The organism is Pelodictyon luteolum (assembly GCF_001622165.1).
In the GTDB taxonomy this organism is placed as follows: Bacteria; Bacteroidota; Chlorobiia; order Chlorobiales; family Chlorobiaceae; genus Chlorobium; species Chlorobium luteolum_B.
In genome coordinates this window covers 1-52,867 of sequence record NZ_LVWG01000013.1, presented here as the reverse complement: position 1 = coordinate 52,867, position 52,867 = coordinate 1, and the positions used below count along the sequence as shown (strand labels likewise).

The following is a 52,867-nucleotide window of genomic DNA, read 5'->3' as shown; positions in this document are numbered from 1 at the left end:
TATCCGCCAGGACACAAAAGGCGAAAGCAGCGGCTCGTCCTGCTTTCGGGGACTTCGCCGCATCACGTTCTTTTCGGGCTTCTCAAAAGCCAGCGCGAGGGCAAGGGTGACGGCCGTAACCATGTTCACCCAGAGTATCTGCACCGCCGTTATCGGCAGCGTGTAGCCGAGCAGGACAGCGAACAGGATGCTCAAAGCCTCCCCCCCGTTGGTCGGCAGCACGAACAGAATGGACTTGATCAGGTTGTCGTAGACGGTTCGGCCCTCTTCCACCGCATTGGCTATGGTGGCGAAATTATCGTCCGTCAGCACCATTTCGGCAGCCTCTTTCGACACCTCCGTTCCCTTTCCGCCCATCGCGATGCCGACGTCAGCACGCTTGAGGGCCGGCGCATCGTTGACCCCGTCGCCTGTCATGGCAACCACGTTGCCACCCGCCTGCAGCGCCGTCACGAGGCGGAGTTTATGCAGAGGGCTGCTGCGTGCGAACACATCGATCTCCGCCGCCTTGCCGATCAGCTCCCGGTCATCCATGGATTCGATTTCACTTCCCCGAAGGACCTTGAGCCCGTCCCCTATGCCGGTTATTCTGCCGATTGCCCTGGCCGTATCGGCATGGTCGCCGGTAATCATCTTGACCCGTATGCCGGCATCCCGGCAGCGGGAAACCGCCTGCGCCGCCTCCTCTCGGGGTGGATCGATCATGCCGACAATCCCTACGAGACCGAACCCGTCCTCCACATCCCCGAACCCGAGCGCGCTTTGCCGGGTCGTCACCGGCTTGCATGCAATCGCCAGCAGCCGCTCCCCGCGGGAAGCCATATCCTCAGCCTTTTTCTGCCAGAACTCAGGCCTCAAGGAACCCTCACCCTCATCCCTCCATACCGACCCGCAACGCTCTAAAACCACTTCAGGAGCCCCTTTCAGGTACACGTAGGCCCTGCCGTCATGATTGTGGTGCAAGGTCGCCATGAACCGGTGCTCCGATTCGAACGGGATGAGATCGATGCGCGGCCACTCCTCCCTCTCGGCATCGACCGAATACCCCGCCTTCATGCCAAAAGAGACCAGCGCCCCCTCGGTCGGATCCCCGGAAAGAACCCACCGGCCATCCTCCTGCTCAAGGACGGCATCGTTGCAGAGCAGCGAAACATGAGCAAGCATCCTGAGGTCGGGGTGAAGGGCAAGATCAACCTCCCGCCCATCAAGCACAAAGGCCCCGTGCGGGTCGTATCCAGCTCCTGTCACCTGGAACCCTTTATCACCGAGCGCGATGGAACGCACGGTCATTTCGTTGCAGGTAAGGGTTCCGGTCTTGTCGGTGCAGATGACCGACACGGAGCCGAGGGTTTCGACCGCAGGCAGCCTCCGGATGATGGTGCGCCGTCGGGCCATGGACTGCACGCCGATGGCAAGCGTGATCGTCATGATTGCCGGCAGGCCCTCGGGAATGGCCGCAACGGCAAGCCCGACGGCGGCATTGAACATTTCCTCCGGCCGGTACCCCCTTACCCATACACCAAAAACGAACATGAAGATCGAAACGGCAACAATGGAGATGGTAAGGGTCCGGCCAAACGCCTCAACCCGCCTGAGCAAGGGTGTCTGGAGGGTTTCGACGGTCGCCAGCATCGAACTGATCCGGCCGATTTCCGTTCCGTCTCCCGTAGAAGTGACCACCCCTTCCGCCTTGCCGTAGGTCACCAGTGTTCCCGAAAAAGCCATGGAAAAGCGATCGCCGAGTGCTGTTCCGGAACGCACCGCATCCGTGTTTTTTTCAACCGGAAGCGACTCCCCCGTCAGAATCGACTCATCCACCCTCAGTTCCTTTACCTTCAGGAGGCGCATATCAGCCGGCACCTTGTCGCCCGACTGCAGCAGCACGATGTCTCCCTTTACCAGATCCTCGGCACTTACTTGATGCGTCCTGCCGTTCCGGCGTACCAACGCCTGCAGGGAAAGCATTTCCTTGAGGGCATCCATGGCTTTCTCGGCTTTACCCTCCTGGACAAAGCCGAATATCGCATTCAGCACGACCACGCCGAAAATCACCATGGCATCAACCAGATGGTTCAAGGCCACCGTCAGGATTCCGGCCGCCAGCAGCACATAGATCAGGAGATTGTTGAACTGCTGGAGAAACCTGATGAACCAGCTTACTTTCTCTTGAGGTGTCAGCCGGTTCGGACCGTCCTCCCCAAGTCTTTTCAGGGCTTCCTCCCGGGTGAGGCCTCCTTCGGAGGAATCAAGTGCCTCAAGCACCTCACCGATCCCTGCCGAATGCCATTCAAGCTGCATGAAGCGCTCCTTTTATTGTTACACAATTGGAGTGGCGCTGCTACGGGGGGGGGTATCGCTGTCATCAACAACAAACGCTTCCTGAAAATTCATCCCCCCTTCCGATCTCTCTTGCGGGAAGAAAATCCTTGCCGCATTGACTCTTTGACTGCTACATTGACTTCAATACAGAACCCATCAGTTCAAGGAGCAACGCATGCAATTCGAATACCAGAACCCCACACGCATCATCTTCGGAACAGGAACCCTTTCACGGCTCGGTGAAGTGGCCCGCCAATACGGCACCAAGGCGCTCCTCGTCACCGGCGGCGGAAGCGCCCGGCGGAACGGATCACTCAAAAGGGCGATTGCAAGCCTCAATGCCGCAGGCCTCAGCGTCGTTGAATGCGAGGGAGTGGAACCGAACCCGCGGATAACGAGCGTCCGGCGCGGCGCCGCCTCAGCCCGTAACGAAGGCTGCGAGCTCGTCATCGCCCTTGGCGGCGGCAGCGTCATGGATGCGGCCAAAGTCATGGCTGCGGCAGTCCATTATGAAGGCGATCCATGGAACATGATGGCACACGGCCAGACGGACCGGAGGCTTCCCGAACGGGCACTCCCCGTCATTACCGTACCGACGCTTGCGGCAACCGGTTCGGAAATGAATGCGGGCGCCGTCATTTCCGACGAACAAAGCACCCTGAAAGCCGTCGTATCGGCAACATGCCTCTATCCGAAAGTCGCAGTGGTCGATCCCGAGCTGAGCATCGGCGTCCCCCGTGCAGAGACCGCCTACGGCATCGCAGACCTCATCACCCATGTCACTGAATCATACTTCAACGGCATCGACGGCACGCCGGTCCAGGACCGCTTTGCCGAAGGGGTCATCCTGACTGCCCTGGAGTGGGGACCGAAGGCCGTCATCAACGGCACGGACATCATGGCCCGCGAGCTTGTTCAGTGGGCCTCGCTCGTCGCCCTCAACGGATGGGTGCAGGCCGGCACCCAGTCCCCGTTCCCCGTGCACATGATCGAGCACTCCATCTCGGCCCACCACGATGTGGCACACGGCGCCGGCCTCTCGGCCATCAACGCCTCCTGGATGCGGTTTGCCGCAATGCGGCGTCCGGAGCGGTTTGCCCTGTTCGCGAACCGCATCTTCGGCGTCCGCCAGAACGGGCCGGCTGACATTGATGCCGCCATGGAAGGAATCGATCGCCTCGAAGCGTTCCTCAAAAACATCGGCTGCCCGACCAGCCTCGGCGAACTGGGCATCGGCGAAGAACTCCTGGAGCGCTATGCAAAAGACACGCTTCTGGTCGTTCATGACCTTGAAGGACGACTTCCGGGCCGCCCGGCAATGAGTGAAGCCGACATCATCGCAGTTCTCAGAAACTCTCTTTGAAGCCGGGCCGGCACTGCAACTGCATGCCCTCTATCGGAACAGGGGGTTTTAAAACACGGCGGGAAATCGTACATTCAGCAGTACATTTTTCCACCAAGGACCCCTGTTCCCCGCTCCCGTAACGGGAACTATGCCTGCAGCACAACCCTTCACACCAGGTGCGCTCCAGATAGAGGAGCTCCCCGCACCTGCCCCCCGACCCTATGCGAAAGTCCATAAAGAAAGAGTGGTTCTCCACCCCCAAGAGCGACTTGCTGGCAGGCCTCGTCGTCGCCCTTGCGCTCATACCCGAAGCCATCGCGTTCTCGATCATAGCGGGAGTTGACCCGAAAGTCGGCCTCTATGCATCATTCAGCATCGCCGTCATCATCTCTTTCACAGGCGGGCGGCCCGGCATGATTTCAGCGGCCACCGGTGCCATGGCTCTGCTCATGGTGACGCTCGTCAAAGACTACGGTCTCCAGTACCTTCTTGCCGCAACCCTTCTCACCGGGGTCCTCCAGATCATTGCCGGCTATCTCAAGCTCGGCAACCTCATGCGCTTCATCTCCCGGGCGGTTATCACCGGATTCGTCAACGCCCTTGCAATCCTCATCTTCATGGCCCAGCTTCCCGAGCTCACCGATGCTCCCGCTGCCGTCTATCTCTTGACTGCGGCGGGACTGGCCATCATCTACCTTTTTCCGCTCATTCCAGTCGCAGGAAAGCACATTCCCTCTCCGCTCGTTGCCATCCTCTCCCTGACGGCACTCTCAATGGCACTCGGGCTTGACATCCACAGGGTCGGCGACATGGGAACACTACCCGACACACTGCCGATTTTCCTCCTGCCGGAGGTGCCCCTGAACCTTGAAACACTCCGCATCATCCTGCCCTACTCCATCGGCCTCGCCATTGTAGGGCTTCTGGAAACCATGCTGACATCCACCATTGTCGACGACCTCACCGACACCGCAAGCGACCGCAACCGCGAATGCCGCGGACAGGGCATCGCAAACATCGGCGCAGGCCTCGTCGGCGGCATGGCAGGCTGCGCCATGATCGGCCAGTCGGTCATCAATGTGAAGTCGGGAGGGCGCGGCCGGCTCTCAACACTCTCTGCCGGCGTGTTCCTGCTCGTCTTCATCGTCTTCCTCGGAGACTGGCTGAAACAGATTCCCATGGCAGCCCTGGTAGCCGTCATGATCATGGTCTCCATCGGCACCTTCTCCTGGGACTCGCTCCGCAAACTGAAAAGCTATCCGCTTTCCACCAACATCGTGATGCTCTCCACCGTCGTCGTGGTCGTCGCAACCCACAACCTCGCCATCGGCGTCCTCGTCGGCGTGCTGCTGGCCACCCTCTTCTTCGCCAACAAGGTTGGCCACTTCATGGTAGTCAAGTGCGACGAAACGCCTGAAACCGAACGTACCTATAAGGTCATCGGGCAGGTCTTCTTTGCCTCGACGGAGAAGTTCACGGCATCGTTCAACTTCCGGGAGGCAATCGAGCGTGTCACCATCGACCTCTCCGAAGCCCACTTCTGGGATGTCAGCGCCGTCACTGCGCTTGACAAGGTGGTCATGAAGTTCAGGCGTGAAGGCACCGAAGTGAAACTCGTCGGCATGGACGAAGCCAGCGCCACCATCGTGGACCGTTTCGGACTGCACGACAAGCAGGCAGAGATCGAAAAGATCCTGGCCGGTCATTAACGAAAGAGAGGAGAACACCCATGACAAACATACTGGCCTGTATCGACGGATCTCTTGCGGCAACTGCCGTCTGTGACGCTGCAGCATGGGCAAGCCGCCGGCTGCAGGCTCCGCTCGAGCTGCTCCATGTGCTTGAAAAGCCCGATAAGCCGGCCGGAGGGGACCTCTCGGGCTCGATCGGCTTCGGCACCAGGGAACAGCTGCTGCTTGAACTCGTAGCCCTTGAGGAGAAGAAAAGCCGGCTGCTGCAGCAGCAGGGAAAAGCCATGCTCCAGGCCGCTCGAGAGCGGGTGGAAGCCTCCGGAGCAGGCCCTGTCGCATCGCGCCAGCTGCATGGCCCGCTCGTCGACATCCTCGAGGACCTGGCAGCTGAAACACGCCTCTGTGTCATGGGCCGGGAGGGGGAATCAAACCCGAGGGCACACCGGGCAATCGGCAGCAACATCGAAAACGTCATCCGCACCATCTCCCGCCCCATCCTTGTCGTACTGCCCGGATTCCAAAAACCCCGTTCGTTCATGATCTCCTTTGACGGCAGCCCGACGGCATGGAAAGCAATCGACATGGTCGCCGGCAGTCCTCTCCTCGAGGCCATCCCCTGCCATGTGGTCATGGCGGGCAAAGCTGCCGACACCCGGCAGAACGAGCTGACTGAAGCCTGCCGGATACTGGGGGAAAAGGGGTTCAGGGTGACGGACGCATCACTCGACGGCAACGCGCACGACGCACTTCTCGGATACCGCCGGGAGCACGACATCGACCTCATGGTCATGGGTGCATACGGACACTCCCGCATCCGGCAGTTCCTCATCGGCAGCACCACGACGAAAATGCTCGCCTCAAGCGAGGTGCCGCTGCTTATCCTGCGCTAAGGGGCGGATAAGAACACGGCCTTCGGCAGCTGAGACCGGGAGCGCAGATACCCTCCTCTGATACGCCCGCCTCAATCGGATTGAAATGCAGGCTACAATGGCTTCGCCCCGTTGCCTGACTTGACGGGGCTGCAGGAGTACGTCTCATATCCACCCTCCGTCCCGGCCAGTCTCACGTCCAGTACGCTGAGGCCTTTTTTCCAAGGCTGATACGTCTCTAAACACCTGTCTGGTTTTTTCGGGGATGATATATTCGGCCCCCCCATTTTCAACCAGATCTTGAAGCGTCGGCTTGAAAACACTTGGTCTCCCTGCTGAATCGCAAGGGCTATGGGAAACTCTGCAGCTGGTAATGGCTCTTTACCAGAATGCATCCGATTCCGGGGTTTTCCTCAAAATCGCCTGCACCCGAAACGCCAGCCTTCATTCAATATCCTTTTCAATCAACTCCGAATCGGCGTTCTTTCCGCATCAGATCATACCCACTCAAAGAGTGTTACCGTCATGAATGGCGAAAAGAAGAACGCGCAGATCCGCTGAAAAAAGACTATACAAAAAAACCGGCTTGCGAGATATTTTCTCCTAGGATTGAGGGTATGACTTATAATATCTATATTAAAACCAATCGAAAGAGATTTATCCTCACAAACATGGCCACATATGCTCATCAGCGTCTCCCTTGAAAACTGGATGTCTTTCCGCGATCCCACCAGGTTCTCGATGGTTGCCAGTCGCGAACGCCAACACGGGGAAAGAGTCGCCAAAATCAGCAAATTCAACACCCGAATACTCCCTATCGCAGCGATATACGGAGGGAATGCATCGGGCAAAACCAACTTCTTCAAAGCACTGAACTTTGCCAAACTGCTCGTAGTCAAAGGGACACAGCCCGACAGCCCTCTTCCAGTGGAAACATTTCGTCTGGATAGTGCAAGCGACAACAAACCAACACGGTTCAGCTTCGAGATCCTCATCAACGAAACACTCTACGAATTTGCCTTTGCCGTGACCACCGGGGCAATTGTTGAAGAGCAACTGACCGTTATTACCAGCTCAAGCGAAAAAGAGCTGTACCGGCGTCACAACAACACCATTAAGTTCGAACCATCCCTTCAGAAAGACTCTTTTCTGCAGTTCGCTTTTCAGGGTACCCGTGACAACCAGCTGTTTTTGACAAACGCCATCTCGCAGAAAGTAGAAACTTTCCGACCAGTCTATGACTGGTTCAAAGATACTCTGGACCTCATTGCCCCTGATTCACGCTTTGAGCCATTTGAACAATTTCTTGATGACCGACACCCACTCTATCCGGCAATGAACGCCATGCTCCGGGAGCTCGATACCGGCATCGACCATCTTGGAAGCGAGGAAATGCCTATTGATCATACCCCTCTCTCCGAACCAATGAAAAGACTTCTGCAAGAAGAAGTCAAGGAAGGCACCAGTGTCAGATTGATGTCCGGCAGGAACGATCGTTTTGTATTTACCCGGAGGAATAACAAACTGACAGCAAGGAAACTGGTCTCCTACCACACGAAATCGGACGGAACTGACGCCAAATTCGAGATGCATCAGGAGTCGGACGGCTCACAAAGGGTTATTGACCTACTCCCCGCATTCCTGGAGCTCGCCGATTCTCGCCGCAGTAAAGTCTTTATTATCGATGAAGTGGACCGTAGCCTCCATACCCTCCTCACACGGAAGCTGCTTGAAGCCTATCTTGCCGGCTGTTCCTCCGAAAGCCGCTCACAACTGTTGTTTACCACTCACGATGTACTGCTTATGGATCAGCTGTTGCTGCGGCGTGATGAAATGTGGATTGCCGAACGCAAGTCATCGGGATCGTCCAGACTGACATCTTTCAGCGAATACAAAGATGTGCGGAATGACAAAGACATCCGAAAAAGCTACCTGCAAGGCCGTCTTGGAGGCATCCCCCGTATTCTCTCCGGCAATACCTTTGCCAATCTGAACACGAAAGGACAGGAGGCCGGGTAATGGCACGAAAACGCCGGACAATATCCCGTCCCATGGGAGAGAGGCCCTACAAAAAGCTCTTTCTTCTTGCGACTGAGGGAGGAAAGACCGAACCGGCGTATTTCAGCCTCTTCAATGACGATTCAATGACAGATGCGTCGGTACTCCATGTACGATGCCTGAACGGCAAGCATAAGAGCTCACCACCTCACGTCCTGAAAAGGATGACGGCATTTCTCCGTGATGAAAAGATCAGGCCCTCCGACGAGGCCTGGGTGATCATTGACAAAGACCAATGGACAGATCAGCAGATCGACCAATTGCACCAATGGACACAAGGAAACAGGCAGAACTTTCTTGCACTCAGTAACCCGAAATTCGAATACTGGCTGCTCCTGCATTATGAAGATGGTCAAGCACTCCGCTCATCCAGAGAGTGCACCGAGCGCCTGAAAGGATGGATCCCCGGCTATGACAAAGGGCTTAGAGGCGCAAAAATCAACCCGGAGCAAATCGATGCGGCAATTCGACGGGCAAAAACGCGGGACAATCCGCCATGCAAAGACTGGCCGAAAACATTCGGCCAAACGACCGTTTACCGTCTTGTGGAGAACATTCGAAACTCTCAGCCCTGAGACTCCAGGATCTTTCCCCACCCCTTATGACCCCGTCACTCGATATATAACGGCTCCGAGACGCTGTAGCCTTTGGCGCGAAGGGTTTTGACGGGAAGCCGTGATCCGCTTTCCGATGCTTTCTGACGCAGACGGTGGATGAGCACGTCGAGCGCCTGGCTGCCGGAACCGGCCGGATCATAGCCGAGGGTTTCGATGAGGCTTTGGCGGGAAATATTGGTTCCGGATGCGGAGGCAAGGATCTCAAGAAAGTCGACCTCCCTCGAAGACAGCTTGATCTTTGCGCCTGCAGGAGTAATAAGCACTGAATCAATGCGAAGAAGCCTCCATCCGGCAGCGCGGGGCGTCTGCGGCTGGCGCGGGGATCCGGAGCCGCCGTCCCCCTCATGCAGGCCGACCCGGCCAAGATTGCTTTCGATCGTTGCGACAAGCTCCTCTGTATCGACCGGCTTGAGCAGGTAGGTATCGGCCCCGGCACGGTAAGCCGCAATGCGGCTTTCGAGAGCTCCACGGGCGGTCAGGACGACAATGCGCATGTCGGTATTGTTCCTGATGTACTCGGCAAGCACCACACCGTTCTGGTCGGGCAGGCCGAGGTCAAGGATGACGAGCTCACAGGGATTCTCGGCAACCTTCTGGTAGAACTCCAGGGCACTTCTGGCCCCGACCACTTCATAGCCGCAGAGCGAGAGTGTCTCCATGAGGCTTTCACGGAAATCGAGGTCATCTTCAACGACGATGATCCTGTGGGGGGAACATGCCTTTCGGCCAACCGCCTGTTCTTCTACTGGTGCTGAAACTATAGTCATGGGTTCGCCTGTTTGTCTTCGTCCGGGGACTCGATGACGGATGGAGTGACGGAAGGAATGACGGATGGAATGACGGATGGAGTGACGGATGGAGTGACGGATGGAATGACGGATGGAGTGACGGATGGAGTGACGGATGGAATGACGGATGGAGTGACGGATGGAATGACGGGAAGCGTGATTGTCACGACAATCCCTGAAGCCTGTTTGCTCAGCGCAATATGACCCTCGTGCTGTGTAACGATGTTCTTCACGAGCCAGAGCCCGAGGCCCGCCCCTGCGGTATTGCTGGAGTTCCCTCCCCGATGATATTTCTCGAAGAACAGGTCCATGTCCACGTCTTCAAGGGGTTCGCGCAGCTCGTTGCCGACATCAATCATGATATGACCCGGCCCGGCCTTCCGGCAGGTGATGCTGATTGGCGACTCATCGGGTGAATACTTCCGGGCATTGTCAAGCAGGTTGAAAATGGCAAATTTGACCCCGGACTCCTCCCCGTATACCCGCACATCCTCCAGGCAGTTCTCAAACAAGACGCTTCTTTCTTTCCATATCCCGGAAAACGCTTCGACCTGGGATTTGATGATGCCGGCAAGCGGGAGTTCGTGCCTGCCCGTCACCGATTTATGACGGTCGGCCATCCGGCTTTCCTGGATGGAGACCTCAAGCACCTCGACCAGGCGGGCAATGCTCCGGTCAATCTTTGCAAACTCCTGGCGGTTCTGGAAATTCCCCATCTTATTCTTCATCTTGACGAGGTCGAGATTGGTCCTCATGATGGCCAGGGGCTTCCGGTATTCATGGGAGATCATGCTCAGGAACCGGTGCAGCCGCTCCACCTCTTTCTGGAGCTGGATATTGCGGTCGGCAATCGACTGCTCAAGGCGGCTGATGTTCTGCTGCTGCATTTTCTCGAGCGTGACATCGACCATCATGACCAGCATGACCGCCATGCCCTCGAACTCGATGAATTCCGTGGAGTAGAGCACATCGACCAGGTCACCGTTCTTTTCGTGCAGAAGGACCTGGCGGTTGCATATCCGTTCGCGCTTCAGGGAGGCCATCTCAATGGCCTGATAGTCCTCACTGCAGGCATGGATGCCGATATCGGGTCCTGTGCGGCCGAGTACCTCAACAAGAGTGTAGCCGAGCAGGTTGAGCCAGGCATCATTGACATCAATGATCTTGCCCGTATCGATCTCCTTGATGCTGATGGCTATCGGAGCATTGTCGAAAATGCCCCTGAATTTCCGTTCATTTTCCCGCAGCTCGTCATCGAGCCGTTTGCGGTCGGTGATGTCCATGATGGTGCCGACATACCGGTCTAAAGCGCCCTGGGCATCAAGCTGTGGTTTGCCCCTGCAGGCCAGCCAGTGGATGGTACCGTCCTCAGGGTGGCATACCCGGAACTCGATATCGATCTCGATTTCACGGTTGGCCGCCTGCATGACGATACCGAACGTCTGCTCCCTGTCCTCCGGCAGGACATTGCTTTCGCAGAGCTTGTGATTGTTGGGTTTGCTGCCGGACTCAAGGCCGTAGAGCTGCCAGATCCGGTCAGACCAGAACACCTGATCATGCTTCAGATCCCACTCCCATACGCCCGCTTTCGTGGCCTCAAGGGCAAAAGCCATGCGGGCCTTGTTTTTGAGCAGCTGCTCCTCAAGCGATTTCTGTTCGGTGACGTCGATGACCGTCCCGAGGTATTTGACGATGGCTCCGGAGGCATCCCTGCGGGGCTGCCCCCTCGAAAGCAGCCAGAGCATCGAGCCGTCCGCCCTCGGAACCCGGTATTCGAAGGAAATCTCCCTCCCTTCAGCCGAAGCGGACTGCACCGAGAGGCAGGCTGCATCCCTGTCCTCGGGATGGAGCGTTTCCGCCCATACGGCAAAAGACGGCTCACGGGAGTGCGGCTCAAGTCCGTAAAGGGCCCATACCTCATCCGACCAGGTATTGCGTCCAGTAAGGAGATCCCACTCCCAGATTCCGGCCTTCGCCGCAGCCAGAGCCTGTTCGAGCCTGCTCCGGTTTTCGATCAGTTCAATCTCGGCAATCTTGCGTTCGGTGATGTCGGTAATGAGGCCGATGTACTTCACCGCCTTTCCGGAAGCATCACGTTTCGGCGATCCCTGGGACTGGAGCCAGTGCAGGGAACCATCACCCGGATACGTCACCCGGAACTCCACCGAGGCCTCCCTGCCGCCCGTCACCGCATCCCTGATCATATGGCTGACATACGGGCGGTCCGCCTCATGCACCGTCGACATACAAAGCTGATGGGTCAATGCCTCGGAGCCGGGAGAAAGGCCGTACAGCCGCCATACCTCTTCAGACCACAGCAGTTCATCGGTTTCGACATTCCACTCCCAGATGCCCGAACATGCAGCTCCGAGCGCAAAAGAGAAACGCTCCTTGTTGTCCAGCAGCTCTTCTTCCAGTTTTTTCTGTGCGGTGATGTCAATCGAGATACCGATATAACCCTCAATCGCTCCCCGGCTGTCGTGATAGGGTCTGCCGCGGCTCATGACCCAGCGCGTACGACCCTCGTCCAGAAGAAGGCGATACTCGATATGCATGTCGACGCCAGAGGAGCTGCAGGCTGCAAAGGCCTGCATGGTCCCAGCGCGGTTCGTCGGGTCGAGCCGCTCCTCCCATATCGCCAGTGAAGGCGGTTCGCCCGTGTTCTGCATTTCAAAAAGACGCCACAGCCCCTCCGACCATTGAATTGCTCCGGTCTTCAGGTTCCACTGCCAGGAGCCGGCATCGGCGGCATTCAGGGCTGCGGAGATGTTCGGGTGGGAATGGTCGGGCGCTCTGCTCCCGTCACCATCGCCGGGAAAGGTGAGGACCAGTGCCCGAACGACACCGTCCGGAGATGGCAGGGGGCGGACATTGCCAGAAGGCAGTCCCGTCTCCAGCACGTTCCGGGAGAGCAGCAACAGCTCTTCAGCATTGGTGGAGGCGAGGGGGGAGGAAGAGAGGATCTCAAAAATGCTCCGTCCGGCAAAGAGATGGCCTGAAAGGCCGAGCCATCTCTGAAAGAGGGCATTGGAATGAAGAATGCGGCCGTCAGGGTCTATGACGGCAGCTTCGTACGGAACGAGCTCGAGGATCGTCTCGATTGCAGGTGCATCGGGGATGGACGTATTCTTCGTCATGTATTGCTCTCGGTCCGTTCCAAAAGGAAAATAACTTCAATAAATGAAAGTTTTTAAAGATCACAAAGCACTACCCTGCCGCAGGCCCCCCCGAACGCGGTTCAGAGGCACCTCACATGTACTTTATGCCGATGAGTGCCGCCGCAGCGAACTGGTTGATGAGGAAGAGGATGTTGTTGACCAGCTGGAAACGCAGAAAAGCGTTATGCTCGTTCACCTCACTCTTTCCAATCGCGTTGCCGAACCCGTCATCGGCAGCACCCTGCATGAATGATGCGCCGGTGCTCGGATCGCGGTATATCGGAATCTGTACGGCAATATTGATCCCGAGTGAGACCATGATCATCACCATCAAGACAGAAAAGCCCCACTGCCATGCAAGAAAGGCAAACCCGGCAAAGGTCAAATCAATGATGAGGAATGCCACCAGAAACGTGTAGCGTGAGCCGATGAGCACGGTCAGGGATTTCATGCCGCTCTCGGCATCACCCTTCTGTGACTTGAAATCGTTCATGATGATGAGCGACATGGCCATAAAGAAATTCAGGACCCCAAGCCAGACGATTTCGGGGCGGATGTCGCTGAAGAGCACGTTGGCCGAAAGATAGGTGATGAAGCCGTAGGACATGCCGACAGCCGGAGCGGAAAGGAAAATGTTCTTTTTCAGCTTGAAGGGCGGCGCTGAATAGACAAATCCGAGAAAAAGCCCCGTCAGCATGCAGACTGCAAACACAACCCCCCGCTGTCCCCCGAGGTGGAGTGAAATGCCGGTGCAGATCAAAAGGGCCAGAAGGAGCACGATTCCCCAGTTCCAGGCAGCCTCACGTTCGGAAATCCTTCCGGATGGGATAGGCCTCGTCGGCTCGTTCATGCGGTCGAGCTCGAGATCGAAATAGTCGTTGACCGACTGGCTGAACCCGGTTCCGAGCGGACCGTAAATGATGAAAAGGAGCAAAAGGAGCAGATAGTCGTAAGAGGTCGGCTGCATGGCTCCGGTTCCGATGACCCCGCAGGCCAGACAGGGAAAAACGCTGATCCAGGTTACCGGATCGAGGAGTTCGATATGGGTCTTGATTTTATCCATCAGACCTGAAGTCTGCTGCCGAAAGGGGGCTGTTGCATGCATGAGGAGAGTGCTAAGGGGTTGTCTTCCTGATGGACTGAAATAAGCCCGGAAGTGGTTCAGAGATAGATGGATGGCTTGAGGCTGCGTGTGAAGCGGTTCATCTGCAGGTTCGCAAGCCAGACCCAGTTCAGCCGCTTTCCCTTCATCCGCCGCGCAATGGCCCGACCTTTATAGACCTCCTTCTGCACCTTGACGAAGTGATCGAGGAACTGCCGGGAACCGAGCCCCTTCGGCTCGAACATATAGTGATAGGTATCGTATTTATCCCAGTCCATATGGCGGAGACGGGGTTTCATTTCCTCGAAGTACGGGGTACCGGGAAACGGGGTGACGAGAGAGAATACCGGGAAATCGATCCAGTTCTCCATGATGAAGTCATAGGTCAACTGAAAGCTCTCAGCACTGTCGTTATCGAACCCGAACATGAAATATCCCTGAATGGCAATCCCCCGGGCGTGAAGGTTGTCGACAACCGCGGAGTAGTCCTCCAGCCGGTTCGAACCTTTATGCACGCTTTTCAGGGTTTCGGGATTGAGCGATTCGAACCCGATGCTCATGAGATCGCAGCCGGACCATGCCGCAAGCTCTGCAATCTCGGGATCGTGGAGGAAATTCATGGAGATGTTGGCATTCCAGCGGATGGCGAGCCGCCCCATGTGGCTGAGAAGCTCCTTGAAATAGACAGGGCGGAAACTGATGTTGTCGTCCATGAAGGAGAAGTGGAGCGATCCCCTCCCCAGGCGGTCCTGGTGATAGCGAATTTCGTCGAGAACCAGTTCGATATCACGGTACCGGTAGTTCTTCCCGTATATGGTCGGCGTCGTGCAGAAATTGCACCCCACAGGGCAGCCTTTTGTCGCCAGCACAGGAATCCTGTTACTGTATCTGCGGCTGTTCCTGCTTTGGAGCACATAGGTAAAATCAGGCCGTGCCATCGCATTCATCGGCCTGAGGGCATCAGCCCGGTAGACAGGCTGCATCCGCCCCGCAAGGATGTCCCGGGAGAGCTCCGGCCATACGGACTCAATCTCCCCGTATACGACCGAGGTGGCATGCCGGCATGCCTCATCAAGAGACATGGTGGGATGCACGCCGCCGAGGAGCACCGCCCGCCCCTGCGCTTTGGCTTTATCAGCAATGGCATAAGCCCTTGTGGCATTCAGGGTCCGGGAGGTGAGGGCAACGACATCATATCGGGAAAAGTCTTCCGGGATGGTGTCGCCGAGCCGCTCATCGATGAAGTCAACATCAAAAACCTCGCCGGCAAGGGTCGCAACCATGACGAGGTTCAGTGGCATGCTGACTCTTCGGGAGTCGACCATCATGCAGGTATTGCTGCGGGGCTGGATGAGAAGCCATTTCTTGCGTCCGCTCCTTGAAGGATGCTCCGGACCGACGCCTTCAGACGCCGGCCTGGAAGCAGCAGTGAATGGAGAGGTCATACGTCAGAAAAGGAACCGTGATGATTCGAACGACATTCGGGAAGAGAGAACGGCAATCATGCTGTTCACGAATCAAAGCGGCTGGAGACCTCCTTGGTGGGGCTGGCATATCCGGAAACACGGGGTGAACTGCCGCGAAGGCTTCCCATGCCGGACGAGCCGCCGTAGAGCTGGGGGTAGGCATTGGCACCGAGGCGCTTGGTGCACTTGCCGACATTCTCGAGATAGTCGCCCACTACCCACCAGTGCCCGTCGATGAACACCTCAAGTAACCTGCCGTAGGCCTCGGCACCCTTGACGAACGCACCGTTAAAATCTTTCATAACTGATTATTTCTTATTGACCAATAATGACAACAGACGCAAGAAATGTAATAAAAACGCCGATGAGTTCCTAAATCCGGTCCGACTCGCCCGTACTGAACCCGCAGCGGGAGTTCGGAGTCTCGGGTTTCGACTGCTGCATCTGGCCGTCCCCATCCTCGACCGATACCCGGATCCGACGCTTCAGCGCTGGAGGCTGCTCATGCATCTCACAGCGGCTGCAATGAAAACGATGTAAAACAGCTTCAACTGCAGCAGTAAAGCGCGCTGCAACAAGAAAAGAGAAGTACCCGCGACCGGTCATGCTCAGTGGGGGAAAAATTCAACGAACCTTTCAAATATTACAAAATAAACTTATAATTCCGATAAGAATTAAAAGATTCAGGCTTTTCCATCAAACCCTAAAACCACAACCACCATGGCAAACGAAACGAACGTGGACGTCACGAAGACGGTCAATGATCTGATGGGCGCAGTCGGAAAGATCGGCCAGATGCAGGTTGACATCGTCACCCAGATTCTGAACTCAGCCGCTTCAGCAGTTGAGCCGCTCGGGAAAACTGCCAGCGAACTGGTCGGCAATCTGACCAGCACCCTCACCTCCACCCTGCAGAACGTTACCTCGTCAATCAACCCCCAGAAGTAACGCAGACGCTCTTTTCCTGGACGCTTCACGACCCGGTCACGTGAAGCGTCCTGATTTATAACCCAAACGCACAAGCCATGCCAGAATCCGCCAGCTCAGCCTCAAAACCTGCACAGCAGGGCGTTCAGGGCCTGGCAATGCTTGCACCGTTCGTCGGCACTCCACTCTGCCTGCACGCTCTTGGAGGCGCGTTCTTTATGGGCGCCGGCATTGCAGCCACCCTCGTACCGATTGCTCCCGCGGCAGTCCCCATCCTTGGAGCGCTTGCATCAAAAAGCGACCTCGGCGCCATCACCGAAAAACTCTTCGGGCGGGGCAGCACTCCGAAAAACCAGCCATCTGTCGTTGCCGGCCCGGTCACCATCAACGATGGGATAAGCCAAGCAGCAGCCGAAGGCACCGTCTAACCAGAAAATAAGTTCACCCCTTATGATCAGGTGATTATGGCTTCATGCCGTCCAGTCGGCATGGAAAAACTACATCCATAAAATCGAGCAGTGCTCTGCGGAGAATAACTTCAGCGAACATCTCCGCCAGAAACTCGATCTTGATATGACGCTCGAGGAATTCGGCGAAATGGTGTTCATTGAAGGCTTCACCGCCGGCGAACAATACGGGCGCAAGCTGCAGGTACCCAAAGGGCACCACAAAATCAGAATGAATTAACAACAGCAAAACACAGGAGACAACCCCTTGAACCAGAACCCGATAGCTGCCGCCGCAACAGCAGCAGGAGCCGCCGGCGGAGCAGCGCTGCTGGCCCCTGTAGCAGCACCGGCACTGCATGGCATTGCAGGCATTGCCGTCATTGGACTCGGCCTTTTCGCCGCCGGAACAGCCGTCGTCAAAACGGCCGGCTTCATCAACGAAAAAGCCACAGGACTGTTCGGCCACAGCGCCGAAGGAAAGCCCGGTCGCTCAACCGGGGAGGGGTCCCGGAAACGGTAACCGATGTACGCTTCACTGCCCTCAAGCTGGCACAGGAGCGAAGAATGCGCTCCCCGGTACCACACCCTCACCCTCCCCCTATCCCGCCATACCTGGATTCCGTTTGCGGACATACCCCCGTCTTTCGATCTCACGACACTCTACAGGGAACTGCACCGGCTGCATCCTGAAGGGTTCGTCATCCGGGGCTGTCCGCCGGAAGTCAGCGCACTGTTCCATTCTTTCGGCGACGATACCCTGCGCACGGGAATGGATGCGGTGCTGGATCTCACCTCAGACAGGCACTTTGAAGGCAAAAAAGTCCGGGCTGCGCTGAAGCGTGGATGGCGACACGGCCTTGTTGAGGAAATCCCCTGCGCCGCCCTTGCTTCAGACTGTCTTCAGGTACTCCAAAGAGAATCACCCCATGCAGGAAAACCCATGCTCCGCCATCTGTTCCGGAGCAACCCGCTGGAAACGTCACGCTGTTTCGTCTTCCGGTCTTTTACCGGTGCCCGGCTCGCCTGCCTGACCCTCTCCAGACAGGGAAGGAACGCCTTCCATACCGAACTCATGCTTCGGAGCGCCAAAGCACCGGGAGATGTCATGGAATGCCTTATTGCCGGAACAGCAGAACAGCTAAGGGCTGAAGGCGCTGAACGACTGAGCCTCGGGGAGGTTCCCTTCATGCTGCGCGAACCGGACCATCAGCCGCTCATACTCCTTGAACGGATCCTGTTCGCCGCAGCACCGCTCTGCAGGCACGCCTATGACTACATGGGCCTCTATGCCTTCAAAAACAAGTTTCGTCCCCTGTGGCGCACCATGCGGCTGTGTGGAGGCCCCGGCGTGGAACTCAAGCCGCCCCTGCTCTTCGAGCTTGCCTATAGCGCAGGATTTGTAGAACTGCTTGCCCAGAGTACCCTGCAGCATCTCGACCTGCTCGCTGATGATGATGAACCGGCAACCGGAAGGGAACCTGCATGAGTGAAGGAACGCATGCGGGGCTCAGCATACGCCAATGGACAGTGAAGCAGGCCCTCGCCTGCCGGTACCGGGGGCGCTCATAAGATAGAGCACCCGAAGCCATACGATAGCGGCTCTCGTGAATCCTGATTCATTCGTCGCCCGTTCGAATCAAAACCCATAAAGCAGCGATGTCCAACCGCTCAAAGCGTGCGCACTGAAGGATGTGCAACAGAATTTGCGTATACTTTCAATACCCGATTCGGACACAACCTGCAACTTTTTCTCTTGAAGGAACATGAGCGATTTCGAATGGAAGGCCGGATGGATGCGCCAGCATCCGCTGAAAAGCATTGGAGTCATCCTCTTTCTCATCGGGCGATACCTGTTTGCCGCCATCTTTGTCTACGGGTTCTGGCACAAGCTGGTGAAAGGGTGGCTATGGAGCGACCTGATGGAAGGATTCTTCACCCTGCGGCTCAGTGAACTCGAGCCGGGCTCGCTGCAGGCGCTCTATCTTGAGCATTTCGCAATTCCTCTTTCGATGCCGATCGCCTGGATCGTCACCGTCGGGGAACTCATCATCGCGGCGGGACTCATTCTCGGTCTCGCGGTAAGGGCCAATGCGGCATTCGCGCTCTTTCTCTTCCTGAACTTCACGGCCGGCGCCTATTTCAACTGGTCGATGCCGCCCCTCATGCTCTACGCCATACTCATGATGCTGCTTCCCTCAGGACACTGGCTCGGGCTTGATCGGAACCTGCACAGAAAACATCCGGACTCAATCTGGTTCAAATAACGGACATGCAGCACTCCGCTCCAACGATCCACCGCATCGGTATCCTGGCCATCGGGACCCTACTGGCCTCTCTTTTGGCCCTTGGCGGAACCAGACCGGCAACGGGCGAAACGCACGCCCTTGAAGCCATCAACCAGGGCGACCGGGCATTCTGGAAGATGCAGTATGAGAGCGCCGATTCGCTCTACGGCATTGCGCTTAAGGAGAACCCGGCCAGCTCCGAAACCCTGTGGAAGATGGCCCGGCTCCAGGTGAGCCTCGCTGAATCGCTGCGCCCGGACCGCCGCCGGGAACGCATCGTGCATTACCGTAAAGCGGTTGACTACGGCCGGCAAAGCATTGCCCTTGACAGCACCAGTGCACCGGGCCATGCCTGGCTTGCAGCAGCTCTCGGCCTCCTGTCGGAAAAGAGCGGACCGAAAGACAAACTCCACAATGCAGAGGAAATCAAACACGAGCTCGACACGGCGCTCCGGCTGAACCCGAACGAGCAGACGGCGCTCTCCATGCTGGGCTCCTACTACCGGCAGGCTGCCTCAATCAGCTGGTTCAAGCGGATGATGGGGGGCACGTTCGTCGGAAAGATGCCGAAAGGCTCTTACCCGGAAGCCAGAGAGACGTTCAGGAAGGCAATCACCCTGGACCCGAGGGTAATCCGCAACTATCACGAACTGGCACTTGTGGAGCTTGAGATGGGCAACAGGAAAAAAGCGGTGCAGCTGATGCAGGCTGCACTGGACAAGCCCGTCCTGTTCTACAGCGACCGCCGGCGCCTGCAGGAGATGCGCCGGCTCATCGAAAAGCTGAAGGACGACTGAGACCCGGAGAGCCGCCGGCCTTCCGGCTACTGCTTCGGTCCCGCTTCAGCCAGTGAAAGAAGAGCCTGCACGCCGAGATGGTAGCTCTCCTCTCCGAATCCGCTGACCACCCCCCTGCATACTGCAGAAATCACCGATTTGCTGCGGAACTCCTCACGGGCATGGATGTTGGAAAGATGCACCTCCACCACGGGGAGGGCAACGGCACTGATGGCGTCACGCAGGGCGATGGAATAATGGGTCAGGGCCCCGGCGTTCAAAACGACCCCCCTGCAGGCTCTCCGGTCTTCGCTGTCGTAGAGCCGCTCGATGATATCCCCCTCATCCTCGGACTGGTAGAATTCAAACGACACGTCAGGAAATGCAGCCTCAAGGGCGGCGTTGATGTCCGTAAGGGTCCGGTGGCCATAAATGGCCGGCTCGCGTTTACCGAGCCGTGAAAGGTTCGGGCCGTTGAGTACGAGGATATGCGGTGCGTTCATATGGGTCGCAGTCAAGGTTACAGGATATACTGGCTGAGGTCCCTGTCGGAGGCGACATGGCTCAGCTTGTCCTTCACCATCTTTTCGTCGATGGTGATCTTGCCGGAAGAGAGATTTTCGGGGATGTCGAACATCAGCTCTTCAAGCAGGTTGGTCATGATGGTATGCAGCCTGCGGGCACCGATGTTCTCAACGCTCTCGTTGACAACGGCGGCCGTCCTTGCGATTTCGCGGATGGAGCCTTCGGTAAACTCTAGTTCCACGCCTTCGGTACCGATCAGCGCCCGGTACTGCTTGATGAGGGCGTTGCGCGGCTGGGTGAGGATAAGGAAGAAATCATCCTCGGTGAGGCTTTTCAGCTCCACGCGGATCGGGAACCGGCCCTGGAGCTCGGGAATGAGGTCGGAGGGCTTGGCGACGTGGAATGCGCCTGAGGCAATGAAGAGCACATGGTCGGTTTTGACCATGCCGTGCTTGGTGGCCACGTTCGAGCCTTCAACGATCGGCAGGAGGTCGCGCTGTACCCCTTCGCGGCTGACGTCGGGCCCTTTGGTGCCGGAACCGGTGGAGGGTGCGGCGATTTTATCGATTTCATCGATGAAGACGATTCCGGACTGCTCGACCTTGGTGATGGCCTCTTTGACCACACTGTCCATGTCGATGAGCTTCTGGACCTCTTCCTGTTCAAGGATCCTGCGGGCATCGGCAATCGAGACACGGCGCTTCTTGCGCTTGCGCGGCAGACCGCTCATGAGGTCCTGCATGATGCCGCCGATCTCCTCCATCTGGCCGAGCGGGCCGAAAATCTGCATCATCCCGCCCTGGGAATCACCCGATACGTCCATTTCGATCTGGCGCTCTTCGAGCTTGCCGCCGCGGAGGCGCTGGCGCATCTTCTCGCGGGTACGGCGGTTGGCTTCCTCCGCACGCTCTTCACCGGTTGTGATGATGGCGCCATCCTCCCCTTCCTCCTGAAAGCTTTCCTCCGTCTCAGCCGATGCCGGTACGGGAGGAAGCAGGATGTCAAGCAGGCGGTCCTCGACCAGTGAGGCCGCTTTTTCGCGGACCTCCTCGCTTTTTTCACTGCGGACCATTGCGACCGACTGGTCGACAAGGTCGCGGATCATCGACTCCACGTCGCGGCCGACATAGCCGACCTCGGTGAACTTGGACGCCTCGACCTTCACAAACGGAGCACGGGCGAGTTTTGCCAGGCGCCGTGCAATTTCAGTCTTGCCGACGCCGGTGGGGCCGATCATGATGATGTTGTTCGGCATGATTTCATCGCGGAGCTCCTCTCCCACCATCTGGCGGCGGAGGCGGTTGCGCAGGGCGATGGCAACGGACTTTTTGGCGTCCTTCTGGCCGATGATGTATTTATCAAGCTGGGATACGATCTGGTGCGGTGTCAGATGCATGTCACGAAGGGACTTCCCTTCAAGGGCATCCTCTGTCTTATGGGTCATTGGGTGGAATTAGAATATTGCTGAAATACTTTTCTCTGCCTGCTACACCTCTTCGACCACGATGTGGTTGTTGGTGTAGATGCAGATTTCGGCGGCGGTTTCAAGGCTTTCGCGGACGATGTCACGGGCACTGAGCCCCGTATGCTTCATGAGGGAACGGGCTGCGGCAAGGGCGAACATGCTTCCGCTGCCGATGGCGACGATGCCGTCTTCAGGTTCGATGACATCCCCCGTGCCGGAGATGATGAGGGCCCGCTCACTGCTGACGATGGCAAGCATGGCCTCAAGACGGCGGAGATACTTGTCGGTCCGCCAGTCACGGGCGAGTTCGACGGCAGCGCGTTCGAGCTTGCCGTTATATGCCTCGAGTTTCTCTTCGAATCGGTCGAGGAGCGTGATTGCGTCGGCTGTGGCACCGGCGAACCCTGCCAGAAGCCGGCCCTGGTAGAGTGAACGGATCTTGCGGGTGGAGTGTTTGACGACCGTGTTGCCGAGCGTCATCTGCCCGTCACTGCCGAGGGCGGCTTTGCCGTCGCGCAGAACGCCGATCACGGTGGTTGATCGGATTACGGGCCTCTCTGGATGCTTCATGCGATTAAAATATTTTCTTTCTTAGTCTTGCAACTGGAATTTGCATTTGTTCACGGTATTTTGCAACCGTCCTGCGGGCAATCTGGAACCCTTTGGCGGCAAGCCCTGCCGTCAGGCTGTCGTCGGAGAGCGGCCTTGCCCCGTCCTCCCCCTCGATCATCTCCCGGAGGTGCTGGCGGATGATCTTGCTCGACACATCCTCACCCTCGTCATTCTGAATGCCGCCGCTGAAGAAGTAGCGCAGTTCGAACACCCCGAACCGGGTCTGCACGTATTTACCGTTGACGGCACGGCTGATGGTCGATATGTCGAGACCCGTATCGGCAGCAAGCGTTTTCATGCCGAGCGGCTGGAGAAAGGCAGGACCATCGGTAAAAAAACGGTACTGATGTTTCATGAGCGACTCGATAACCTTGAGGAGCGTCTGGCGTCGGGTTTCAAGGGCGCTTTTGAACTCGTTGGCCTTCTGGAGATTGCGGCGGATGAACTGCCGGTCGTCCTTCGAGCCCTGTTTTGTCTTCAACAGGTCCCGGTACTGGTCGCTGACCCTTACCGACAGCGCACTGCGGTCGTTCAGGGAGGCAAAGAGCGATCCGTTTTCGTAGTTCACCACGAAGTCGGGTGAGATGTAGTGGCCCCCTTCATCGACGAACAGCCCGGGATGCGGATCAAGACCGGTGATGACGGCAATTGCCGCCTCAATCCGGGCTTTACTCACATCGAGCTTTTTATGGAGACGCTCGAACCGCCGGTGGATGAAGTCGTCGAAATGGTGCCGGAGAATGTCGAGAGCAGCCTCAATGTCTGCCCGGGGGTGCTCCCGACCGGAAAGTTCCAGCTGTGTCGTGAGCCGCTCCCGGAGGTTCAGGGCTGCAACGCCGGGAGGGTCGAGTTTGAGGATCCTCCGGCGCATCTCATCAACATCACTCTCTTCTGCCTCCATGCCGGACAGCCTCAAACTGTCGAGGATGACCGAAGCCCCCTCGGTGAAGTAGCCGTCATCGTCCAGATTGCCGAGGATTTCGATGGCCAGCAGCACTTCCCTCTGCCCCACTCCTTCCTGCAGGGCCAGCTGGCGGAGCAGGGTTTCATGGAAGCTGTCATGCTGGACCGCCTGAAAGAAATGCTCTCCCCCTCCCCTGTCATAGCTGAACGAGGGCATGCTTTCGCGCGCCTCCTGGCGTGCCGAAAGCCGTTCCTGCTCCTTGAGCGCACTTTTGCTGAACCGATCGACTTCGTCGAACATCTCGCCTGAGGGAGCCGCCTCGCCGTGCTCCGAGATACTGTCCCTTGCTCCCTCGACCGGCTCAAGAAGCGGATTTTCCTGCAGCTCCTCATTGATGCGCTGCTCAAGGCTCGCAAGCGGAAGCTGGAGCAGCTGGCTGCCCAGGATCTGCTGGACTGAAAGAAGTGCTTTCTGTTTCTGCTGCAGTCTGAATTCTGGCATCAACTCTTGGAGGATGGTTTCCGGAACGCGGCAAGGCTTTCAACCCACTCTCTGCCGTAAAGCTCTTCAAGGGCTGTAGAAAGATAATCAACAAGAGGCATCTGGAGTTCCCCTCCGAGCCGTCGGGCAGCGCGGCACATGGCGTGCTCTTCATAGACAAGATACGCCAACCCGAACTTTTTCCGCACCCGTATCGGGAAAAGCCTGCATGAAAGAGGTTTATTGTAACCGGCAATGCCTTCCCGGAAAGCAATTTCAATGGCGCAGAGCGTCACCCCGTCGCGCTCAAGGGCAAAAACGCACTCCCGGCTGTCTACGGTACGGGTGTAGAGGGTACCCTGATAGACCTCCACCGATCCGTGGCGCGCTATCCAGCGGGCGCTTTTTTCAGGAAGCATCCGGAGAAGCTGTCCCGGCGGATGCTCCAGAAGGGCTGCCTCGGCGGGGGTAAGCGGAGCGCCGAGCTCCCCTTCTACACAGCAGCTGCCGGCGCATGCATCAAGGTCGCAGGAGAAAAACGCGTCGAGGACCGCCCCGTCGACAAGGACATCACCGACGGAAATCATTGCCATCGTTCAATCATCCGATTTCAGGGTTTGCCGTTTCGCCGATTTTTTCATAGCTATAGGCAGAAATACGCAAGGCACAATGCAGTACTGCACAACAACACCAAGCACAACCACCATGCTCATCATCGACGGAAAGAAAGTTTCGCTGGACATGAAAGAAGAACTCAAAGCCAGTGTGGAATCGTACCGGTCCATAACCGGAAAGGTCCCGGGGCTCACCGTCATCATTGTCGGCAGCGATCCGGCCTCAGAGGTCTATGTACGCAATAAAGCAAAAACCTGCAAAGAGGTCGGCATGAATTCATCCGTCATCGAACTGCAGGAAGATACGCCCGAAGCACATCTGCTCGAGGTGATCGACTCCCTCAACCGGGATCCCGGAGTACACGGCATTCTGGTACAGCAGCCTCTCCCCAATCATATCGACGAGTTCGCCGTCACCCTGGCCATCGACCCCGCAAAGGATGTTGACGGGTTCCACCCCGAGAACCTCGGGCGCCTCGTCATGGGCCACCTCGACAAGTGCTTCGTCAGCTGCACCCCCTACGGCATCCTTGAGCTTATCGGCCGCTACGGCATCGAGACCAGCGGGAAACATTGCGTGGTGATCGGCCGCAGCAACATCGTCGGAAAACCGATGGCCAACCTCATGATGCAGAAACTCAAGGAATCGAACTGCACCGTCACCGTCTGCCATTCGGCGACAAAGGACATCGCCTCCTACACCCGCCAGGCAGACATCCTCATTGCCGCAATCGGCAGGGCGAAGTTCGTGACGGCAGACATGGTCAAACAGGGAGCTGTCGTCATTGACGTCGGCATCAATCGCATAGAGGATCCCACGACAAAAAGCGGCACCCGCCTTGTCGGCGATGTCGACTATGAAGGGGTATCGGCAAAGGCAGCAGCCATGACCCCGGTCCCCGGCGGCGTCGGACCCATGACCATTGCGATGCTTCTGAAAAACACCCTGCACTCCTTCGAGCGCGCAAACGGCCTTTAAGGGAGATGGCGCGCCAGGCCACCAGGTACGTCTGCTCGAACTGCGGCGCCGTCTCCCTGAAATATCAGGGGCGGTGCTTTGAATGCCAGAGCTGGGGAACGCTTGAAGAGATCCGGCAGGAAGACGGGCCGAGACAGGGAAAACCGCTTCCCGGCATGCACGCAGCCGCCGTCCAGAACCTCCACGCCGCGGCACCCGAAGAGTACCACCGGCTGAAAACCGGTATCGGAGAACTCGACCGCGTGCTCGGCGGCGGCCTGATGCAGTCTTCAGCCATCCTCGTCGGCGGCGAGCCGGGGATCGGCAAATCGACCCTCATGCTCCAGCTCGCCGCGCGCCTCGCTCCCGCCAAAGTGCTCTATATCTCCGGCGAAGAGTCCCCGAACCAGATCCGTGAACGCGCCACGCGCCTGAAGCTGCATGCCGAAAACCTCTGGCTGGCACCCGAAGTGCGCCTTGAGGTGATCCTTGAGACCATCGAGAGGGAGCGGCCCGCTCTTGTCATCGTGGACTCCATACAGACCGTCTACTCCGGCCAGTACCAGAGCTCCCCCGGCACCATCACCCAGATACGCGAATGCGCCGCAATGCTCATCCATGCGGCCAAACGCCAGAACTTCATGCTCGCCCTCATCGGCCACATCACCAAGGAAGGATCCCTTGCCGGCCCGAAAACGCTGGAGCACATGGTCGACACCGTCCTGCAGTTTGAAGGCGAAGGCTACCAGCGCTACCGGATCGTCCGCTCAGTGAAGAACCGGTTCGGCCCAACCAACGAAATCGGTGTTTTCCGCATGGAGGAGTGCGGCCTGGAAGAGGTGGCGAACCCTTCGGAATTCTTCATTTCCGGCCGGCGTCCCGATGTTCCCGGCAACTCGGTCCTTGCCGCCATTGAGGGATCAAGGGCCCTGCTCGTCGAAGTGCAGGCGCTTGTAGCCAAGACCAACTACTCCATGCCGCAGCGCATCAGCACGGGTTTTGACCTCAAGCGCATGTCGATCATCCTCGCAGTCCTTGAAAAACGGCTCGGCATAGAAACCTGGGGGCAGGACGTGTTCGTGAAGATTGCAGGAGGGCTGAAGCTCATCGAGCCGGCATCCGACCTCGCCATTGCCGCCGCCATCGCTTCAGGGCTTCTTAACCGGCCGCAGGACGCCAGTTCGGTATGCTGCGGAGAAATCGGCCTGTCGGGCGAACTGCGGGCCATCAGCGACAGCGAGCGGCGCATCAGGGAGGCGGCACACCTCGGCTTCCAGCGCATCGTTCTTCCCGAAGCCAACACCCGTGAACTCAAGGCGGCAATGAAGAAGCTGCCCATCAGGATAGAGGGATGCGGAAGCCTGCAGGAAGCGCTGGACGCGATGGGGATATGATGTTGCATACCGGATGTTGAATACCGGGCGTCGAAGCGTTCCGAGCGTTCAACACTGTGGGTTTCGAAGATGCATGTAGAAGATGAATATCGAATGACCATGAAGAAGAGTCTTCACCAATAACCCGAACCACCCGCAATCATGATGCATATCCTGCTCGTCTGGCTTGTAAACGCCTTCGCCGTCTATCTGACCGCACAGATTCTTCCCGGCATCCATGTCCGGGGATTTGGCGCCGCCCTTCTGGTGGCCCTCGTGCTCGGCCTCGTCAACACCGTGATAAGGCCTGTCATGATCCTCTTTTCAATCCCGTTCATCCTTCTCAGCCTCGGCATCTTTCTCATTGTCATCAACGCCCTGCTCCTGCAGCTCTCGGCCGCCATCGTCGACGGATTTACGATCGAGAGCTTCTGGTGGGCTGCTGCAGGCTCGATCTGCATCAGTGCGATTGCCTGGCTGCTGGCAACTCTGGTAAATCTGTAACCGGCAGCCGGCAACGTACCGGCAGCCAATTTTCCAATTCAACCCCCTCCATGTATGGAACTCGTCATTATTGTTCTCTATCTGGTGATCATTCTGGCTGTCGGCCTTATGGCGGGACGCGGCATCACAAACCTCAAGGATTACGCGGTCGGCGGAAAATCGTTCAACAGCATGATCATTTTCGCGACCCTCTCGGCAACATTCATCGGCGGAGGGTTTTCCATGGGCAATGCCGAAAAAGTGTTTCTTGTCGGTATTGCCAACATCGTAGCGCTCTGGGGCTTCAGTTTCAAGGAAATCCTGGTGGCGGCATTCATCGCCCCGAGAATGGCGCGCTATCCTGATGCCATTTCGGTTGGCGACATCATGGAGCCCCATTACGGGCGCGGTGCAAGGATATTCAGCGGCATTTTCGGCATTGCGCTCTGCGCTGGCATTTTAGGGGCACAGGTCGGGGCAATGGGATACATCTTCAACCTCTTTCTCGGCATGGACAGGGTCACGGGCATTCTCATCGGATGCGGCATTGTCATCGCCTATGCAACATTCGGAGGCATGCGCGCGGTCATATGGACCGATGTCATCCAGTTCGTTGTCCTTGCCATCGGCATACCCCTCACCCTTTACTTCGGCATCTCGAACGCAGGCGGATGGGAAGCCATGGCCGCCCGAATTCCGGCAGAGCACCTGCTGATATCAACAGAACCGGCTGCACTCTTATCCCTCGGGGCCCTGTTTCTGACCTTCATGCTCGGGGAGACGATGGTGCCGCCCTATCTGCAGCGGCTGATGATTGGCCGCTCATCCCGGGACACCACCCGCGGAACCCTCTTCAGCGCACTGTTTTCCATCCCCTTCTTCGCCATCACCGGCACTATCGGGCTTGTCGCACTGGCTCTTGATCCGACCCTGAACCCGAACCTCGCCATGCCTTACGTCATCAAGGTCGCACTGCATCCGGTGATGCAGGGGTTTGTGATTGCTGCAGTCATATCCATCATCATGTCATCGGCCGATTCCTTCCTCAACAGTGCATCCATAGCATTCATCAATGACATCGTCAGGCCGCTGAAAACCACTCCGATGGAACATTCCACGGAACTGATGCTCGCCCGCCTCACCACCTTTGCCGTGGGCGTCCTTTCCATCGTCTTCGCCATCTCCATAGACAGCCTGCTCGACATCCTGATCTACGCCTACAACTTCTGGGCGCCTACCGTGCTGGTCCCGCTCGCTGCAGCAATCCTCGGATTCAGGGCTACACGCCGGCGCTTCGTTGCCGGAGCACTTGCCGGAATCATCATGGCCCTCCTCTGGAACAACATGTTCCACAATCCCTACGCCATCGACGGTCTTGTCATCGGCTTCCTCTCGAACATGGCCGTCTTTTTCGCCGTCCCCGCAGGAGAATAACGAACCCCGAACGTCCGCATCACCCCCCTGGTGCGGACGTCAGTTGACGGGCTCTCCGGCTTTTCGTACCTTACGCTTGCAATGCCAACCGTCAACCAAGAACGCAGCCGATCCATCCTCATGCAGGGAACCGCAAAAGCACTCGTCCTCCAGAAAGCAAACAAGCTGAAGCTCCAGCACGCGACCTACGATGCCTCAGGCCCCCGGGACGTCATGGTGAAAACCATCGCAAGCACCATCACCCCGGGTCTGGACCGCCTGCTCCTTACCAACAAGCCCGTCTCCAGCAGGGTACTGAACTACCCGCTCCTGCCCGGCAGCGAAGCAATCGGACAGGTTCTCTCGGTGGGTCCGGAAGTCAGCGACCTCCATCCCGGCGACTTTGTCTACGCATTCAAGGCAGATCGGTGGACCGGAGTGGAACCCTATTACGGATGCCACGCCGAGGTGATTCCGACAGCACGCGAAAACCTCCTCCCGCTCGGCCGTGCGCCGATACACCGCGACCTCCTCACGGGACTTCTCGCCTATGCCATAAGCGGTATTGACAAAACCGGTGTGCATGCAGACTCAAGAGTGCTCGTGCTCGGACTCGGCTCAGTCGGCCTGATGGTGGTCGAGTACCTCCATAGACTCGGCGTCAAGGCAATCGACGCTGTCGAAACCTTCGCCGTCCGCGGCCAGCTCTCCCATGCCGAACACATCGCACTCGACATCGGCGACTTCACCGAGGAGTTCAACGGGAAGTACGATCTTGTGGTTGAAACCACCGGAAGGATCCTCCTTCTGGAAAAAGCCGCCCGCCTTATGCAGCAGCAGGCAAAAATCCTGCTCATGGGCAGCTATGAAGTAATGGCCTACGACTACCGCCTTCTCCAGCACAAAGAGCCGGTCATCATCTGCTCCAGCATCACGACCATCGAACAGATGGAGCGGGCTGTCCGGGAACTTGAAGCCGGCACCATCGACAGCGAGAAATTCTTCACCAACATCTTTCCTGTTGCCGAATACGAGCGTGCCTACCGTACGGCACTCGACAGCAAGGAATCGATCAAGACGGTCCTGGTCTGGCTGTAAGGGCCCCCAACGATACCAACGAAGGTCATTATGGCAGCAGCAGTAGGGTTACAGGGGGTGACGATGCGCTTCGGAGGGGTCACGGCGGTGGAGAACGTGAGCCTCGAAATCGAAGAGGGGTCCATCCATGCCGTCGTCGGGGAAAACGGCGCCGGCAAAAGCACCCTCATGAAAATCATCGCCGGCCTCATCAGCCCAGTATCGGGCACGATCTTCATCAAGGGACGCCGCGCTGTTTTTCCCTCCCCCCGTCAGGCCATAAAAGCCGGAATCGGCATGCTCCACCAGCATTTCATGCTGGTCGAAGAACTTACCGTTGCCGAAAACATCATGCTCGGCCACGAACAGAGCCGCCTCCTCCACCCCGTACCGAAACAGAAAATCCGGTCCATGGTCGCCCGTTGCGCCGAAGCCTACGGGCTCGAGGTCGATCCCGACGCACGCTGCGGGGATCTCAGCGTAGGAGAAGAACAGCGGGTGGAACTGCTGAAGCTCCTTTTGCGCGATGCATCCATCATGATCCTCGACGAACCAACCGCCGTACTGACCCCGCAGGAGACCGGGCGGCTGTTCGACACCCTCCGTGCTCTCTCGGCAAAAGGCCGCACCATCATCCTCATCACCCACAAGCTCGACGAAGTGCTCAGCATTGCCGATACCCTCAGCGTCATGCAGAAAGGCCGGATCGTCGGCACCATGCTGGCCGGGAGTGTCTCACGTCAGGAACTTGCGGAAATGATGGTAGGCAGAAGCGTTTCGCTGCAGGTTGAAAACCCGGCGCACGAGCCCCGGGAAAGGGTGCTTGAGGTCCGGGACCTCCGGCTCTTTACACCCAAAGGCGGAGAAAAGCTCCGGGGGCTCAGTTTCACGATACGGGCCGGGGAGATATACGGCATTGCCGGGGTTGAGGGTAACGGCCAGGCCGAACTCCTCCAGGTGCTCGGGGGGCATGTGCCTCCCGGCGGCAGCACCAAGGGCGAAGTCCTCCTCAACGGCGTTCCGCTTCCGGGACTCCGCCCGGATGAAATCTCGGACCTCGGCGTATCGGTCGTTCCCGAAAACCGCCTTCGCGACGCAGTGGTCGGAGAGTTTCCCGTATCGCTGAACCTCATCTTCGGACGACACCGGGAAAAAGCGTTCCACCGGGGGCCCGGCTTCAGCAGAGCGGCCATCGAAGCATACACGGCGCAACTCGTCACAGCCTACGACATCCGCTGCCCTGACCCCGAGCTCCAGCCGCTTCTGTCACTCTCCGGCGGCAACCAGCAGAAAGTGGTGGTCGCCCGCGAACTGACGCGGCCGGGAATTTCGCTCCTCATCCTCGCCCAGCCCACACGCGGGGTCGATATCGGCGCCACCGGGTCCATACACCAAAAAATCCTGGAAGCACGCCGGGCCGGAGTCGCCATCCTCCTCATCTCAACTGAACTTGAGGAACTCACCGCCCTCTCCACCCGCATCGGCTGCCTCTACCGCGGCACGATCCGCCACGAGTTCGGCATTGAGGAGACCGCCAGAAAACGCACCGGCGCCATCCTGTTCCATAGAGAAATCGGGCTTCACATAACCTGACCCTGCCCCCTCCCATGAAACCCTCAACCCGGACACTCCTCGTTCCCCTCGTCTCCGTCCTGGCAGCGCTCCTTTTGAACGCATGCATCATAGCCCTCACGGGTCGGGATCCCGTCATGATCTTCGCTAAAATGCTCCAAACAACCCTCCTCTCCCCTTACGGACAGGGGCAGGTGCTGTTCCGCACCACCACGCTCATCTGTACCGCGCTTGCCGTAGCACTCCCCTTCCGTCTCCGCCTCTTCAACATCGGAGCACAGGGACAGCTCCTCATGGGAGCCTTTGCAGCCGCCATTACCGGTGCGCTTCTGCCTGAAGGTCTTTCTGCTCCGGTCTCGCTAACCGCGTGCATCCTTGCCGCCATGACGGCCGGGGCACTCTGGGCCGCCGTTGCCGCACTTCTGAAAACACGGTTCGGGGTCAGTGAAGTGATCTCGACCATCATGCTGAACTTCATTGCCGAAGGCATTGCCGGCTACCTTCTTACCCGGCACTTCGCCCTTCCCTCCACCGTCCATACGGCGCCGATTGCCGACTCCGCCCTCATCCCGAACTTCTCCGTCCTCAGCGGCTGGTTCCCGAATGCACCCGCAAACCCCTCCCTCTTCATCGCCCTTGCGGCAGCCGGCATCTTCTACCTGCTCATCTTCAAGACCCGGTTCGGTTTTGAAATGCGCGCTGCGGGGCTGCGGCCCGAAGCTGCCCTCCATGCAGGCATACAGCCAGCACGCCACGTAATGGCAGCCATGGCGCTCGGCGGTGCCGCGGCAGGGCTCGCTGCCGCCAACCTGGTGCTCGGCTATAAACATTTCTATGAAGCAGGAATGACCGGCGGAGCCGGGTTCACGGGAATCGCGGCGGCACTGCTTGCCGGTGCGCATCCCCTCTGGCTGGTGGTATCGGCCTCTTTCCTCGCGCTCCTGGAATACGGCGGGCTGGCGGTGAACGCCTATGTGCCGAAAGACATCTTCATGGTGATGGAAGCCGTGACAATCATCTTCGTCGTGGCCTTCACTGCACTCGGGAAACGATAGGTAACCCCTTCGTTCGTTACCCCTTCTTTACACTCCTCCGCCACCCTGCATGAGGACCAGCTCTCCTTTCGCCACGCCCGAAAGCCCGGCAACAGGATCACATTTGATCCGGAGGATGAAAAACAGGCGCAGATCGGCATCGGCATGAAGGGTTTCAAAATTGCCCTGGCCTTTTGAAATGATGAGGTCCGCATCCCTGAACAGCTACCTGAATGCAGGAGAGGTTTCCTCAAGAATGGTTCCGGGATAGATGCTGCCGGATGAGACCACCCGGGCAACTTCGTCAATGCCTACATAGAGAGCATCACTAGCCACCGCATCGTTGATGACCGGTCGTTCCCTCACGGCACAGGTAACATCAAGCTCCGGATAGGCAGCGGTCAGGGTCTCGATGAAGAGCCTGTCGAAAACAATCTCACCGGCGTTGTCACAGATGTAGAGCAGTTTCTTGGCCTTACGGAGGCGTGAAGAAAACTCCTGGAAATCAAAGCGGCCGAATTCACGTTCATCGAGGGTCCTGAGTTCGGCTTCCACATCAAGGGATCCGTGCTGTTTGGCCCCGAAATCGATGATATTGCCGGCTGCGGCAATAAGCACGCCATAGGCAAGCCGGTCCGGAGCCTCAAGGATCTTCCTGCGGAACTCACGAGCATACGCCATTGCCAGATCATTCGAGTGCTGCTTGATTGCCTTATAGGGATCATACTCCTCATCAGGGTTCCCCATGCCGCTCAAAGCAGCGGCCATGTCAGTAGCAGCCCTTACGACATGCTGCACGACAATACCCTCGCCTCCTGTTTCGAGCAGTTGCGAGAATGCATGCTCAAAAAGCCTTTTTCCGTTCTTCTGGTCCATCCCGGTAATTTTCACCAGGGAGTGGAGCTGCTGGAAGAGGCATGGATAGCATGCCAGAGGGATACATCTCTTGTTGTCCATACTTACAGATCGTTAATGTTACGGATGGGGTTCAGGGTACGGCCGGATGATCGGCGCACGGCCCGAGGGGGCCGAAGGGGAAAAAAGAACAGCAGAGAGAAGCATCGACTGCCGAAAGATCATGCTGACCGGGAGGGATCAGCGCTGTCTGAACCATAGAGGTTCATCTGCTTGCGATAGTAGGAGAATGCCTCTTCCTGCCGGACGATGCCGAGCAGCTTGCCGGAACGCTTCGAAATGACCGGCAGAACGTTCGTATAGTCGGCGACCTCGAAAAACTTCAGGGCTTCATCAAGCTTCGATGAATCGTAGAGCACCGGTACCTCTTTTTTCATGACATCCTCGGCAATCAGCCCCGCAAACATGCCGTCACGCAGAATGATGCTCATCTCCTCAAGGCGGATCATCCCCACAAACTGGTTATCGTCATTGATGACTAGGAAGTTCGATTCGGGCGTGCTGTGGAAGACCTCCAGCACCTTTTCGACCCTCGTGACGTCATTGAACTTGATGAAGTCGGTACGCATCACATCAAGCACGCTGATGTTCTCGGCAACCGACAGCGCAATGCCGTAGCCGACCCGCACACCCTCCTTCTCCAGCACATAGGTCTCCATGGAGTGACGGTAGGCCAGACGTGCGATGAGGGCCGAGGTCACAGCGGCAAACATGATGGGAAGCACGATCTCGTACTGGCCCGTCACTTCGAAAAGGATGAGGATGACGGTCATCGGAGCCCGCATGATGCCGGCCGTCAGAGCCCCCATGCCGACAAGCGCATACGCGCCTGATGCAGCCGTCATGCCGGGAACCAGCATGTTGACAAGCTTGCCGAACATGCCGCCGAGCATGGCGCCCATTTTCATTGCAGGGGCAAACATGCCGCCCGAACCGCCCGAACCCACGCTGAGGCCGGCAACGACCGGCTTCAAGAGGTAGACGCTGATCATGCCGGTCCAGGTCTCCTCGCCCCTCAGCGCACTGTCGACAACGGCATAGCTGTACCCGTACAGTCCCGGCAGCCACATGCAGATGAGGCCGCAACCGAGGCCGCCGATGGCAGGAACGGCCCAGACGGGAATGCCGAACCGCTTTTCCATCCGGTTGAACCACTCCTCGATGGAATAATACGTTTTGATGAAGAGCACTGCCGACAGGCCGGCCAGCACACCCAGAATGAAGTAGAGCGGCAGTTCAAGGTTGGAGACAAGCGTGTAGGGCGGGACCTGGAAGGTCGGGGAGCTCCCGAGAAAGCTGCGGGAGAGCACGGTGCCGACGACAGCGGCGACGACGATGGGGCTGAAGGTCTTGACGCTGAAGTCGCCGAGAATCACCTCGATGGCGAACATCACGCCGCCGATGGGTGCGTTGAACACCGCGGCAAGACCGGCGGCCGCTCCGCATCCGAGCAGCGTCCTTGTCCTGTCGGGAGAAAACTTCAGCATCTGGCCGACGGCCGAGCCGATGGCCGCACCGACCTGCAGGATCGGCGCCTCCCTGCCGCCGCCGCCGCCCGTACCGATGCTCATGACGGAGGTGAAGGTCTTGTGGATCCAGTGGCGCCTGCCGATCATCCCGTTGTTCTGTGCCACGGCCTTGATGACCGAGGCAAGACCGTGGCCGGGACGGCTCTTCACCACATAGGCATTGTAGAGGCCGACGACAAGCCCGCCAAGAGCGGGTATGAAGGGAATGAGGAAATAGCTCCAATTGGCCGGCAACAGCTCTGCTGTACCGAACAGAAATGAGCTGAGCACCAGAATAGCGTCATGGAACATGACGGCCACGTACCCGGTAGTAAGGCCGACAAAGATTGCGACGAAAAGAAAGGGGAAATCCTGATTGAGATTGAGCTGGACCAGGAGGGCGTCGAGCGAGAGGCGGAAAAAGGTCCTGTGGTTACCCTTCAGGTAGCGGCTTTTGCGCAGGACAGCATAGAAAAAAACCCGAAGGTTCCTTTTCCAGTTGCGTATGCCTTTATTGGACCGATTCATGTGTACCCGCTGACCGTGATGAAAACACCTGCCCGCCACCGGAGGAAAATCCAGCCCCGGGGGAGGTTACAGGGTTGAAAAAAATAACCTGCCGAATGTCCCTATACAAGATTATTTCGTATCTTCTGAAAATTAATTCCATATCCGACCTGCTATCCGACCCGCTCATTACGAAGGGATAACGGACCGGGATGGACTGGAATGACGGAGATAAGCAACAGACAACGGTAATTCCAAGCACTCATACCTATCATGGCTAAAAAAACGACTGAAAAAGCAGCGGAGAAGGCTCCTGCAAAAAAAGCAGCGGTAAAAGCTCCCGCAAAAACAGCTGCAAAGAAACCCGCTCCGGAAAAGAAGGCTGAACCCGCAAAGAAAGCGCCTGCAGTGAAAAAAGCCCCCGCAAAAGCCGCGGAGAAACCCAAAGCTGCCGCAAAGAAAACAAAAGCCTCGAAAGCTGTCTCCCCCGAGGTCCGCGCAGAGCAGATCAGGATCGCCGCCTACTACCGCTGGGAACAGAAAGGATGCCAGCCGGGATCGCATATCGACGACTGGATCGAAGCAGAAGACTCGCTGACCGACTGAATCACCGCCCGGCCATACAAACTGCAGGAGGCTGTCTCAGACTTGGAGCTGAGACAGCCTCTTTTTTTTACATCCCCCCCCCGCAGAGAGAAAAAAGCCGCACTGAACTCTTTCGGCCTTCGCCAAGAAAAGCAGTCCGGGCTCTGCAGCCGGTGACTGGCGTCAGCTGAGCTGGTAATCGACAACGGCACGCGAAGCAGCCGCACCGGCTACAAGGGCGCGGACCCGCTCATGCTCTGGATGGCGCTGATAGGCCTCAAGCGCATCCCAGTCCGGGAAGTCGGAAACAAGCACCAGGTCAAATCCCTCTCCGGGGCAGCCGTCATCCACACCGGCCTCGATAGAGAGAATGCCGGGAATGAGACCCCCGAGAGCCTCAAGCTCCCCTGCAAGCAGTGCCGCATACTCTTTCCTGCCCACTCCCCCTGCATCATCCCTGAGGCGCCACATGACGACATGGCGCACCCTCACTCGACCCTCCCGCCATGCATCCATTCGAGTCCGCCGGGAGACGTGCCTTCCGCCTCAGCATACCGGCGCATTGATGAGGCGGGAGCGGCAAAGGCTTTTTCGAACATCTCTTCGGCCATCGTCCAGCGATCACCCCTTGCATTGAGCATGACGAGCAGCATGTCGCGGTTCTCTTTGCGGGCACGGGCGATGAGGCACTTGCCGGCACTGCGTGTGAAGCCCGTCTTGATGCCGACGGCGTAGGGGTAGCGGGCCAGCAGCTTATTGTGGGTTCTGAGCAGATAATACCTTCCGGAGCGCTGATCGCGGACCACGATGGACTCCAGCATGGCGATTTCATTGAAGAGCGGATTGTGGATGGCATACTCCGTAAGTGCGAGCAGATCCTCTGCCGTTGAATAGTTCCCGGTGTAACGGCCGGTATCGAACCCTGCCGGGTTCGTGAACGTGGAGTTCTTCATGCCGATGGCGCGGGCCCTGTAGTTCATGGCCCTGACGAACTTTTCGACACTGCCGCTGAGATGGATGGCAATGGCGAAGGCTGCGTCATTGCTGGAGTTGACCATGGAGGCTTTCACAAGATCCAGGAGCAGGATCCTGTCACCGGGACGGAACCCGGCTTTCGTTGGCTCCACACCGGTGGCTGCAGGGGAAATGACCACCACCTGGTCGAGCTTTCCGCTCTCGAGGGCGATGACTGCGGTGAGGATTTTGGTGAGGCTTGCCGGCCTGATGAGCCGTGAGGTATCTTTCTGCATGAAGACCCGGGAATACCCGAGATCCTTCACGATGTATGAATCAATGACCAGGGGCCTCGATGCTTCGGCCGGGGAGGAGAAGAAAAGCATCGACACCAGCGCCGCAAGCAAAAGGCCTGCATGGCTTAACCTGAACCGCTTCATCAGAATTCCTCCATTTTAGATGAGAATGTAAAGTATCGCAAAATCATGGCGCGTTTCAAAATATCTGCTGTATAAAAATCGTTTCAGGCAACCATTTCATGCAACCATATCAGGCAACTAAAGAGGCTGTACGCCGCCCTCGGCCGATGCCGGCGTGCCGCATCCGGCAGAGAGAAGAAGCCGCTGGTACTCCCGCACGTCAAGAAGCACCGCGGCACTTTTGCCGTGCTGCGTCAGGACAAGGGGCCTGCCTGTCCTCTTCACATGATCGAGGAATGAAGCCGTATGCGCCCGGAACTCCGACAGCGGCCGGATATCCTCCTCAAGATTGATTCTCTCCATACTCCTCCAGCCCGATTTCTTTTTGATACGTATTTGAATACATATTTGATGCATTATTAAGTACGTTCTATAGTACATAATTCTGTACAGATTTCAAAAAGGAAAAGCGCTGCCGATCGGGCACCGAAGAGATGCTGGAGAGCAGCCGGCTGCTAGCAGGCCTCAGCGCTCTCCGAGAGCAAGACGCAGGGCAAGGCCGACATACAGGAGCGCCATGAAGCGCCCGGTGAGCCTTTGTGCACGGGCCGACTGCCGGAGCCGTCTGCCGGCATTGGCGGCAATGATGCTGAGGAGGGTGAAGACGATGAGGGATGCGGCGATGAACAGCAGGCCCAGCATGAGGAACTGCGGCATGAGGGCACCGTTGTCTGGATCGGCGAACTGCGGCAGGAAAGCAAGAAAGAACAGTGATACCTTGGGGTTCGTGATGTTCATCACGATGCCTCTCCGGTAGAGTCTGGAAGCAGGCGAGGCCGCTGCTGCCCCATCGGCACCCTCTGCCCCAGCTGCCCCCTCAGTCCCGTCTTCAGGGGTAAGCGACCGGTAGGCGAGGAAGAGAAGGTAGAGTGCTCCGGCAGCTTTCAGAAGGGTGAAGATGAGAACGGAACCCCGGATGAGGGCGGCAAGACCGAACGCGACGGAGAGGGTGTGGAAGATAAGGCCCGTACAGAGCCCGAGGGTGATGACGAAGCCGGAGCGCCAGCCACGGCGGGCAGACTCCGTCATGACGAAGATATTGTCGGGGCCGGGAGAGAGTGCGAGCAGCACCGAGGCAGAAATGAATACGGGAAGAAGCGTCGTCTGGATCATGGGCGGAAGTAACACGCAATGGGTTCAGGAAATGGGCGGCAGATCTTTCTGGCAGTAGAGGACATCGAACGGGTGAGCGAACTTCTCCCCCACCCCCTCAAGCCGTCCGCACTCCCTGAACCCGCTCTTCTGATGGAACCGTATGCTCAGAGGGTTCAGGGAGGATATGGAGGAGAGGATGGTTGTAATGCCCATAAGGACGGCTCCCCCAACCAGATGGTCGAGCATCAGGGTTCCGATGCCCCGGCCCGTCCAGCCTTCACGCAGGAAAAGAGTCAATTCGGCCGTCCGGATGAACACCGGGAGCGGGCTGTAGGGACGGAGCATGCCGAACCCGACGGCGTATCCCCCGTCGGAGGTCCGGGCCATGCATGCAGGGTAGCCGGTCGAGGGCTGGATAAATGAAGCAGCGGCATCCTCCCCGAGAGGCTTGTCGGTATAGGCGGCAAAACCGTTTGTGGTATACGGGTTGAAGATGTCGAGCACCTCATCGGCATCTTCTTCCCCGAGCGGCATGAGGCGGATGTCCGTGATCGTCATGTGATGGTCATTTGATCGGTCATTTGATGGTCATTTGATCGGTCATTTAATGATCATGTTCCAGCCGGATTACGCTCACCAATCGATTCAATAAGGGTTGAGGGGCGATTCAGGCCTGCCGGTCTGGCAGAGCTGAGAGGAGAGCTTCCGGCCGTAGTGGCCGAGCAGGATCACAACCGGCAGCATTGCAAGGTGGAGGCCGGCGTATGCCCCGAGCAGAAGCCCGCCTTCAGCCATGACATCAGGATGGATGAAGCGGATGGCGAGGCTCGCCAGACAGAGGAAAAAGAGCAGTCCGGAAAGCATGAGCTTTTTCATGAAAATCGGAGCCATTGCCCCGCGGAACTTCGTTCGCCAGTCGTTCACGCCGGAGAAGATTGAAACGGGTACGGCAAAAAGGGTCACGAGAATGAGATGGCTGATGGTGCGCTCGAAAAACACATTGCCGGTCTGGATTGTGAGGAGCAGATAGAGCAGGGCTGCCGGAACGAGACCACTGCTGAAATGTGCTGCGATGGCGTGCAGGAGGAAGGTCTTTTTCATCTCCTGAAAGAGGCTGGAACGTGCCATGCTGTCTCTCCTGTATCCTGAGGTTCAACAGGCCGCCGCTTGAACTGGAAGTGAACGGCCTGAAGGAATGAAAATGTACGAATACCAACAATAGTTTTCCCCCATCCTGTTCCCGTTTTTGCATTTTTCGTAGTATTTTATGCCGGCCGGATCTTCATCAAACCACCTTTGTCACAGGGAGGCAATGTTCCTATCCCAACCCCTTGAAAAAGCCGCACTCATCATCCGCTTCCTTAAACCGGTCACCTGGATCCCGGTCATGTGGAGCTTCCTGTGCGGCGCCGTGGCGAGCGGAGCATTCGGCTGGCAGGATCTGACGGGCATGAAATTCATTCTCGGCATGCTGCTCACCGGCCCCCTGGCCAGCGGCACCTGCCAGATGCTCAACGACTATTTCGACCGTGACCTCGACGAAATCAACGAGCCTCGACGCCCCATACCCGGTGGCTCGATATCGCTCAAAAGCGCCACCTGGCTCATCGCCGTCTGGTCCCTTCTTTCGGTTGTGGCAGGATGGTTCATCCATCCGCTCATCGGCCTCTACGTCATCATCGGCATCATCAACGCGCACCTTTACAGCGCCAACCCGATCAAGCTGAAAAAGCGGCTCTGGGCCGGCAACATCATCGTTGCCATCTCCTACCTCATCATCCCATGGATGGCAGGCCATATCGCCTACCACGGAACCCTCACCATACCCGCGCTCGCACCGTCGCTGATTGTTGCCGGCCTCTTTACCCTGTCAAGCACCGGCACCATGACCATCAACGACTTCAAGTCCATGGAGGGCGACCGCCTTGCGGGCATACGAACGCTGCCGGTCGTGTTCGGAGAACGGAGGGCCGCCCTAATCGCCGCCGTCCTCATAAACCTCGGCCAGCTCCTTGCTGCCCTCTATATGCTCTCGATAGGCGAACAGATCTATTCGGCCCTCACCCTCCTCTTCATCATCCCGCAGTTCATCCTTCAGTTCCCGCTGGTAAGGAACCCGGGTAGCTTCGACGTCCGCTACAACGCCATCGCGCAGAACTTCCTCGTTGCCGGCATGCTGGTCTGCGCCCTGGCCATCAGGGCGGCGAAGCCATGATGTTCGCCCCCCTTCCGGCAGTATCGGTCGTGATGGCGGCCTATAACCGCGCGCACCTCATCCCAGAGGCCATAGAAAGCCTCACCCGCCAGACGTTTTCCAGCTGGGAGCTCATCGTCGTCGACGACGGAAGCACCGACGGAACCTTCGAGGCTCTCAGCCCATGGCTCGAAGCATACCCTGCCATCCGCTACATGAAGCACAGCAACCGCAAAGCACCGCTGTCAAGGAATGCCGGCATACAGGCCTCCTTCGGCCGCTACGTCACATTCCTTGATTCCGACGACATCTACCTTCCCGACCACCTTGGCAGCCGCATGGCACTCATGCAGAGCCCCGGCGCCCCGGACCTCATCACCGGAGGATTCCGCTGCCCGGCGGGCACCATGGTCCGTGACCGCCACAACCCTGACAAACTGATTGACGTCCGCCAGTGCATACTCGGCGGAACGTTCTTCGGCCTGAGGGAGGTGTTTATGGACCTTGAGGGATTCCGTGGGCTCGACTATGCCGAAGATACCGACCTCTGGGAACGGGCCGGAGAAAAATGGAAGAAAGCGTGCATCGAATCCCCCGAGACCTACGTCTACCGCCAGTCCCCGGACAGCATAACCCTCCAGTACAAACAACCATGAACCACTCAGTCACCGTCTACTGCAGCTCCAGCAACAACGCTCCCCGGGAGTATTTCCAGGCCGCGGCATCCCTTGGCAGAACGTTTGCCCTGCATGGAATCGAACTGGTGTTCGGCGGGGGGAAGGTAGGGCTCATGGGCTGCATCGCCGATGCCGTGATGGAGAACGGAGGCAGGGTCAGGGGAGTCATCCCGCGTTTCCTTGAAGAGCGGGAGGTCGCCCACCAGGCTCTCTCGGAACTCCTCGTTGTCGAAACCATGCATGAGAGGAAAATGAAACTTGCCGAGTGGGGCGATGCATACCTCGTCCTTCCCGGCGGGTTCGGCACCCTCGACGAGCTGATTGAAGTCATCACCTGGCGCCATCTCGGCCACCACCGCAAACCGATCGTCCTGCTGAACCTGAACGGATTCTGGAACCCGCTGCTGGGTTTTTTCAGCCAGATTGCAGCCGAGGGCATGGTCTCGGGGGGCTATGAAGGGTACTACACCGTCTGTCAGAGCGTCGAAGAAGCTGGCGCGCTTCTTACCGCCATGGAACCCTCTCCTGGAGAAATGCCCCGATGAGCAATTTTCAGGCAGCACTTCTCCTCACCCTCCTGGCGGGACTCTCAACCGGCATCGGCAGCGCCATGGCGCTTGCAGTCCGGCATACGAACAAACGGTTTCTGGCCCTTTCGCTGGGCTTTTCAGCGGGGATCATGCTCTATGTATCGTTCATGGAAATCATCCCCCAATCACAGGAGGCGCTCTCGGCGGGTCTTTCAATAAAGGCAGGGGCCTGGGTATCGACGATCTCGTTTTTCGGCGGGATGCTCTTCACCTGGGCGATCGACCAGATGGTCCCAAGCTTCGAGAACCCCCATGAAATGTCCATGATCGGCCCCATGACCGATGCTGAAAAAAGCGACACAAGACTCCACCGGATGGGGATCTTCACGGCGGCAGCCATCGCCATACACAACTTTCCGGAAGGCATGGCCGTGTTCTTCAGTGCGCTCTCGAACCAGGAACTCGGCATCGTCATTGCCGCCACCATCGCCCTGCACAACATCCCGGAGGGAATGGCGGTCGCCGTGCCGATCTATTTTGCCACGAAAAGCCGGAAACGGGCCTTCAGCCTCTCGTTCCTCTCCGGCCTTGCAGAGCCGCTCGGCGCACTGGTCGGCTATACGATCCTCAAACCCTTCCTTACCCCGTTCGTTCTCGGTATCGTTCTGGCCTCTGTGGCCGGCATCATGGTCTACATCTCACTTGACGAGCTGCTGCCCGCCGCTGAAGAGTACGGGGAGCACCACCTGGCCATCACCGGCCTCATAGCCGGCATGGCCATTATGGCGCTGAGCCTTCTGCTGCTCACCTGACTTTTGACCCCTGATACCTCAGTGGCAGTCGTGGCCCTGGCAGGCCTGGTCCGCACTTACCTTCACCAGCTCACCCGCCATAAAACGCTTGAGAGCATGACCGAGCGTCGGCGAAAGATCGGCAAGGTAGACACCGATACCCTGTGCCTGCATCTTGGAGGCCGCCCGGGCACCGATACCGTTGCAGATCACAATTTCAGCCCCCATACCGGCAAATGCGTCGGCAGGGGTGCACTGCCCGTGCACATGCTCACTGTTCGGGTTCCGGATAATCTGGGCGGTGCCTGTCAGGGTGTCGACAACCGCAAAAAATGGTGCGCTGCCGAAATGTTCGCACATCGCCGACTCCATGCCGGCGTTCTCTTCGAGGGGAAGTACCGCTTTCACGCCGCACCCCCTTCCGTCTCCTGCCTGCCGCCATTGGCGTGGTCATGGCTGTGGTCATGGCTGTGGTCGTGGTCATGCACCGTACCGGCACCCCTGCCGATCCCCTGCCCGAGCCCCTGACCGAGACCCTCCCCCTGACCGCTGCGGTTGAGACCGGTACGAAGCCCGCGGCACCGTCCTCCGCCCCCACGCCCTCCGCCGAACCCGCCGCCCGGCGAACTGCGGTGGATATTGTCGCTCCCGCATGAGGGGCACGAGAGCGGGCGCTGCACGCCGTGCTCAAGGCTCCACTCATGGCTGCATGAAGCACACCTGAACGTCCTTTTTTCCGTCATCATGATCGATCCTCCTGTTATGGTTAACTGCTTTCCCGACACCAGCATCTCCCCGACCTTCTTTCGGGCCGAGGAAAGGATGTTGCCGAACGTCTGGCGCGAGACGTGCATACGGCCCGCAGCCTCCTCCTGGTAGAGTCCAAGATAGTCAGCAAGCCGTATCGCCTCGAGCTCGTCGAACGACATCTCGACCGCCTCAAGCTCACCGGGCGGAATGCCCGCCGGCTTGAAGGCAAGATACTCGGGATCACACCCTATTTTGCGGCACTTCATAGGTCTCGGCATATCACGGCCTCCCCTTTGGTTGAACTCTTCCTGCCAATGCAATTATTGGCATATGCTAATAACATAGCATAAAAAAAGCCACCTGTCAAGCAGATGGCTCCAACTTTATGCCAAAGAAAGAGAGAGTATGCGAGCGAGGGCGGACCGGTTCAGAACCGTTTCTGATAGATATGGCAGTAGGGCTCGTGGCCGCTTTTTTTGTAGTAGTCCTGATGGTACTGCTCTGCGGGATAGAACCGGCCCGCTTTCTCGACGGTGGTCACGACCTTGTATCCCTTCTCTTTGAGCTTCCCGATGAGCTCCAGGGCCACCCTGCGCTGTTCCTCATCCCGGTAGAACACTGCGGAACGGTACTGGGTACCGACATCGGGCCCCTGGCGGTTCAGCTCTGTAGGGTCGTGGATCTCGAAAAAGAGCCGGGCCAGGGTTTGGTAATCCACAACTGCAGGGTCATAGGTAACCTCGACCGCTTCGGCATGCCCGGTCGTGCCGCTGCACACCTCCCGGTAAGTCGGGTTCTCTTTGGTGCCTCCGGTATAGCCGGAGACGACAGAGTGCACACCGTTCAGTTTCTGGAGCTGGTGCTCAACCCCCCAGAAACAGCCTCCGGCAAACACGGCAGTCTGGAGGGCCTGCGGTGCGGGAGCTGCCGGCTGGAAATCAAGCGAGAGGGAGTTCACGCAGTGGCGGACGTTTTTCGGGGTCATGGACTCGCCGAAAAACACATGGCCGAGGTGCGCACCGCAGGTATTGCAGACGATTTCCGTCCTTCTGCCGTCCGCATCCGGCACCTGACGCACCGCGCCGTCAATCGCGTCGTCGAAACTCGGCCATCCCGTGCCTGACTGGAACTTGTCTTCGGAGCGGAAGAGCGGGGCATCGCAGCGGCGGCAGCGGTACACACCCTCCTCCCTGTTCAGGTAGTATTTCCCGGTGAACGGCATTTCCGTGCCCTTGTGCACGATAACCTGTTCCTCGTCAGGGCTGAGTGGATTGTATGGCATGGGGCACTCCTGTTCTTGACCGGCTGCCGCCTGCACGTACACCGGGGAATCGTCCGCACCCCTGCACCCTCCGAGAACGGAAAGAAGCAGGAGCGGGATGCTCCACAGGAGAAAGAATCGCGACAGGGACATCAGCCGGATGCTGTTGATTGAGTTATAGCTGAGACACATTCAACAGCATCCAACCACAGAGGGAGGAAGAGCGTTCCCTGAAGCGTTCTTTTCAGAAGGGCGAGTTCAGCCGGTCCTCCAGACTCCCCTCTTCTGCAGCGGGTGCCGGTGCCGGGGCCGGCTCCCTGCTGCCGCTGAGCGCCCCGGCGACTTTCGAAACGGCGGTACCGGCGGCGAAGATGCCGAGGCCTGCGATGGCAATGCCGGCAAGGCCGTGCACGACCGGCATGCCGAGAGGAAGCAGCAGTGCGGTACCGGCAGCGCCCGCGACGTTCTTCAGGTTGGGCTCCGGAAGGTGGAGTTCAGAAAGGTTCAGTTCCATATGAAGTCATGATTTTAGTTAAGCCCATCGTTTTGACAAATCACCTGCAATCATTACCTTAACGGACTTCCTTCAGGAAAGGGCAATTAGCTCAGTTGGTTAGAGCGCTTGCTTCACACGCAAGAGGTCAGTGGTTCGAATCCACTATTGCCCACCACCCCACCACCCATCACTCTCTCGTTCCCCGGATTATCCCGAAAACAGCCTGACAGAAACAGGGCAGAAAAAATGTCGCTGAATTCCTGTTCATGCTTTTAATATCGGGATAATTCCCTCAATTCCCATAGTGCCGGCATCCTGACCGTAGAACGCGCCCGATACCTTCGGGGGTACCTTCGGAGGTATCTTCGAGGGTGACTTCGGGGGCAGGTCCGCAACACCTCCCGCATAGAAGGGACAATGGAGTCATCACGCATGAACAGCATCATCCCCGGGACTCCGCCTCCGCATCCTCCGACTGCAGCCTTATTTCGCCAATGCAGGCGGACGCGCTTTTATACATCAGCTCCATTTCCGCAATAAAATTCATTTTGGAGCGCCAGAACGGAACCGGACCGAGACGACGTACCAGTACTGCCGGCAGATTGACCTCTTCATCGCAAAGTGCAGGCAACCCTGACAGGTCCGCTGCGGCGTGCCAGAAGGATTCAGGGTCCGGCGGCAGCGGTTCGGCAATCTTCTTCTTTCTTTTGCTTTCCGGTGCCGGTTCAGGAGAAAGGGTTCCGCCAAGCGCTTTGAAGAGCGCATCCTTTTCGACGCCCCTGAGGGTGAAAAGCAGAAACGGGTCCCGGTCGAATGCTTCGGCAAGCAGATAAAACACGGCGGCAAGATGCTTGCAGGGAACCGCATAGTCGGGACAGGAGCAGGATGCTTCAATATCGCTGAAGGATGCAGGAAAAAGCGGCAGCCCCTCTTTGCGGCAGATGCCGGCAATCGCTTCAGGCATCTCTCCACCAAGCATGCGTGCCACAAGAACGGGTTGAAGGCCGAGCACCCCGAGAAGTCGCTGATATTCTTCCTCCGAGTAAGGCGTGAGCCGTATTGATACGCTGTAGGGCCTCGTCCGTGAACCCTGGACTTTCGCCGTAACACCGCCAGATGTGACGGAAAGTCCGGTCACCTGCCCCTTGCGGGCATAGGCACGCCCACGGCCGAGACGCGCACTGTCGTTGAAACGCTCGAGCCGCATGATCCACTCTTTTCCCCACCACTCTCGCCCAAACGCACCCCGTTTGTTCACTGCCTTGATTCCGTTATCGACCTTTTTGGGAACAGAAGGCCTGTACCAGCCGTAAGAAGCCATAGGGTTATTCTCCTGTTGCATCACGACCAAGCATGACGAGTTTTTTAAGATCGCTGTTCGAGAGTTCCGTCAGCCACTGCTCGCCGTTTCCGAGAACCGTTCCGGAAACAGACGTTTTTTTCTCGATCATCTCATCAATCCGCTCTTCAAGCGTTCCCGCGGTGATGAATTTGTGTACCTCCACATTGAGCTTCTGCCCGATTCGGAACGCCCTGTCCGTCGCCTGGTTTTCAACGGCAGGATTCCACCAGCGGTCATAATGAATGACATGGCTGGCTTTGGTCAGGTTCAATCCGGACCCGCCCGCCTTAAGGGAAAGAATGAAAATCCGCGGTGCATCGTCACCATTCTGGAACGTCTCGATCATTTCGTCACGCTTTTTTCTTGATAACGAGCCGTGCAGAAAAAACACCTCCTCACCCAGCCGTTCCTGCAGATGGCCCTGAAGCAGGCTGCCCATCTCCCTGAACTGGGTAAACACCAGCGTGCGCTCGCCGCTCTCCCGGATTTCCGCAAGCAGTTCAAGGAGCCGCTGCAGCTTGCCTGAACGATCAGCAACACTCGAATTATCCCCGAGAAACTGTACGGGATGATTGCAGACCTGCTTGAGTTTGACCAGCAATGCAAGCACCATGCCCCTGCGCTCTATTCCTTCTGAAGATTCGATCTTCTCCTGCAGTTCGTCGACAACCGCCTTGTACAGCGAAGCCTGCTCCCGGGTAAGGGTGCAGTACTGCTTCATTTCAATTTTGTCGGGCAGATCGGTTATGATCGTACGATCGGTTTTCAGACGGCGGAGGATGAATGGCGCCGTCATGGCTTTCAGCCGTTCAGAGGCGGCGCTGTCCTGGTACCACTGGATCGGGTTGAAAAAACGGTCCTTGAAGAAGGCCTGCGTGCCGAGAAAGCCGGGGTTGAGGAAATCCATCAACGCCCAGAGATCGCCGACGTGATTTTCGACCGGCGTGCCGGTGAGCGCTATGCGGTAATCCGATCGCAATGACCTGGCAGCCTTCGCCTGCTTCGTTTCGGGGTTCTTGATATTCTGGGCTTCATCGAGAATGACGCCCGCCCACTGCATACTTGACAATACGCCGATATCACGAAACAGCAGCCCGTAGCTTGAAATCACCAGAGCCGATGCATTGGATGCCTTTTTGAGGGCAGCGGCCTTCAGCCGGTCGGCACCATGGTGCACCAGTACAGGAAGATCGGGTGTAAACTGTGCGGCTTCCTTTCTCCAGTTGTTTATGACTGAGGTAGGGCAGATAAGGAGAACCGGGCGTTTTTCTCCCCTGTTGCGCTCCTCCTGGAGAAGAGCGAGGGTCTGTACCGTCTTGCCAAGGCCCATGTCGTCGGCCAGGCAGGCACCGAGGCCCCAGGTCCTCAAGAATGCAAGCCACGAATACCCCTTCACCTGATAGGCCCGAAGCGTTCCATGAAAACGCTCCGGCTCGGGGAGCAGCTCGAAACGGCTCTCCCCCTTGAGCTTCAGGAGCAGCTCCTTCATCCAGCCATCGGCATCGACCCTCTGGACGCTGAGACCCGTCTCGAGAGAACCGGCACCGACAGCCGCCGAAAGCACATCGCGCGCGCTCTTTTCGGCGGACTGCTGTTTTTCAAGGAACCGCACCGCTTCGGAAAGTTCCTGCCGGTCAAGCTGCCGCCACTGCCCCCTTACCCTTACCAGAGGCATTTTCAGTGCGGCAAGGCGGCGGAGTTCATCAAGATCGAACAGATCGCTCCCGAGCGAGGCCCGGTAATCGCATGAAAGCAGCGTGTCGAGCCCCATACCGCCGCCAGCACCCTGCATGACCGGTGCTTTTACCCGGACACTCAGCCCCATCCTGTGCATCGGCCCCCTCCCGACCCACCATGAGGGAAGCATGACGACGAACCCGGCAGCCCTGAGAGCGGGAGCGTATAGGGTAAGGAACCGGAACGCCGCCTCGGTACCGAGCTTCAGGCCGTCTGGCTTTTTACGCTTCAGTGCGACGTTGATGGCCGGGTACAGGGCGGACGACTGGCCGAGCGCCAGAAGCATGAACTCCGTATAATCAACCCCGTAACTCCTTGCCTGTACCGACGCGTCGCTTTCCGGATCCCAGAGGTCAGCGACCTCAAGCAGGAGACTCGGATCGCTCTTCAGCTGCAACATATAGGTGAGCCGCCAGATATCCTTTTTCGTTTTCGGGCCTGGCTCGAGAAGCCGGAAGCAGAACCTGAAAGGAGAGCGGGCATACACGTCCAGGGGGCGCCGCCACTCGGCAAGCTCCAGGGCAAACGCTTCGACTTCGGGCTTACGTTCCCAGTACATTTCCGGAATGACGGCTGAAAGCGACTGCATCCAGGCGTCATGCAGCGTCAGCGGTGTTGCCTTCATACGGCCCTTGCCGGCAAATGAGAGCCGGACAAGCGAGTCCACAAAGCCCTGCAGCAGAGATGCCTGCACCTCCTTTCCAGCGGTTCCGGGACGCTTCTTCAGGCCGGATGAAAGACAGCGGGATACCGGCGGCATGGCCTCGGCCAACGCGTCGAGACGCAGGGAGGTGGAATCTGCAGGGTAGGGAACCCATCGCCCTTCCCACTGCAGAGGCCCGCGGACAAGGGATGGAAGATATCGCTCTGTGGCAACAAGATGCAATGCAGTTTCGAAAAGATGCATTGTCCAGAAGAGGGACGACCCGAACAAAACGCCTGAACCGGGAATGCCTCCCCCGCGCATGCAGGAGAAAAGTGCTGCAGCGAGGGAAGTATCGAGGGGAAGAACGGTTATCCATACCGGCTTGAGCGAGGATTTCCGGCGCCTTTCGGGTTCCGGGCCAAGCAGGGGCGAGGAGGGCACCCTTTCCTGACCTCGATGAGGAAGCCAGGCGACAAGCTCCCTCAGCATCGGCCTCCGGACCGGAACCCGCAGACCGGCGGCCCTCAGCGCCCTGCGCAGCTCCAGAATATCTCCCACAGCACGCCCTTCGCTCCAGAGCATCGCTGTACCATCCTGTACCGAACAATGGAGTGCAATCATCTGCTGCTCCTTTTCGAAGGCATGCCGTAACATTCCGCAAACGCATCCATCATATCGGAATGGAATCCCCAACCGATTCCATCCGTTTCATCCACAAGGAGCCTGGCCCGCTTTCTGAACCGGTCAAGAAGACCTTCGTCACGCATCAGCAACAGCGCCTTGCGGTACACGCCCGATACGCTGTCGTAAAACGACATCGAAATATCGCCATACTCGTTGGTATAGGCCACGCCGTTTTCGGCATAGCAGAGCATAAGGTCGGCAAGCATCGCATTGCCTCCCCCGAATATCCTGAACTCGGCAATCGCTTTGCGTCCCTCTGCAAGCCGGAGTGCATACCCCCGTTTCGGAAAGAATGCCCGGAGCACCTTTTCCCTGCACCTGGCATACAGCGCCTCTTCATCGGGATTGACATAGAAATCCAGATAGTCCTTCACCTGTTTGTGATGGCGGTACAAATCGCAGACGAGGTTTATAAGCCCGTCCTTATCGACTGTTTTCAGTGCTCTTCTGAGCTCTACCTGACCCATTTCCCGCAACGTTTTTTAATGTTACAGCACGCCTGAGAGAGCAAAGGGGGCCGGCAGGACGCTTCTCTTTGCAACACGAAACATAACAATAAGGGATGAAAAGCCATTACAAAGAGTAACCCGGCAATGCATCCGGCTCAAGCATCACCAGGCAGCAATCGAAGGCTCTCTCTCTCTCTGCATGCCGGCAGCTGTAAAGATGGCGGAACTGAAACAGTCATTGCAACAGTCATTGCATTCCGGAATGGATGCCGCAATGCCGGCTACTGCAAAAACATTCACTACCGGCCGAAGCCAGACAAGAAATCCTTGACCATACGGGACGTGCGGGGGTTTGGCTTCTGCAGTGTTTGCCGGCTGGTGTTGGTGAGGAAAACGCGGAAACAACCCCGAACCGGGCTTTGCATATTGGCAATTGTCGTCACACTGCAGGCTGTGCATCATGCTCCTGAGCGCCAGCATAACCATAGGGGACCTCTAAGAATTGAGTGTTGATATTCTGCCCGGCGGATAACCCGGCAGAATCATATGGCAGAGCCATCCGCTCCTTAGCCAGATGACCCCGTATCCCTGTAACGCAGATGGCCGCTGCAGACGCGGCGTCGGAATGCAGAAGATGAAGATGGTGCCGGCCTGCAGCGAACCGGCTGCTGCCGCTTCGTGCGGGGAAACTCAAGGCCTCCCTGATAGAGGAGCTTCATCGTTGTGTGATACGCATCCTTTCTGCCAGATCGTTGAAATATTCACGGGACCAGATTTTCAATGCCGCGGCATCCGGCACAAACCGTGACACGTCGCTCACAGCTGCCGAAACATCAAGCCCGTTGATCCGCCGCCGAAGCAGGTCGCGGAATCCCTGTTCCGAAAGGGACTCCTCCTTCAAGTGACCGCTGCATCTGGCACGCATGACGAAATGCGCGAGATTCATTGCGATGCCGTTTCTGACGTACCATTCAAAATCAAACCAATCCCGCCCCTTCACCCGGGTTTTCCAGTTCCTGTACAGCAGTGCGTGCATCTTGCCTGCAAAAAGATCCTGCAGGCCGAAACATTTGACATAGAAGGAAAACGGCTGCAACAGCAGCTTCTCTTCAGTCATAAATCCCGGGGGTGGGTGGGTATCAACCTCAAACTTGATCTTGATTGTTTTGGCGGCATGCACGGCAAGGCTGAAAAGACGGGAGTCGCTTTTCAGGAATGCCGACTCGATACCCGTACGGACCGTTTTCCGCTTTGCCGAAATCTCGACCTGAAGGCCCAGGGATGAAAACTCATCCCTGAGGGCCTTGAAGTAAGGCTCAAGTGAAAATTCGGGATCGGAGGCCAGAAGTGAAAAATCAAGATCCTCTGAAAATCTGGGCAAGCCGTAAAAAATCCTCAGGCAGGTCCCTCCGTAAAAGGCTGCCTTCTCAAAGAATCCCCCCCTGTACAATCCGGCCAGCGCGACCTCCTGCATAACCTCACGCAGCCCGTTTTCAACCCCTTCGGCGGTCGTCGTATCATAGTTCTCAAGCATTTGCCCCAGCACCCTCATAACGCCTCCCGTTGAACACCATTGACCAGCTGCCACAGCATACGAAGCAGTTCAACCTTCACACCTGCCGACATGCATGCCCTGATCACTTCGGGGTCGAAATGAGCCAATACATCTTCATCAATGCGCAGGTCATCAAACAAGAGCTCGTAGAATGCCCTCTGTGAGCGGACATGAAGATTACGGGTAAAGATGAGTTTGTCACAGAGCGCCTTTTCGGGTGAGGCCAGGAGGTAGCCGGTTCGATCCTCATTTTCAACCCTGTCAATACCGATGGAATACAAGATAGGGTGTGAATGGATATAGGAAAAGCGACCGATTGAGAGATCATACGCCTTTCCCCTTTTTATCGTCATCGAAGTCACCTCGTTCACCCGTTCAGGAATGATTCCGTAATGGAAAAGGGCGTAGTCCATCGAAACATAGGAGGGGCCGTACAGCAGGTTCGCCATAAGCGGCAGGGAAAGCGGAATGCCGGTAATATCGGGCGATACCGCATACAACCCCCTCTTTATGGGCAATAGAGCCCCTTGGTCGATCATCCGGGCAATCTTGTCGTTTGGTGATCGGTATTCGGCGAGTAACGAAAGCAGGGTACTATGGGTCAACGGCACGCCACCGAATGGCCTGAGCCTCTTTTCAATCCGCATCAAATCTTATTTTACATAGATAATCGACTATTATTCGTTTTTCCATACAAAATAATGCATCGCATAATCAAACCAAAACGAATATCGTCCATCCAGAGACGCACCCGTTTTTCATGCGTCACAGGAAACTGCTTCTGAAACGCCGAAATCTTCAGGCATTTCGACACCGACACCAAAACGCTCTATGTGCCCGGTCGCGCAGCAATGATCCCTGCCGGAAGTATTCCCGAGTTCGCCATTTAGTGCGAAAACTCGTCCACCCCGATTTTCTCAAGTAAGCTGCTGGTGAGTTCGCCCGCGTCCATCTGCATCATGTGCATCACGCCGGTTCTCTGATCCACTATCTGCGCTTCATGAACCTTCCACAACTCGTCACGGACCTTCCGTAACGACAGTCCCGTATTGATTTCCAGATATTTACCCATCATCAGGCCCATGAAGCAGACGAGCATATGAGCTCTGATGGAGTCCTGGGTTCGATGGAAGATCGGCCTTGACTGCAGGTCAGATTTGCTCATACGGAACGCCTGCTCCACATGCCAGAGATCGCGATAGTATGAGATCACATTCGCGCTCGACATCGTTTCTTCAGGTATGTTCGTGACAAAGCCCTTGACGCCGAGCAGTTTCTCAGTCTTGGCCTGAAGCGCCGTATCGAACATGAACGGCTTGTCTTTCTCTTTCGACTTTTTTACGAACTTGGCT

At 57.5% G+C, this 52,867-nt stretch carries 52 protein-coding genes, 1 tRNA gene and 1 pseudogene; 24 read left to right on the top strand and 30 right to left on the bottom strand.

Annotation, left to right across the window (positions count from 1 at the left end):
• The coding region (locus tag A3K90_RS01480; protein ID WP_303680822.1) for an HAD-IC family P-type ATPase at positions 1-2,298 on the bottom strand (2,298 nt) is incomplete at its 3' end.
• A 196-nt stretch (positions 2,299-2,494) separates the two neighbouring features.
• On the opposite strand from A3K90_RS01480, the gene A3K90_RS01475 reads away from it, so the two are divergent.
• From A3K90_RS01475 to A3K90_RS01455, 5 genes are all read left to right on the top strand, one after another.
• Positions 2,495-3,682 carry an iron-containing alcohol dehydrogenase gene (locus A3K90_RS01475; RefSeq protein ID WP_303680821.1) on the top strand — a complete coding sequence of 396 codons (1,188 nt, stop codon included), beginning with the start codon at positions 2,495-2,497 and terminating at the stop codon, positions 3,680-3,682.
• Between the two features lie 203 nt (positions 3,683-3,885).
• Positions 3,886-5,373 carry a SulP family inorganic anion transporter gene (locus A3K90_RS01470; RefSeq protein ID WP_303680820.1) on the top strand — a complete coding sequence of 496 codons (1,488 nt, stop codon included), beginning with the start codon at positions 3,886-3,888 and terminating at the stop codon, positions 5,371-5,373.
• A gap of 20 nt (positions 5,374-5,393) precedes the next feature.
• The gene (locus A3K90_RS01465) at positions 5,394-6,245 is read left to right on the top strand and encodes a universal stress protein (RefSeq protein ID WP_303680819.1); all 852 of its coding nucleotides are present in this window, start codon (positions 5,394-5,396) and stop codon (positions 6,243-6,245) included.
• Positions 6,246-6,905: 660 nt separating this feature from the next.
• Complete coding sequence (locus A3K90_RS01460) at positions 6,906-8,243, top strand: ATP/GTP-binding protein (protein ID WP_303680818.1); 1,338 nt, start codon at positions 6,906-6,908, stop codon at positions 8,241-8,243.
• Entirely contained in the window at positions 8,243-8,857 is a 615-nt protein-coding gene (locus A3K90_RS01455; RefSeq protein ID WP_369690400.1) for an RloB family protein, read from the top strand. The genes A3K90_RS01460 and A3K90_RS01455 overlap by 1 nt, the downstream gene beginning before the upstream one ends.
• A 35-nt stretch (positions 8,858-8,892) precedes the next feature.
• Here A3K90_RS01455 and A3K90_RS01450 read toward each other — a convergent pair whose 3' ends face one another.
• From A3K90_RS01450 to A3K90_RS01425, 6 genes are all read right to left on the bottom strand, one after another.
• A complete protein-coding gene (locus tag A3K90_RS01450) occupies positions 8,893-9,666 on the bottom strand; it encodes a response regulator transcription factor (RefSeq protein WP_303680817.1) in 774 nt (257 codons plus the stop codon).
• A complete protein-coding gene (locus A3K90_RS01445) occupies positions 9,663-12,824 on the bottom strand; it encodes a PAS domain-containing protein (RefSeq protein ID WP_303680816.1) in 3,162 nt (1,053 codons plus the stop codon). The genes A3K90_RS01450 and A3K90_RS01445 overlap by 4 nt, the downstream gene beginning before the upstream one ends.
• Before the next feature lie 112 nt (positions 12,825-12,936).
• Positions 12,937-13,950, bottom strand: a complete 1,014-nt coding sequence (locus A3K90_RS01440; RefSeq protein WP_303680815.1) for a UbiA family prenyltransferase — start codon at positions 13,948-13,950, stop codon at positions 12,937-12,939.
• Positions 13,951-14,006: 56 nt separating this feature from the next.
• Positions 14,007-15,392 carry a radical SAM protein gene (locus A3K90_RS01435; RefSeq protein ID WP_303680814.1) on the bottom strand — a complete coding sequence of 462 codons (1,386 nt, stop codon included), beginning with the start codon at positions 15,390-15,392 and terminating at the stop codon, positions 14,007-14,009.
• Positions 15,393-15,457: 65 nt separating this feature from the next.
• Positions 15,458-15,715 (bottom strand): bacteriochlorophyll c-binding family protein, encoded by a 258-nt coding sequence (locus A3K90_RS01430; RefSeq protein ID WP_303680813.1) that lies wholly within the window; start codon positions 15,713-15,715, stop codon positions 15,458-15,460.
• A gap of 70 nt (positions 15,716-15,785) precedes the next feature.
• Positions 15,786-15,923, bottom strand: a complete 138-nt coding sequence (locus A3K90_RS01425) for a hypothetical protein (RefSeq protein WP_303680812.1) — start codon at positions 15,921-15,923, stop codon at positions 15,786-15,788.
• A 210-nt stretch (positions 15,924-16,133) separates the two neighbouring features.
• On the opposite strand from A3K90_RS01425, the gene A3K90_RS01420 reads away from it, so the two are divergent.
• The 6 genes from A3K90_RS01420 to A3K90_RS01395 all read left to right on the top strand — a co-directional run bounded on the left by A3K90_RS01420 (position 16,134) and on the right by A3K90_RS01395 (position 19,871).
• Positions 16,134-16,361 carry a chlorosome envelope protein B gene (locus A3K90_RS01420; protein WP_303680811.1) on the top strand — a complete coding sequence of 76 codons (228 nt, stop codon included), beginning with the start codon at positions 16,134-16,136 and terminating at the stop codon, positions 16,359-16,361.
• Between the two features lie 77 nt (positions 16,362-16,438).
• Positions 16,439-16,768, top strand: a complete 330-nt coding sequence (locus A3K90_RS01415) for a hypothetical protein (RefSeq protein ID WP_303680810.1) — start codon at positions 16,439-16,441, stop codon at positions 16,766-16,768.
• A 286-nt stretch (positions 16,769-17,054) separates the two neighbouring features.
• Positions 17,055-17,309, top strand: coding sequence for a hypothetical protein (locus tag A3K90_RS01410; RefSeq protein ID WP_303680809.1), 255 nt, complete (start codon positions 17,055-17,057; stop codon positions 17,307-17,309).
• Positions 17,310-17,312: 3 nt separating this feature from the next.
• Positions 17,313-18,275: a phosphatidylglycerol lysyltransferase domain-containing protein gene (locus A3K90_RS01405; protein WP_303680808.1), complete on the top strand. Its 963-nt coding sequence runs from the start codon at positions 17,313-17,315 to the stop codon at positions 18,273-18,275.
• Between the two features lie 277 nt (positions 18,276-18,552).
• Positions 18,553-19,053: a DoxX family membrane protein gene (locus A3K90_RS01400; protein WP_303680807.1), complete on the top strand. Its 501-nt coding sequence runs from the start codon at positions 18,553-18,555 to the stop codon at positions 19,051-19,053.
• A 5-nt stretch (positions 19,054-19,058) separates the two neighbouring features.
• A complete protein-coding gene (locus A3K90_RS01395) occupies positions 19,059-19,871 on the top strand; it encodes a tetratricopeptide repeat protein (RefSeq protein WP_303680806.1) in 813 nt (270 codons plus the stop codon).
• A gap of 26 nt (positions 19,872-19,897) precedes the next feature.
• On the opposite strand, the gene aroQ is transcribed toward A3K90_RS01395, so the two are convergent.
• From aroQ to A3K90_RS01370, 5 genes are read right to left on the bottom strand one after another with little or no spacing between them, the layout of a single operon-like run.
• Positions 19,898-20,353, bottom strand: a complete 456-nt coding sequence (aroQ, locus tag A3K90_RS01390) for a type II 3-dehydroquinate dehydratase (protein WP_303680805.1) — start codon at positions 20,351-20,353, stop codon at positions 19,898-19,900.
• 17 nt (positions 20,354-20,370) lie between these two features.
• Positions 20,371-21,819 carry an ATP-dependent protease ATPase subunit HslU gene (gene hslU, locus A3K90_RS01385; RefSeq protein ID WP_303680804.1) on the bottom strand — a complete coding sequence of 483 codons (1,449 nt, stop codon included), beginning with the start codon at positions 21,817-21,819 and terminating at the stop codon, positions 20,371-20,373.
• 42 nt (positions 21,820-21,861) lie between these two features.
• Positions 21,862-22,410 carry an ATP-dependent protease subunit HslV gene (gene hslV / locus A3K90_RS01380; RefSeq protein WP_303680803.1) on the bottom strand — a complete coding sequence of 183 codons (549 nt, stop codon included), beginning with the start codon at positions 22,408-22,410 and terminating at the stop codon, positions 21,862-21,864.
• Between the two features lie 4 nt (positions 22,411-22,414).
• Positions 22,415-23,857, bottom strand: a complete 1,443-nt coding sequence (gene rpoN / locus A3K90_RS01375) for an RNA polymerase factor sigma-54 (RefSeq protein ID WP_303680802.1) — start codon at positions 23,855-23,857, stop codon at positions 22,415-22,417.
• Positions 23,857-24,429, bottom strand: a complete 573-nt coding sequence (locus A3K90_RS01370; protein WP_303680801.1) for a DUF3109 family protein — start codon at positions 24,427-24,429, stop codon at positions 23,857-23,859. Before A3K90_RS01370 ends, rpoN begins: the two co-directional genes overlap by 1 nt.
• Before the next feature lie 112 nt (positions 24,430-24,541).
• On the opposite strand from A3K90_RS01370, the gene folD reads away from it, so the two are divergent.
• From folD to A3K90_RS01335, 7 genes are all read left to right on the top strand, one after another.
• Complete coding sequence (folD, locus tag A3K90_RS01365; protein ID WP_303680824.1) at positions 24,542-25,429, top strand: bifunctional methylenetetrahydrofolate dehydrogenase/methenyltetrahydrofolate cyclohydrolase FolD; 888 nt, start codon at positions 24,542-24,544, stop codon at positions 25,427-25,429.
• A 5-nt stretch (positions 25,430-25,434) separates the two neighbouring features.
• Positions 25,435-26,802, top strand: a complete 1,368-nt coding sequence (gene radA / locus A3K90_RS01360) for a DNA repair protein RadA (RefSeq protein WP_303680800.1) — start codon at positions 25,435-25,437, stop codon at positions 26,800-26,802.
• A gap of 141 nt (positions 26,803-26,943) precedes the next feature.
• On the top strand, positions 26,944-27,285 hold the full coding sequence (locus tag A3K90_RS01355; RefSeq protein WP_303680799.1) for a phage holin family protein: 342 nt from the start codon (positions 26,944-26,946) through the stop codon (positions 27,283-27,285).
• Positions 27,286-27,339: 54 nt separating this feature from the next.
• Positions 27,340-28,698: a sodium:solute symporter gene (locus tag A3K90_RS01350; RefSeq protein WP_303680798.1), complete on the top strand. Its 1,359-nt coding sequence runs from the start codon at positions 27,340-27,342 to the stop codon at positions 28,696-28,698.
• 120 nt (positions 28,699-28,818) lie between these two features.
• Complete coding sequence (locus A3K90_RS01345; protein ID WP_303680797.1) at positions 28,819-29,775, top strand: zinc-binding alcohol dehydrogenase; 957 nt, start codon at positions 28,819-28,821, stop codon at positions 29,773-29,775.
• Positions 29,776-29,805: 30 nt separating this feature from the next.
• Positions 29,806-31,347, top strand: a complete 1,542-nt coding sequence (locus tag A3K90_RS01340; protein ID WP_303680796.1) for an ABC transporter ATP-binding protein — start codon at positions 29,806-29,808, stop codon at positions 31,345-31,347.
• A gap of 14 nt (positions 31,348-31,361) precedes the next feature.
• Complete coding sequence (locus tag A3K90_RS01335; protein ID WP_303680795.1) at positions 31,362-32,381, top strand: ABC transporter permease; 1,020 nt, start codon at positions 31,362-31,364, stop codon at positions 32,379-32,381.
• 27 nt (positions 32,382-32,408) lie between these two features.
• Here the strand turns inward: A3K90_RS01335 and A3K90_RS01330 are convergent.
• A pseudogene (locus A3K90_RS01330) lies at positions 32,409-33,317 on the bottom strand (DUF89 domain-containing protein).
• A gap of 119 nt (positions 33,318-33,436) precedes the next feature.
• A complete protein-coding gene (locus tag A3K90_RS01325) occupies positions 33,437-35,311 on the bottom strand; it encodes a chloride channel protein (RefSeq protein ID WP_303680794.1) in 1,875 nt (624 codons plus the stop codon).
• A 252-nt stretch (positions 35,312-35,563) separates the two neighbouring features.
• On the opposite strand from A3K90_RS01325, the gene A3K90_RS01320 reads away from it, so the two are divergent.
• Positions 35,564-35,896, top strand: a complete 333-nt coding sequence (locus tag A3K90_RS01320) for a DUF2934 domain-containing protein (RefSeq protein ID WP_303680793.1) — start codon at positions 35,564-35,566, stop codon at positions 35,894-35,896.
• 162 nt (positions 35,897-36,058) lie between these two features.
• On the opposite strand, the gene A3K90_RS01315 is transcribed toward A3K90_RS01320, so the two are convergent.
• The 6 genes from A3K90_RS01315 to A3K90_RS01290 form a co-directional block, all read right to left on the bottom strand.
• A complete protein-coding gene (locus tag A3K90_RS01315; RefSeq protein ID WP_303680792.1) occupies positions 36,059-36,391 on the bottom strand; it encodes a Dabb family protein in 333 nt (110 codons plus the stop codon).
• A complete protein-coding gene (locus A3K90_RS01310; RefSeq protein ID WP_303680791.1) occupies positions 36,364-37,269 on the bottom strand; it encodes a D-alanyl-D-alanine carboxypeptidase family protein in 906 nt (301 codons plus the stop codon). The genes A3K90_RS01315 and A3K90_RS01310 overlap by 28 nt, the downstream gene beginning before the upstream one ends.
• A gap of 117 nt (positions 37,270-37,386) precedes the next feature.
• Positions 37,387-37,611 (bottom strand): type II toxin-antitoxin system Phd/YefM family antitoxin, encoded by a 225-nt coding sequence (locus A3K90_RS01305; RefSeq protein ID WP_303680790.1) that lies wholly within the window; start codon positions 37,609-37,611, stop codon positions 37,387-37,389.
• Between the two features lie 162 nt (positions 37,612-37,773).
• The gene (locus tag A3K90_RS01300; protein ID WP_303680789.1) at positions 37,774-38,421 is read right to left on the bottom strand and encodes a LysE family translocator; all 648 of its coding nucleotides are present in this window, start codon (positions 38,419-38,421) and stop codon (positions 37,774-37,776) included.
• Between the two features lie 24 nt (positions 38,422-38,445).
• Complete coding sequence (locus tag A3K90_RS01295; protein ID WP_303680788.1) at positions 38,446-38,961, bottom strand: GNAT family N-acetyltransferase; 516 nt, start codon at positions 38,959-38,961, stop codon at positions 38,446-38,448.
• Positions 38,962-39,048: 87 nt separating this feature from the next.
• A complete protein-coding gene (locus A3K90_RS01290; RefSeq protein ID WP_303680787.1) occupies positions 39,049-39,531 on the bottom strand; it encodes a hypothetical protein in 483 nt (160 codons plus the stop codon).
• A gap of 184 nt (positions 39,532-39,715) precedes the next feature.
• On the opposite strand from A3K90_RS01290, the gene chlG reads away from it, so the two are divergent.
• Genes chlG through zupT form a run of 4 tightly spaced genes read left to right on the top strand, consistent with a single transcriptional unit; the run spans position 39,716 to position 42,616 of the window.
• The gene (gene chlG, locus A3K90_RS01285; protein ID WP_303680786.1) at positions 39,716-40,618 is read left to right on the top strand and encodes a chlorophyll synthase ChlG; all 903 of its coding nucleotides are present in this window, start codon (positions 39,716-39,718) and stop codon (positions 40,616-40,618) included.
• Positions 40,615-41,253: a glycosyltransferase family A protein gene (locus A3K90_RS01280; RefSeq protein ID WP_303680784.1), complete on the top strand. Its 639-nt coding sequence runs from the start codon at positions 40,615-40,617 to the stop codon at positions 41,251-41,253. Before chlG ends, A3K90_RS01280 begins: the two co-directional genes overlap by 4 nt.
• Positions 41,250-41,819 (top strand): TIGR00730 family Rossman fold protein, encoded by a 570-nt coding sequence (locus tag A3K90_RS01275; RefSeq protein ID WP_303680783.1) that lies wholly within the window; start codon positions 41,250-41,252, stop codon positions 41,817-41,819. The genes A3K90_RS01280 and A3K90_RS01275 overlap by 4 nt, the downstream gene beginning before the upstream one ends.
• Positions 41,816-42,616, top strand: coding sequence for a zinc transporter ZupT (gene zupT, locus A3K90_RS01270; RefSeq protein ID WP_303680782.1), 801 nt, complete (start codon positions 41,816-41,818; stop codon positions 42,614-42,616). Before A3K90_RS01275 ends, zupT begins: the two co-directional genes overlap by 4 nt.
• Before the next feature lie 18 nt (positions 42,617-42,634).
• On the opposite strand, the gene A3K90_RS01265 is transcribed toward zupT, so the two are convergent.
• From A3K90_RS01265 to A3K90_RS01250, 4 genes are all read right to left on the bottom strand, one after another.
• Positions 42,635-43,003: a NifB/NifX family molybdenum-iron cluster-binding protein gene (locus tag A3K90_RS01265; protein WP_303680781.1), complete on the bottom strand. Its 369-nt coding sequence runs from the start codon at positions 43,001-43,003 to the stop codon at positions 42,635-42,637.
• Positions 43,000-43,623 (bottom strand): DUF134 domain-containing protein, encoded by a 624-nt coding sequence (locus A3K90_RS01260; RefSeq protein ID WP_303680780.1) that lies wholly within the window; start codon positions 43,621-43,623, stop codon positions 43,000-43,002. The genes A3K90_RS01265 and A3K90_RS01260 overlap by 4 nt, the downstream gene beginning before the upstream one ends.
• A gap of 149 nt (positions 43,624-43,772) precedes the next feature.
• Positions 43,773-44,627 (bottom strand): bifunctional methionine sulfoxide reductase B/A protein, encoded by an 855-nt coding sequence (locus A3K90_RS01255; protein WP_303680823.1) that lies wholly within the window; start codon positions 44,625-44,627, stop codon positions 43,773-43,775.
• A 223-nt stretch (positions 44,628-44,850) separates the two neighbouring features.
• Complete coding sequence (locus A3K90_RS01250) at positions 44,851-45,120, bottom strand: hypothetical protein (protein WP_303680779.1); 270 nt, start codon at positions 45,118-45,120, stop codon at positions 44,851-44,853.
• Positions 45,121-45,200: 80 nt separating this feature from the next.
• On the opposite strand from A3K90_RS01250, the gene A3K90_RS01245 reads away from it, so the two are divergent.
• Positions 45,201-45,277 (top strand) — tRNA-Val (locus tag A3K90_RS01245).
• A gap of 267 nt (positions 45,278-45,544) precedes the next feature.
• Here the strand turns inward: A3K90_RS01245 and A3K90_RS01240 are convergent.
• From A3K90_RS01240 to A3K90_RS01215, 6 genes are all read right to left on the bottom strand, one after another.
• Positions 45,545-46,444 carry an SWIM zinc finger family protein gene (locus A3K90_RS01240; RefSeq protein ID WP_303680778.1) on the bottom strand — a complete coding sequence of 300 codons (900 nt, stop codon included), beginning with the start codon at positions 46,442-46,444 and terminating at the stop codon, positions 45,545-45,547.
• The gene (locus A3K90_RS01235; protein WP_303680777.1) at positions 46,428-49,448 is read right to left on the bottom strand and encodes a DEAD/DEAH box helicase; all 3,021 of its coding nucleotides are present in this window, start codon (positions 49,446-49,448) and stop codon (positions 46,428-46,430) included. The genes A3K90_RS01240 and A3K90_RS01235 overlap by 17 nt, the downstream gene beginning before the upstream one ends.
• Entirely contained in the window at positions 49,445-49,978 is a 534-nt protein-coding gene (locus A3K90_RS01230) for a DUF6155 family protein (protein WP_011357637.1), read from the bottom strand. Before A3K90_RS01230 ends, A3K90_RS01235 begins: the two co-directional genes overlap by 4 nt.
• Before the next feature lie 697 nt (positions 49,979-50,675).
• Complete coding sequence (locus A3K90_RS01225; protein WP_303680776.1) at positions 50,676-51,512, bottom strand: nucleotidyl transferase AbiEii/AbiGii toxin family protein; 837 nt, start codon at positions 51,510-51,512, stop codon at positions 50,676-50,678.
• Positions 51,509-52,162, bottom strand: coding sequence for a hypothetical protein (locus A3K90_RS01220; protein WP_303680775.1), 654 nt, complete (start codon positions 52,160-52,162; stop codon positions 51,509-51,511). The genes A3K90_RS01225 and A3K90_RS01220 overlap by 4 nt, the downstream gene beginning before the upstream one ends.
• Before the next feature lie 239 nt (positions 52,163-52,401).
• On the bottom strand, positions 52,402-52,867 hold a 466-nt coding region (locus A3K90_RS01215; RefSeq protein ID WP_303680774.1), incomplete at its 5' end, for a transposase.

Coding starts and splice junctions, on each gene's coding strand:
- A3K90_RS01370 (WP_303680801.1), bottom strand. CDS start 24,429: ATGGCAATGATTTCCGTCGGTGATGTCCTTGTCGACGGGGCGGTCCTC.
- A3K90_RS01455 (WP_369690400.1), top strand. CDS start 8,243: ATGGCACGAAAACGCCGGACAATATCCCGTCCCATGGGAGAGAGGCCC.
- A3K90_RS01460 (WP_303680818.1), top strand. CDS start 6,906: ATGCTCATCAGCGTCTCCCTTGAAAACTGGATGTCTTTCCGCGATCCC.
- folD (WP_303680824.1), top strand. CDS start 24,542: ATGCTCATCATCGACGGAAAGAAAGTTTCGCTGGACATGAAAGAAGAA.
- A3K90_RS01475 (WP_303680821.1), top strand. CDS start 2,495: ATGCAATTCGAATACCAGAACCCCACACGCATCATCTTCGGAACAGGA.
- hslU (WP_303680804.1), bottom strand. CDS start 21,819: ATGACCCATAAGACAGAGGATGCCCTTGAAGGGAAGTCCCTTCGTGAC.
- A3K90_RS01280 (WP_303680784.1), top strand. CDS start 40,615: ATGATGTTCGCCCCCCTTCCGGCAGTATCGGTCGTGATGGCGGCCTAT.
- A3K90_RS01395 (WP_303680806.1), top strand. CDS start 19,059: ATGCAGCACTCCGCTCCAACGATCCACCGCATCGGTATCCTGGCCATC.
- A3K90_RS01220 (WP_303680775.1), bottom strand. CDS start 52,162: ATGCGGATTGAAAAGAGGCTCAGGCCATTCGGTGGCGTGCCGTTGACC.
- A3K90_RS01225 (WP_303680776.1), bottom strand. CDS start 51,512: ATGAGGGTGCTGGGGCAAATGCTTGAGAACTATGATACGACGACCGCC.
- A3K90_RS01350 (WP_303680798.1), top strand. CDS start 27,340: ATGGAACTCGTCATTATTGTTCTCTATCTGGTGATCATTCTGGCTGTC.
- A3K90_RS01230 (WP_011357637.1), bottom strand. CDS start 49,978: ATGGGTCAGGTAGAGCTCAGAAGAGCACTGAAAACAGTCGATAAGGAC.
- aroQ (WP_303680805.1), bottom strand. CDS start 20,353: ATGAACGCACCGCATATCCTCGTACTCAACGGCCCGAACCTTTCACGG.
- A3K90_RS01340 (WP_303680796.1), top strand. CDS start 29,806: ATGGCAGCAGCAGTAGGGTTACAGGGGGTGACGATGCGCTTCGGAGGG.
- A3K90_RS01310 (WP_303680791.1), bottom strand. CDS start 37,269: ATGAAGCGGTTCAGGTTAAGCCATGCAGGCCTTTTGCTTGCGGCGCTG.
- A3K90_RS01465 (WP_303680819.1), top strand. CDS start 5,394: ATGACAAACATACTGGCCTGTATCGACGGATCTCTTGCGGCAACTGCC.
- A3K90_RS01440 (WP_303680815.1), bottom strand. CDS start 13,950: ATGCATGCAACAGCCCCCTTTCGGCAGCAGACTTCAGGTCTGATGGAT.
- A3K90_RS01450 (WP_303680817.1), bottom strand. CDS start 9,666: ATGACTATAGTTTCAGCACCAGTAGAAGAACAGGCGGTTGGCCGAAAG.
- A3K90_RS01345 (WP_303680797.1), top strand. CDS start 28,819: ATGCAGGGAACCGCAAAAGCACTCGTCCTCCAGAAAGCAAACAAGCTG.
- zupT (WP_303680782.1), top strand. CDS start 41,816: ATGAGCAATTTTCAGGCAGCACTTCTCCTCACCCTCCTGGCGGGACTC.
- A3K90_RS01400 (WP_303680807.1), top strand. CDS start 18,553: ATGAGCGATTTCGAATGGAAGGCCGGATGGATGCGCCAGCATCCGCTG.
- A3K90_RS01425 (WP_303680812.1), bottom strand. CDS start 15,923: ATGCATGAGCAGCCTCCAGCGCTGAAGCGTCGGATCCGGGTATCGGTC.
- rpoN (WP_303680802.1), bottom strand. CDS start 23,857: ATGCCAGAATTCAGACTGCAGCAGAAACAGAAAGCACTTCTTTCAGTC.
- radA (WP_303680800.1), top strand. CDS start 25,435: ATGGCGCGCCAGGCCACCAGGTACGTCTGCTCGAACTGCGGCGCCGTC.
- A3K90_RS01255 (WP_303680823.1), bottom strand. CDS start 44,627: ATGCCATACAATCCACTCAGCCCTGACGAGGAACAGGTTATCGTGCAC.
- A3K90_RS01290 (WP_303680787.1), bottom strand. CDS start 39,531: ATGGCACGTTCCAGCCTCTTTCAGGAGATGAAAAAGACCTTCCTCCTG.
- A3K90_RS01420 (WP_303680811.1), top strand. CDS start 16,134: ATGGCAAACGAAACGAACGTGGACGTCACGAAGACGGTCAATGATCTG.
- A3K90_RS01315 (WP_303680792.1), bottom strand. CDS start 36,391: ATGGATGCATGGCGGGAGGGTCGAGTGAGGGTGCGCCATGTCGTCATG.
- A3K90_RS01445 (WP_303680816.1), bottom strand. CDS start 12,824: ATGACGAAGAATACGTCCATCCCCGATGCACCTGCAATCGAGACGATC.
- A3K90_RS01430 (WP_303680813.1), bottom strand. CDS start 15,715: ATGAAAGATTTTAACGGTGCGTTCGTCAAGGGTGCCGAGGCCTACGGC.
- A3K90_RS01235 (WP_303680777.1), bottom strand. CDS start 49,448: ATGATTGCACTCCATTGTTCGGTACAGGATGGTACAGCGATGCTCTGG.
- A3K90_RS01335 (WP_303680795.1), top strand. CDS start 31,362: ATGAAACCCTCAACCCGGACACTCCTCGTTCCCCTCGTCTCCGTCCTG.
- A3K90_RS01320 (WP_303680793.1), top strand. CDS start 35,564: ATGGCTAAAAAAACGACTGAAAAAGCAGCGGAGAAGGCTCCTGCAAAA.
- A3K90_RS01295 (WP_303680788.1), bottom strand. CDS start 38,961: ATGACGATCACGGACATCCGCCTCATGCCGCTCGGGGAAGAAGATGCC.
- A3K90_RS01250 (WP_303680779.1), bottom strand. CDS start 45,120: ATGGAACTGAACCTTTCTGAACTCCACCTTCCGGAGCCCAACCTGAAG.
- A3K90_RS01355 (WP_303680799.1), top strand. CDS start 26,944: ATGATGCATATCCTGCTCGTCTGGCTTGTAAACGCCTTCGCCGTCTAT.
- A3K90_RS01300 (WP_303680789.1), bottom strand. CDS start 38,421: ATGATCCAGACGACGCTTCTTCCCGTATTCATTTCTGCCTCGGTGCTG.
- A3K90_RS01260 (WP_303680780.1), bottom strand. CDS start 43,623: ATGCCGAGACCTATGAAGTGCCGCAAAATAGGGTGTGATCCCGAGTAT.
- A3K90_RS01435 (WP_303680814.1), bottom strand. CDS start 15,392: ATGACCTCTCCATTCACTGCTGCTTCCAGGCCGGCGTCTGAAGGCGTC.
- A3K90_RS01415 (WP_303680810.1), top strand. CDS start 16,439: ATGCCAGAATCCGCCAGCTCAGCCTCAAAACCTGCACAGCAGGGCGTT.
- chlG (WP_303680786.1), top strand. CDS start 39,716: ATGTTCCTATCCCAACCCCTTGAAAAAGCCGCACTCATCATCCGCTTC.
- A3K90_RS01470 (WP_303680820.1), top strand. CDS start 3,886: ATGCGAAAGTCCATAAAGAAAGAGTGGTTCTCCACCCCCAAGAGCGAC.
- A3K90_RS01405 (WP_303680808.1), top strand. CDS start 17,313: ATGTACGCTTCACTGCCCTCAAGCTGGCACAGGAGCGAAGAATGCGCT.
- hslV (WP_303680803.1), bottom strand. CDS start 22,410: ATGAAGCATCCAGAGAGGCCCGTAATCCGATCAACCACCGTGATCGGC.
- A3K90_RS01240 (WP_303680778.1), bottom strand. CDS start 46,444: ATGCAACAGGAGAATAACCCTATGGCTTCTTACGGCTGGTACAGGCCT.
- A3K90_RS01275 (WP_303680783.1), top strand. CDS start 41,250: ATGAACCACTCAGTCACCGTCTACTGCAGCTCCAGCAACAACGCTCCC.
- A3K90_RS01305 (WP_303680790.1), bottom strand. CDS start 37,611: ATGGAGAGAATCAATCTTGAGGAGGATATCCGGCCGCTGTCGGAGTTC.
- A3K90_RS01325 (WP_303680794.1), bottom strand. CDS start 35,311: ATGAATCGGTCCAATAAAGGCATACGCAACTGGAAAAGGAACCTTCGG.